Here is a 57,671-nt window from a genome sequence, read left to right as displayed (position 1 = left end):
CTAATATTATTGCTATTAATATAAGAACTATGCCATATAAAAACCCAATAATTAATTTATAGATGCTATTAATTGCTGTGTAATCAATATTTATCACTTTACATACAATTGGTACTGAAATTTCTAAAAATCCCAAGGTTACAACAAACAACCAGCTTATAATCTTCTTATTTGTTATCCAATATATTAATAATGAAATAGTTAATATTAGAACAATTCTGATAAAGGAACATAATAAAAACATTGTAATTACATAGTTTAAACTTATAGAGCTACATACAGTTTTATTTATTTTAAAGTAAATACTATTCACATTATTCCAGTTTATAAAGTGTGTAGTCATTAATCCCCCAAAGAAATAAGTGCAAAGGGAAATCCATATTGAAGAAAATATAGATAATAGGCTTATCTTATATACCTGCTTTATCCATAATAAAGTCCTACTTTTTTGTTTTATAATACTATTTATCCTTAGGTCATCTTTAATAATGTTAAAAAGCATAAAATTTGCTAAAATCATAATTTCAATTCCAAAAAACCAATATGCTAATACGTATATAAATGCATCTGCCACACTTTGAACATTATGAGTAAACACTCCACTTCTAATATGAAATAAAATTATAATAGCTAAAATAATCATATATCCTATGATTATTAGATAGTTACATTTTATATTTCTTAAAAACTCTTTTGTCCAATTTTTTAAATTAGTATATATCATCTTTCACTCCCTTGAAGAAAAACATACCAAATGTAATGATTGATAATCCAATAATTTCTCCTAAAACTACATATCCATTACATACTTCAAATCCTGGCTGCAAAAAATAGAAGGGAATATATTTAGCTAAATTAAAAGAACCTAGTACTGTGTAAACAAATATATATACTATAAATGGTGTAATTAACGCCATGAACCTATATTCAATGAAGAAACTCACTGATAACCCAATAGTAGCTATCAATCCACTAAAAATAAAATCTATCATTAAAAATCCAATTAAATATATATAAGGATGTGTAAAAAATAATTTACTCCATAAATGTGTTGGTCCTATTGCAAAGCTTTGAGTTACTTGAGGTACAAATGAGGGTAAAAACATAGCTGCAATAATCAAATTAACAAGTAGTGGTATAGTTATAGCTAATCCACCTGAAATGAAGGTAGCTATATATTTTGCTAAAAAATAATCCTTCTTTTTCGTTCTAATAAGAACATTTTTTATATATCCACTTTTTCTGTCAGTAAAAAAGGTATCTGCAAATGGTATTGCCGCTAACAATGGCAATAAGGCAAAAAATATATAGCTCTGTGGAAGTATATTAATATTACCAATCCACGCCTGAAATACGGTGGTTGGGGACGCCATTGGATAATTATCCACCACAACCCTTTCATTAAAATTGGCTATTGGGATAACATATGTAAAAATTTGTGACACTGTAATTAATAGCCCTAAAAAAAGTACAAGAGCCATAGTTTTACTTTTAATCGCTCTACTCAATTCAATCTTTATAAGTTTATTTTTCAAAATCTCACCTTCAATTCTAATAAATCACTTTAGTATATTTTTTACTATATTATTACATTTTTCATTAAATAACAAATTTAATATATTTATAGCGTTAACTTCTGTCAATTTATACATATTTATTTGTTTGCTTACAGAAAGCAAATATTAAAATGGTTACCTTTAAAGTATATCAAAATAAACTTTTAATTAAATAAAAGATACTTGAAAAGTCTAAATCTTAACTTAAGTTTCTTATTTTAAAATTATTTAGACTTTTAGAAGTAAATTTAAGTGAAACTTACTTTAATAGCTAATTTATAAAAGAAACTTAAATTGTAAAATATATAAATTATTTTCAAAATATAATATTGCCAAATGAACGTAAATGAACTATTGATATAGCTTATTATATAGAAAGAGGAACATTCAATTGAATTCTCTGATAAAATTTTAGAACAATCACCTGAGAATAAAAAAATCATGCAAGAGTATTTAAAAGAAAACTATAGTTCTATAGATTTAGAAGATGAAAGTGAATTTAAAGATTTAGCCATTATGGATTCAGATAAATTTGATGAAACTTCTGCTCAATGTTCAAAGGAATTGCAAGAGGATATAGAAAAGAAGGAAGATATATATAGAAAGTATCTTGGAGAAAAATTCACTAGTTTTAACCTTGTAAATTTTAACGTATTAAATCGAATAGAAGCTTATAAGCATAAGGATAATCATATTGATTGGGATAACACTAGAGATAAAATGATATATGAAAACTTTAAAATTCTTCAAAAGGAATTGCCTAAGGGAAAGTATTATGGACAATGGGGACTTAACCATACATTTCAAAGTAAAGAAAAAGATAAAATGTGGTTTGCTGCCTATCTAAATTCTGATGACTCAATATTTAAAGATAAGCTTTTGACAGTAATATATAACTATGATAATTGTGAGAAAATTAATATATCAGGGAATGGTAGATATTCCCCACATAAGTTCGCAGTTGTTTATCCACAAGTTAAGGAAACTAATGATTTATTAGAAGGCAATTTGAATATTTATAAATTAACAGGTGAGGATTCACCTTTTTCTGAAACACCAATGTATTATACTTATAATGGAGAAGAACTAGAAGCAAACATGTTAGATTTTTTTCAATATATCGTTTGTATAAGAGAATCTAAAGCAGCAGAGCCACTTAATGATGAGTATAATTAACTAAAATAAGATATAACTAGTAAAATATATAATCATATAAAGCTATAACATTCAAATAAATTCAGTTTATACCATTTACTTTTATAAGTAAATTAAGAAGACTTCTATAAAGAAAATAATATAAACACTAAGGAACTCCATAGAATAACTTCTGTGGAGTTCCTTAATTATTCCAATTTTAAATACAGATTGTTATCTATTATTTCATAGTCACATTTATCTGGAAAATTTCCCTTAATCTTTTCAAGTTTATCCCTATTTCTTTTAACAATAAATCCACTTATTACCGCAGTATTATCATCTTCCCATGAAATGTCCATTCTTATAACGCGATCATCATTAAACTCGCCTTCTATTTTAGGTGCCTTAATTGTTTTTTTAAAGAAAGAGCCTACTTTTTTATAAAATCTTACATTAGCACTTGGGTACCATGAAGTTTGAATATTTACTATTAATATATTTTCATTATTTGGTGAGGTATATTCTTCTGAAGTACGAAATCTATCATCTAAACCATTACCAATATGTAATGTAAATACATAAATGAACAAAAATATAATTGCTATCACCATGCAAAAAAATTTTTTCATCATAAATATTAAAACTATTGCTAAAATAGAATAGATAGCAATGTATGTATAAATGATTTTGTCATCATTCAATAGTGTAATTCCAAATTGTAAATCAAGAAACAATTTTATTCCTGGTATTAAAATTAATAAAGCAATTATAAAATATTTTATTATTTTAAACCTTTCTTTCATCAAATATCCTCCCCGAATAAGGCAAAAAATATATAGCTGCAGATGAAATACATCTAAAACCTGCACTTTTTAAAAAATAAGATATCAAAATTTAAGGCAAATATCAGCGGAATTTAATCATGCAAAGTTGAAGCAAACGGAACTTAGTTTTGCAAGCTGATTTCCGTAGGCTTATTAAGCTTGCTTATAATCCCTAAAAAATGGTTATCTTATATAAATTATAGCTTGTTTTAGGTCTTTTGACCACAAATTTAGGCTTTAAAACTGACTTTACTCTTGTGGTTGCAATAGCTTGCGCTAAAACGGAAGTTAGTTTTTCATTCAACGTCTCTCTTATTTTGAAGTCAATATTTACTGAAAATCCATTTGATCCAACGTTTGTCTAAAAAGCTTCGCTAATTGGGACTTCGCAAAAAAGCTAATCTAAATAAATATTGAATAAGCACTTATATTATTAATGCTCAACCGTTTCGGAATATTGCTCAAGGGTGGAGATTTAATCAAATTATTGTAATAATATCACTCCATTGGTATAATTGTATATGTAAAGATGGAGGTAATGTTATGAAAAAGAGATTAATAAGTGTTTTTTTATGTGCAATTATAGCTTTAAGCCTTGTAGGTTGCGGATTCATTGATGGATTTAAAGAAGGATTTAATGAAGGACTTAATGAATCAGAACAAGAGAAGAGTGAACGTAATTAAGTAATTTAGTTATATAAGCTAACAATAATATATATTAATTATGGGGACTTACATAGGGAATTGAATTGCAGTGGAAATATTCGGAAAGAAAAATAAGAATGGTGATAGAAGTGTCAATTTATCAATAGAACGGGTACACCCTACATACATATAAAAATAAGCCACATGTTGAATATTAATTCCACATGCGACTTTTCTTGTTTCCATTATTTATTTAGAAGTTGGCAAATAATTTTAGAACAATGTTACTTAACTGCAACTTTTAATTCTTGTTCTTTTCATGATGAAATATATGGTTATAATTTTCGTAGAATATATTTAGTAAAATCTTTTACTATATCATCATCAATTTGATTTAAAACTTTGTTTTTAAAGAGCAATGCTAAGATTAGCAACCCCATAAAAATATTAATATATACATCTTTTAAGTCAAAGGTAAAATAACCATTTACTAATATGTAGTCCAAACTACCATTCCAAAAAATCTTGTCAATTAATGAACACATAGCACCAGAAAATATGAAAGCATACATAATATTAATAGTTTTGTTAGGTCCAAATTGTTTATTTAGATATTTATAAAACAGATATATTAGTATACTCATAGTTGCTACTATTGAAATATGAATCCATTTACCGATACCTAATTGCAACATAGAATTAAACCATGAATAGTCCCTATTGAACATAGGCTTAAAGTATAATAAAGGAGGCCATATAGGAAATTTTTTGTCAAGAAAATTGTTATTAATTACTATTTTAATAGCCTGTTCCATTGATATTAAAATAAGCACTGCTATACCTGTTTTTTTGTTTTGAATTTTCATATTTATTCTACACCACCCAATATAGATAATATTATCACAGTTTACAAAACTTTGAAACAATTATTCCCCTTTAAAACTCTTCTGCTCCCAAAGCTTATTATGAAAAGAATCACTGCAAGTACTATAAAAGCTACCCTTAATGAAGTTACTTGTCCTATAACCCCTAATAATGGAAATATCATAATCATAAATATACTGAAGCATATACTTTGAACAGATATTAAGGTTGCTCTTTGAGCTGATGGGATAAGCTTATTTATATAGTCAGAGCTAACAGGATATAGGATATTTATACTTATAGAAAACATAATAAATCCTATGATAGAAATTAAATTCTTACTGCTAATAAGAACCATAAGCCACACTCCTCCTAACATTGGGACTATATAAAGCATAGCTTTTTTTAATTTTCTTTCTACTTTATAGGCGAATTTTGCTCCTATTGCACAGCCTATACTTGATATTACATAGATTATTGCTATGAAACTTCTAGAGTATCCCATTTCACTAAAATACTGTTGAGTATAAAAATGAGTAGTTGTGCCGGTCATAAATATTAATTCAAAAAACATCATTATTAGTATAATTTTTTTATTAGATTTCATTACTTCATAACAGCTTTTAAAATGACCTACTATAGTAACTCTTTCCTTTGCCTCTTCATGAAATTCTGGTTCTTTAAATCCAAAGGAAATTCCTAGTGCACATATACTTACAATGGCTGCTAATCCATAGCTATATGTAAAGGAGTAATCTGATAATATTCCTCCAACTAATACAGCTATTCCTTGGGCTACTTCAATTATAAAATTTAAATTTCCATTTATCTTTAGATATTTTTCCTCTTCTCCTGTAACCTTTAAGGAGTCATAAACTAAGGCTTCTTCTGAGCCTGAGTTTAAATTATAAGATATGGCGGATATTACAAAGGCAATGGCAAACCCTAAAAAACTATTGCAAAACAGCATTAAGATTGCTCCAATTGCGGACATTATCCTTCCAAGTATTATAGTATTCTTTCTTCCAACAATATCAGCAATGGCTCCTGTTGGAACTTCACATATTAAACTGGTTATATGGTGAACTGATTCTAAAAGTCCTATTTCTATAAGAGACATGCCTTTATGAGCTAAATATAATACCCAAATGGCAGAGCTTATATCTATGGAAGATAAAAACTTATACATATAATCAATTTTTATATTTTTCTTTATCCTGGTTAAGTAATCTACGCTCTTCCCTTTATTAATTTTATTTATATTTAAACTTTCTTTTACGTTATTCATTGTAACTCCCCCTAATGATTTCTATAAGTAAAGCTTCATAGAAGCTAAGAACTCTGTTAATTAGCATAATAAAAGACTCTATTATTAAGAATTTAATCTTATAATAAAGTCTTGGAGTTACTTTTGAAGTTGAAGGACTATTATTCCTGCAAAATCATCTTAAAAAAAGATACAGTAACCCCTTGGTTTTCAATATTGCAGTTTTAGTCATAGAACTGCTGCTCATTGGGGTATATCCTTTTTTTATATTAAGATATCTCACAGTCATTTCCTCCATTTTTTCTTATATAATTTATTATATCATATGGGTAATATTTTAGTATACATTATTATCCTATTTTTTTATATAATTTAAATATTTACATAGATACTTCTTTCTCTTCTTTATAATCATCAATTCCATAGTTTCCCCAGCAAGGAGTTTCAATTCCTATATCTAGAGAGTTAAACTTTGCGCCTTTAGTGCTATTATAATTATCTAAAGCTTTAAATACAATTTTACATCCTAATAGTAATATAGGTACATTGGCATATACAACTAGTATGTTTACTAAGTCAGATATATACCATAGGTTCCCTAGTTCTAGTCCTGATAAAACTGTTAAACAACCAAAAGGTACAAATATAAAGGCACCTAAACTTCTTATGGTATTAATACATTTCTTACTTTTTGATATAAAGTTTCCTGATATCTCTGCAAATAGAATCATTCCAAGTAAGGTTGTAAATGCAAATAATCCATAGCATAAAGATATTATTATAGTAGCAATTGAGTCAAAGGCTGTACCTGGAATTAAGTATTGTACAGAGGTTAAATAAACTGTTAGCTTAGAACCTTTTATACTCTCCCAAGCCACTCCTGATTCAGCTGCCCAAAGGCTTGCCATAACTACAACTATTCCTGTCATTGTGGCAATTACCATAGTATCTAAAAATACTCCTAGAGCTTGTACTAATCCTTGTTCTACTGGATGATCAGTATCTGCAGTAGCTGCGGCCATAGTTATAGTACCTTGTCCAGCTTCATTTGACATAAGACCTCTTTTTATTCCTTGAGCAAGTGCTACACCAAAGGCCCCACCAAAGATGGCTTGTGGTTTAAATGCCCCTGCAAATACTGCTGTGAAAAACACAGGTACTTTATCTAAGTTAAATATAATTATTACTAATGTTATTCCTACATAAATTATAGCCATTATAGGCACTAACTTATCTGTAACCTTGGTAACACCATTTATCCCTTTAAATACAGTAACTACAACTGAAGCTATTAATAATATAGTAATTGCATAGTATAGTAATGATTGTCTTTCATAAACTGTTCCTGTAATTGTTTCTACTACTGAACTTAAACTAGTTACAATATTAAAGGTTTGAGCTGGTATACAGAACATTGCATATACAATAAATAAAACAGCTAGTACTATTCCTATTACTCTTTTATTACCTAAAATCTTCATCCCATAAAAAGGTAGTCCTCCAACAAACTCATCGTCCTTTTTCTCTTTAAAAATTTGAGCTAAAACTGCTTCTACAAAGGCTGTAGCCATTCCAAAGAAGGCAGAAACCCACATCCAAAATATAGCTCCTGGTCCTCCTACACTAATTGCTCCTGTAACTCCTACTATATTCCCAGGTCCTATTCTCATGGCTGAACTTAGTAGAAATGATGCTAAAGGACTAATACCAGCTTCATGAGATTTCTTCTCTGCAAGTATTTTAATCCCTTTTTTAAACTTAGTACATTGAACAAAGCCCATTTTAAATGTGAAATATATACCTGATCCTACTAAAAGTAAGATGGCTAAAGAAAACTTTCCTATTATAGGAATATTAGAATACCATTGAAAATTAGTTGGGAAATCCCATAAAAAGTCTGCCACTGGTACTATAAACTCAAATATTTTATTTATGGAGTTAAAAAATCCTTCCATTGTTATATCCCCCCGAAATTTTATAATGTGTAGTTATTATCTCATATCACCCATATTTAAACTAGAATTATTAAATTACATCCATGGAAATTAAATCCTCGTAGCTTTCACGTCTTACAATAATTCTTTCTTGTCCATCTTTTATCATCACTACAGCAGGCTTCGGAATTTTATTATAATTGCTAGCCATAGAGTAATTATATGCACCTGTACTCATAACTGAAAGAATATCTCCTCTTTTTATAGAATGAGGCACCATTAAATCCCATATTAGTATATCTCCTGATTCGCAGCATTTTCCAGCTATTGTAACTGTTTTATTTCTTTCATTATCCATTTTATTTGCTAAATATGCTTGATACTTTGCTGTATATAATGCGGTTCTTGGATTGTCTGGTAATCCTCCATCTATGGAGACATAGGTTCTTACTCCTGGAATATCCTTAATAGTTCCCACGGTGTAAAGAGTTATACCAGCCTCTCCAACCATCCATCTTCCTGGCTCAATAAAAATCTTAGGCATTTTAAGTCCATTTTCATAGGTTTTTTTCTTAATTGCTTCCATTATTGCATCAATAAAATAGCTTAGAGATTTTGGCTTATCGCTTTCTAAATATTTTATGCCAAAGCCTCCTCCAACATTTAACTCTTCTATTTCTATATCTAAATCATTTTTTAGCTTTTTCATCAATCTAATTGCGTTTTCTATAGCTTTCAGATGGGAGGAGTTATCAAATAATTGTGAACCTACATGGAAATGAATCCCTCTGAAATTTATATTTCTTGATGTTGTTGCTATAGTTATAGCTTCCTTTATAATTTCATCATCTAATGGAATACCAAATTTAGAATCCTTTTGACCAGTACTTATATACTTATGAGTATTGCAATCTATATTTGGAGTTATTCTAAATAAGATATCTACAACTTTATTTGCTTCATTGGCAAGGTCATCAAGCACTTGTAATTCATCTAAACTATCAACCACTATTCTTCCTACACTATACTCTATTGCCATTTTTAATTCTGCTGTTGTCTTGTTATTACCATGAAACATTATGTCCTTTGGGTCAATGCCAGCTCTAATTGCTACAAAAAGTTCCCCTCCTGATACTACATCTATTCCCATGCCTTCTTCCTTCATTATTTTACACATTTCTAAAGTCAAAAAAGCTTTACTTGCATAAAATGCCTTAGTATTAGGATACTTTTCTATGAAACTTTCCTTTAACTCTTTACACTTATTTCTTATGCAATCCTCAGATATTACATATAAAGGTGTATCGTACTTTTGTGCTAATTCCTGAACATTACATCCATAAAAATATAAGTTTCCTTCTTTAATGCTATTTTGTAACATATCTATTGCCTCCTACTAAATTTCTTACTTTAATAGTAAAGCAATATCTATGCCACATTTTTAAAAGATATTTACTAAATTAATCCCTTTAAAATAGCCATTTTTTATTAGTGTTTAAATATAGTTTATATGTTTTTCCATATTTTCGAACTATTCTAAATATTGTTTTCTAAAACTTTGATTTTGCTCAATATGTAAGAATTTAAAACAGTTCATTTTTACGAACGCCATTCCGTATTAACGGAATATTTATATTTAATTTTATCTATAATCATTTATATTGATATTATATTTTTTTAATTTATCATAAAAGCTGGTTTTTCCAACTTCTAATATGTTTAAACAAGCTTTAATATTTCCTTTATAAGCTCTTAAACAGTTAATTATTATTTTCTTTTCTGCTTCTTCTAAAGCAACTTTTAAACTTTCATTTATTTCTTTTGTTTCATTTTTTGTATTGTATACTAATATATCTTTAGAATAAATTACGTTAGAATCATTTAAACTTATTGTTCTCTCGAGAACATTTTCTAATTCCCTTATATTTCCTAACCAAGATAAGCACATTAATTTGTTCATTGCTTCTCTAGTCATAGTAATGGGTTCTTTTTTTAATTTCTTAGATAAATTTTTAATTAACTTGTCCACCAATATGGGTATATCTTCAATTCTATTTCTAAGAGGCTCAATGTATATAGGTATAATATTGATTCTATAATATAAATCTTCTCTAAATTCCTTTTCCTTTATTAATTGTTCAAGATTTTTATTTGTAGCACATATAATTCTGGTGTCTACCTTAATTTCTTCTATTCCTCCAATTCTATAAAAGGTTTTATTTTGTAAAAAATTAAGTAGTTTACCTTGAATCTTTAATGGCATTTCTCCTATTTCATCTAAAAATACAGTACCATTATTAGCCAATTCAAATAATCCTGGTTTACCTGACTTTCTTGAATTAGTAAATGATCCACCTTCATATCCAAAAAGCTCACTTTCCAAAAGACTTTCTGGTAAAGATGCACAATTTATGTGAAGAAACTTATTATTTTTCCTATTGCTGATATTATGAATTTCTTCTGCTAAAGTACTTTTGCCCGTTCCACTTTCCCCTAGTATTAATACCGTTGAATCTGTTTTTGATGATTTATAAGCTATTTTCTTAATATCATTTATATGGGCGCTTACCCCTTGAAACTTTTTGAAACTTCTTGCTATATTTTCATCTTCTAATAATTTTTCTGTTTTTTTAAGATTCTTTAGTAAAACATTTCTTTCTTCTATTACCTCTTTCAATTCTGTTATGTCTTCAACTCTTAATATAGCCCCAATTTTATTTTCTTCTGAATATAACGGTATAATTGATGATAATGTAGCTATACCATTAATATTCATAAATTCATTTGTTACTATATTATCTTCTTTAGCAGCACACCTATAGAATTTATCCATTTCATTATTTCTTTCATGAACATTAAAAATGAAATCTCCAATAGGATTTATAGCCTGTGCATTCTTACCTTTTTCTCTAAAAACTCTCTCTTCTAATATGTATCTTAAACTTTCATTTCTAGCTGTATAGCCCTTACTTTGATAAAATACTAGTTCATTATTTCTAATTATCACCATATGTCCAACAGCATATCTATAATTCATACTATATATTGTGTCATTTATATTTATTTCTAATATTTTTTTACTATAATCTATACTTAGCTTATACTTTAATTCCCTATATACTCCATCAAGATATACTTCCCCACTTTGATCACTTACTTCTATAATTTTGTAATTCTCATTAACATGATTATTAGAACTTTTATATGTACCAAAGGCTAAAATTGAATCTCCCTTTTTAAGGTTTTTATCATAGATACCGATCTTCTCAAAGGACTTATAATCTAGTTCCCCATCATCCTCACCAACTTTATTATCTACAATAAAAACCAGATCATCTTTTTTAAGTTTATCTGACTTATGGCTAATTTTTGTAGATTCAAATATTCCAAATATCTCCTTAGCCTTTTTATTGTAAGTTGTTATTATTCCCTCCGTATCAATAACAATAACTCCTTGTGAAATATTATCTAGTATTTCATTTAAAGCTTCACCCATAAGAACTTCCCCCATGTCTTACCCTATAAATAAACTCCAACCCAAATTTAAAAATGAGATTGGAGTTTATTTATTGTTTATTTATTAGTTAGATCTTTCTAATCCATAGATTACACATTTGTTTTTAACATTTTCTATATGAAACAAGGACTATGATTTCAATAATTCTACATGCATACAGTCTTCTAGTTCTATGTTAAAACCTAATTTTTTAGCTTCTTCTATAACTTCTTCATTAAAAGAACCTGGTTGGAACCATACATTTTTGATTCCTTTTGCTTTTATTTTAGGAAGAGCTTCTAAAGTAATTTTAGGATTAACTATTACATTTATTCCATCTATTAATTCTGGTAACTCTTCTATAGATTTATATAACTTTATTCCATCTATAGAATCATATTTAGGGTTTATTCCATAAACAGTGTATCCTCTATCCTCTAGTTCTCTAAAAATCTTGTATCCAAATCTTGTAGTATCAGTGGTAGCCCCAAGTAAAGCCCAGCGTTTTAAGTTAAGCATTTTATTCATGTTTATCACTCCTAATCTTATTTTATATATAGTTTGTTTATTTTTCATAGTTACTATTCTTTAATCCTATCATGTAGAATATATCTTTTCAATTCTAATATAGATATGTGATAACCTATTTGTCTATGATATTAGTAAATTATATAAATTTCATGTATAATATCATATATATAATAATTATAATATAGCATATTACATATAACTATATAGATAGTAATTTTTCAAATAACTATATAGATAGCAATTTTTAATAACTATCTATAGATAACTATTTTACCTTTAACTATCTGAATAGTTATTTGCTAAGAAGGAGATAATCATGAGCGGAACTTGTGAAATAAGTGCTGATATAATTGAAAAGGATTTAAAATACCTAGAACTTCTTTCTCATAATTTTCCTACAATATCAGATGCTTGTACTGAAATTATAAACTTGGAGGCAATATTAAATTTACCTAAAGGTACGGAGCACTTTTTAACGGATCTTCATGGTGAACATGAAGCTTTCCAACATGTACTTAAAAATGCTTCAGGTGTGATAAAAAGAAAAGTTAATGATATCTTTGGCAATACCCTTAGAGAATCTGAAAAAAAAGCTTTATGCACTCTTATATATTACCCTGAACAGTATATAGATATTGCCCTTGCTAAAGAAGATGACCCCGATGATTGGTATAAGATTACTCTTAATCAATTGATTCAGGTATGTAGAAATGTATCATCTAAATATACTCGTTCTAAGGTTAGAAAAGCTCTTCCTGCAGACTTTTCCTATATTATAGAGGAGCTACTTCACGAATCTGAAGCGAGACCAAATAAACAAGATTATTTTAATGGAATATTAGATACCATTATTTCCATTGGTAGAGCTAGCGATTTTATAACTGCAATTTGTAATGTTATTCAAAGGTTGACTATAGATTCTCTTCACATAGTAGGTGATATCTATGATAGAGGTCCTGGAGCTCACATAATTATGGATATTCTATGTAATTATCATTCCTATGATATTCAATGGGGAAACCATGATATACTTTGGATGGGTGCAGCAGCTGGAAATCATAGTTGCATATGTAATGTTATTAGAATTTGTACTAGATACGCTAATCTAGAAACCTTAGAGGATGGCTATGGTATAAACATTTTACCTCTAGCTCGTTTTGCTATGGATGTATACTCTAATGATCCATGTAAATCCTTTAAACCAAAGGTTACTAATGATTACTTTAAAGAAAAAGACTTAAAACTTATGGCTCAAATGCATAAGGCAATTTCTATTATACAGTTTAAATTAGAAGGTGAAATTATTAAAAGACACCCTGAATTTAATATGGATGATAGAAGACTTCTTGATAAAATTAATTATGAAAAAGGAACAATTGTTATAGGTGGTAAAGAATATGCATTAAATGATACTAACTTCCCTACTATAGATATTAATAATCCTTATAAACTGACAGATGAAGAAAAAGAATTAATGTCTAAGCTTCATAGTTCTTTCTTAAATAGTGAAAAACTTGAGAAACATGTTAGATGTCTTTACTCTAAGGGTAGCCTTTATTTAAAGAGCAATTCTAATCTTTTATATCATGCCTCCATTCCTTTAAATGAAGATGGCACTTTTAAGAATGTTAAGCTTGGAAACAAGGAATTCTGCGGTAAAGAATATTTAGATAGGGTAGATAGAATTACTAGAGAAGCATATTTTAATGAATGTGATAGCAAAAATGCTCATTATGCTTTAGATTACATGTGGTATTTATGGTGTGGCCCTGATTCACCTCTCTTTGGTAAAGATAAAATGGCTACTTTTGAAAGATATTTTATAAATGATAAGATTACTCATAAGGAAAATAAATGCCCTTACTTCAATCTTAGAGATAATGAAGAGGTTTGTAATAATATATTATTAGAATTTGGTCTTTCTCCTAAACATTCTCATATAATTAATGGACACGTACCTGTTAAAACTATTAAAGGTGAAAATCCTATAAAGGCTAATGGGAAACTTTTAGTTATAGATGGGGGATTTTCTAAGGCTTACCAACCTGAGACAGGCATTGCAGGCTATACTTTAATTTATAATTCCTATGGCCTTCAATTAGTTCAGCATGAGCCTTTTGAATCAACTCAAACAGCCATTGATGAGGGGAAAGATATCATATCTACCAACTTCATTTTAGAATTTAACTCTAGAAGGCTAAAGGTTAGAGATACTGATATAGGTACGGAGCTTATAAGTCAAATTCATTACCTTCAAATGCTTTTAAATGCCTATAGAAAAGGTATAATTAAGGAAAGAAAATAAATTAAACCAAGGGAGCTTTTTGAAATAAGCTCCCTTAAATATTTTTATAACCTTATCTTCCCAGAATCCATAACAAATTCTTTCATCATCTAAAACTACCCCTTCCTCAATGGAGTCTTTAATCAACTCAAAAGAGTTATTGAGATAATATGAAATTTCTATATCAACTGTATCTATCATATAATAAAATCTTTTATCACAGGTATTAAGCATTGAACCTGTAAAACCAATTGTTCTGATTATATGTAAAATCAAATTTTTTATAGAAATTATCCAGTCCATTATTTGCAATCAAACCAATAATAGCACCATCTATACAGTTTTTGTCAATATAGTCCATTATTTTTTCCATAATTAGTGTACCAATCTTCTGTTTTTGATAGGACGGTATAACTATTATATCTTGTATATAAAAAACCGTTCCACCATCTCCAACAATTCTTCCAAATCCAATTATCTTGTCTTGGTCTTCTATACAAACACAGTAGATCGAGTTATTCAATCCTTTTTCTATTTTGTCATGTTGTAATACCCTCCAACCAACAGAATTTCTTAAATAAATATATTCTTCAATTGAAGGTTTCCTTTCGCTTACAATAACATTTTCCATATTTAAACCCTACCCCTACATTAAATTTCAAAAATTACTGCTACATATTATACTAATATCACATACCTAACAACATCCCTTTAATTGTTCCTTTCTTTCTGCTATTAGCTTTTCTATTTCTTCCAAGTCTTCTAGTGTAGCTTTATTTTTTATAAATCCTCTAGCTGTACTTCTGCTCTTTAAGTTATTATCTTTCATTCTAACACCTCTTTATTATAATCTAATTAGATTTATTCTCCAACTATGTGTTATACAAAAGAGAAAGATGCTAGTAAGGATTTATTCCCTACTAGCTTTTAATTTTATTCTATTTTATCTTTTAGATATATACTATCTTTTTTAAAGCATCCTGAATTACTTGTGAGAAGTTTACTTTCTTTTCTTAATTTATTAAGCCATGATGATGTAATCAAAGTTTTTTATTTCTCTATTATCATATTCTTTTAATATAATTATATATGTATTTCAAAAAACTTTATTTCAAAAATAATTGATATTTGGTAAATTTTATTATATTATATAATTGCTTTAAATAAGAATTATCTAAATAAAAACAATTTACAGATTTTAAAAACAAAGGGGAATTACATATGAAAAAATTTATAAAACCTAGTATTCTTTGTATCGTTATGTTATTAAGTCTTTCATCAATTTTTTTAGGATGCAGTAAAAAGACTATTCCTATTGAACAAACTGCAAAAGCTTTTTATGACTTAGTTATTTTACAAGATAGCGCCGAATTTGAAAAACTTGGTGTGACAAATGATGAAATTACATCTATGGCAGAAATTCAAAAAAAATCAATGAATGAAGTTACTAAAGCTGGTTTTGTACAAGCTGGTCTACCTATTACTGATGAGCAGTTAGATCAAATATATAATGTTCAAATAGAAGCTTTAAGAAAATTAAAACCTACTATAGAAGTTGTTTCTAGTGATAAAGAAATATCTCAAGTTAAAATATCAACTACATATGTTAATATGGTTGAAGCAAGTACTAAAGCTGGTGATGACACTATTTCTGAAGTACAAAGCAAACAAATTTCTGATATGACTAAAGTATCAGAAATTTTCATCAAAAAAATAATTGAAAATATTAATGCATTAACTCCTTCAACTGATGTTAAATCAACTACTTTTGAATTTGAAAAAGTAAAAATGAACTTTGGTAAGAAAACTGAAGAAGTTTGGGTACCAAAGGATTCCATTTCATTTGGTAATGATTTAGCTAATATGTGTATAGGAAATAATTAATAAATTTAAATAGGCAATTTTTGTTTAAAGTAAAAAGGCTGTTGTATTTTACAATAGCCTTCTTTACATATACATAGAATTTAAAATATATGTCTTACTTTTCATTTTAAATATCTATTTTTATATTTTAATTTTATTACTTTTATTTTTTCCTTTTTGATACTAGACTAACGCCACCTATAATTGCTAATGCTCCAATTATAAGTTTATAATCAAATACCCCACCAGTCTTTGGCAAAACATTTATTATTTTATCAACAATCTTTTCTGCTTCATTTTTAACAGTGAATTTTTGTATTTCCGTAGAATTAACCTTAACTTGTAATTCTTCCTTACTTAAAATATATCCCTTAGGAGCTTTAGTTTCTTTAATAGTATAACTACCATAATCCACATCATTAAAAGCTGCAATACCATCCTTATCAGAAACTACAGTCGTTACTTCTTTGCCCACTCTGTCATATAAGGTAAATTCTGCACCTTGAAGCACTTTTCCATTCATATCAGTTTTAGTAATTACAATACTGCCCTTAATTCTGTTGTTTACCACCTCATAGCTGTATATCTCACCATCTTTGTCTACAAATACCTTTATTGTGCCTTCTGAAGCTAAATATCCTTCAGGAACTTTTGTTTCTTTTATTGTATATTCTCCATAAAGAATATCTTTAAACAACACAGTACCATCTTCTCCTGATACAAAAGTTTTAATTTCTTTACCCTCTGAATCGTATAATGTAAATTCTGCTCCTTTTAAAGGCTTCTTATCTTGATCTAATTTTTTAACTTGAATCGAAGCTCTAATTCTTGTGTTAGACACACTTTCAGGATTTGCTTTTACAGTTTTATCATTTTCAGTTATATTAGCAGTTAGTACTTCCTCTAGAATAACATATCCCTCTGGAGCTTTTGTTTCCTTTATAGTGTACTTGCCATACTCTACATTTTCAAATTGTACTTTTCCATTTTCATCACTTATAGCTGTTGCTATAGGATTTTCAAACTTTGTATCAACTTCTTTATAAATCTTGAATTCTGCTCCTTGTAATGGGTTTTTATCTTCGTCTAGCTTAGTAAACTCTATACTTCCTCTAATTTTTGTATTAGATATACTTTCAGGGTTCGCTTTTACTACCTTTCCATCTTCAGTTATGATAGCAGTTAGTATTTCGCTTGAAAGAAGATATCCTTCCGGAGCTTTTGATTCTTTTATAGTGTACTCTCCATACTCTACATTTTCAAATTGTACTTTTCCACTTTCATCACTTATAGCTGTTGCTATAGGATTTTCAAACTTTGTATCTATTTCTTTATAAAGTTTGAATTTCGCTCCTTGTAATGGGTTCTTATCTTCTCCTAGTTTAGTAAACTCTATGCTTCCTCTGATTTTTGTATTCGAAATACTTTCAGGGTTTGCTTTAACTAATTTACCATTTTCGGCTATAATAGCAGTTAGCGCTTCCTCTGAAATAACATACCCTTCTGGAGCTTTTGATTCTTTTATAGTGTACTTACCATACTCTACATTTTCAAATTGTACTTTTCCACTTTCATCACTTATAGCTGTTGCTATAGGAGCTTCAAACTTTGTATCCATTTCTTTATAAAGCTTAAACTCTGCTCCTTGTAATGGGTTTTTGTCTTCACCTAATTTATTAAACTCTATATTTCCTCTAATTTTTGTATTAGATATACTTTCAGGGTTTGCTTTTACTATCTTTCCATTTTCAGTGATAATAGCAGTTAGTATTTTCCCTGAAGGTATATATCCTTCTGGAGCTTTTGTTTCTTTTATTGCATACTCTCCATACTCCACATTTTTGAAATTTACTTTTCCATTTTCGTCACTTATAGCTATTGCTATAGGATTTGAATAGGAAGTGTCTGAAATCATATAGAGAGTAAACTCAGCTCCCTCAAGAGGGATATTATTTTCACCAGTTTTAAAGAATTCAATTTCACCTTTAATCTTTTCATCTTTATAATTATATGTTATATTCTTTTCATCTTTAGTATTTTTAAGTTGAAATTTATACAATTCACTACTTAATGTATATCCTGTTGGAGCAACCTTTTCTCTAACGTAATAGTCTATATCAAACTTCAATTTACTAAATACAATCTCTCCAGTTAAGTCTGTTGGTTCTGAAGTTTTTATAACATTTTCATACTTATCAAGAAGTTCAAATACAGCTCCTTCCAGTTTAATGTTTTCGTTATTTTTATCTACTTTTGCAACCTTAATGCTACCAGTTTCGCCAACTCCACCACCGCCAGCACCTTGGAATATAACATCAACATTTCCTGAAGAAGAAGTTCCCTCTATTCCTGTACCTTTAAAGGATATAGCGTTAGTAAATGGTGACTTACTTTTGTCCACTACATCAGTTCTAAAGGTTAAAATATATGCTTCTTCAGTTGGAGAAGGTAATATAAAGGTAAACTCTCTTGTTTCAGCATTATATTTTACATTGCTTTGATTTAAAACAACCTCTTCCCCTTTTTCAAGGTTTCCATCAGGTTTTAAAATCTGCTTATACAGTTTTATAGATGTGGTATCAAGTTCAAGTCCCTCTTGAAGGATATCTGTTAAAGCTGCATCCTTAATTAATATTTTGTTAGAGTTAATGGTTACATTCCAATCAATATAAGAATTACCTCTTTCATAGATAGCTTTTTTATCTATTAAAGTACTTTTTATAGTACCTTTTCCTGTACTTTCTACACCTCCAGGCACTAAATCAGTTATTAGCTTTGCAGTATTCTCAACCTGCTTTTCTCCATTAGTGTTAAATATAGAGGTATCTGTAATTTTAGTCTTAAAAGTTATTATTTGCTCATCTTTGATTTCACTAGGGAAATTATATCTTAAGGTTTTGGCAGTTTCATCATAAACATAATTTGATGGCTCTGCAAGAATTCCATTAATCAAAACAGAATTAGGGACAAACTCCTGCCCACCCTTAATATTATCTATTATATAAGCATTAGGAAGAATCATTTTATTTTTATTAACTACAATCTTCCAGGTAATTTCTCTTGTTATATAATCATAATCACTACTAGACTTATTTATAACTTCACTTTTTAAATACTGCCAATTAGAAGCATTAGATTCTTTAATATTGTCCCCTGTTAATCTAGCTTCATTGTAATAATTTTGATTATTGTAACTATATCCTTCCATATTTCCTGCATAAACCTTGGGATCTGTTACTTTTGTTCTAAAGGTTACTGTATAAGTTTCGTTAATATTACCATTAAAGGTATAAGTTAATGTTCCAGTTTTATTAGCATCACTCTCTGCTGCTTTCACATAGTTAAAGCTTCCTCCTGGAACCTCTTTATCTATAGTAGCAGAACCCTCTACATACTCTTTTCCTAATCTTATTTCATCAGTAACCACTGGATTTTTTATTGCTATCTTATTACTATTTATAGTAACCTTCCAAGTAATTTCTCCTGTAGCTGGATTATATCCTGCGCCTTGTTTAGAAATAATGCTAGTAGGTACTCCAACACCCTTTTCATCTGAAGCATCGCTTGGTACTCCATCACCAGTTAAAGTTGCTTTATTGTTATAGGTTTTCCCTGTATTGGAATTAAAAGCATCTCCATCAGTTACATCTGTTGAAAATTGGATTATATGTGGCTCATTAATAGCACTTGGGAAAGTATAGGTAAATTTTTGTCCAACTAAAGAGTAATTATCCTCAGTTTGGTTTCCATCCATCTTAACAGTACCATCTACAAAAGTTAACCCTTCTGGTATATCATCAGTAACTACAGCATTGGGAATATTTTGAGCATTCTTATTTATATAAATAGTCCAATTAATTCTCTTTGCCTCTACATCGTACTTTCCATCTTTTCTAATAAAGTCTGTATAAATAGCTACTGATGCCTCATTAGATTCTATAAAAGTTCCATCATGATTAAAGATTGCTTTATTCTTCTCATATACTGTAGCTCCCTCAGATTTAAAAACTTCTGGATTTACTACCTTAGTTTTAAAGGTAATTACTTGCTCTGTTTCTATTACACTTGGGAATTTATAAGTTAATCTATTATTGTTATAATCATAGTTATAATTTGCTGTATCTGCACTAACTCCATTTATAGTAACAGAACCAGGTATAAATTGTTGTCCCACTGAAATGTTGTCCACAATATCAGCATCATTAACCGTGACTCCTTCTGTATTCACAATTACTTTCCAAGTAATCTCATTTTTAGAAGGGTCATAACTTCCGTACTTTATAGCAGAAGCATCAGGAACTTCCGGTTGTTCAAAGTTTACGTTAATTATAACAGAAGAAGAATTTCCTCCAATTTCAAATGTAATAGGTACTGGACTAGGTCCTCCTATTTGGTCAGGATCAAATTGAGTATCAATAAAAAAGAATCCTTGAACATTGGAATTATTCTCTGCAAATTCATTAAACGTAATGGTAACATTACCATCAGTTTCTATTTTAACATTTGCAATTGTATCACCATTATCAAGAGTAATAGGGAAATTTAGTATACTTATTATTTGGATTTCCTTAGGTATTTTCAAAGTATAAGTATCACCATTTTTTACCGTCCCCTGATTTGGTATAGTAAACTTATAGGTTAGTTTTACCTCTTCATTTTTACTTATGGGATTTGATGACTCATTTATAGGATTCCCATCATTACCTGTTAATCTTACTTCAGTAATAAATGGGAAATCTCCTGTAATATCCATAGCACTAGCTTGCATTGTAGGAACAATATTTAAAACTTGACAAACTACAATAACTAAAGCCATAAAAATAGATAATCTCTTCTTTATCTTAGGTGCAGACATAAATTTCTTCTTTTTCATAATTCTCCTCCTTAATAATTTTTTTCAATAAAAAAAGACCGACCCTATACCAATCTTATATAAATATAAGATTGGTTATAAAGGTCGGTTGCACTACTTACTCCATATATACAAAGTGCCCAAATTAGTATATACTTCAATGTTTCCTTAAAACTATTAGTAAATTGTATTTAATATTTTATGGAACAAAATTAAATCAATCTATGCTTAAATATAAAAACAGATAGTTTCTTCTTTAGTTTGGGTATGGATTTAAATTTCTTTTTTAATCTTCCTCCTTAATAATTTTTTGTAATAAAAAAAACGACCCCATACCAATCTTATATAAATATAAGATTGGTTATAAAGGTCGGTTGCACTACTAACTCCGTATATACAAAGTGCCCAAATTAGTATATACTTCAGTGTTTCCTTAAAACTATTAATAAATTGCATTAAATGGTTTGCAAATAGAGCCAATCAACTTAATATTTGTTATTATTTAATATATTTTACCACTTAAGTATAACTCTTTGTTTAGTATTTGTCTATACACTTTTAGGTTTTTATACTAATATTTTCTATATCCAAGTTTTAAACTTATATAACTAAAACCGACCCCATGCAATCTTATATAAATATAAGATTGCTTATAAAGGTCGGTTGCACTACTAACTCCATATATACAAAGTGCCCAAATTAGTATATACTTCAGAATTTCTGTAAAACTTATAATTAATTAATCTACTATTTTATAAGAGGATATTAGCACAAGTATATATAACAGTCAACAATTTAATTACATTAAATACATAATTATCTATAAATATGACTAAAAATAATATATGTATGTTTATTGTTTTAACATACAATTTTATACATTAACAATATTATATTTTTACCTAAAAACAATAGGCATGAAACATTGATAACTCAAGCTTCACACCTATTTGAAATTTATAATATTATAATTAGGGGATAATTATAAGTATTAACTTTATTATTCTACTACTAAAGTAGCTTGCATTGTTTGACCCTTTCTTACGAATTCTATAGGAATACTATCTCCATCACTGTAGGCTTCTTTTTCCTTATTTAATTCTTCAACGGTCTTAACAGTTTTCTTACCTATTTTAGTAATTACATCTCCAGGTTGTAGTCCTCCCTTTTGTGCTATACTAAAATCTTCAATACTTTGAATATATATACCTACAGGTAAATTATATTGTTTTGATAAATCTTCAGTTATATTTCTAACTGCTATACCAAACTTTATTTTTTGTTTTACTAAGGCATCTAATTTTTCAGTGGCATCATTTATTGGAATTGCAAAACCTATTCCCTCTACTCCAGTAGAGCCTATCTTAGCTGTATTTATACCTATAACTTCACCTTGAGAATTTATTAATGGTCCTCCACTATTCCCTGGATTTATAGCAGTATCTGTTTGGATAAGGTTCATTTTCTCTCCACCTTCAGTTAAAGCTACTCCTCTATTAACAGCACTTATAATTCCTGTTGTTACAGAGCCTAGATATTCTTTTCCAAGTGGATTTCCTATGGCTATAACTTGTTCTCCTGCTTGAAGACTATCAGAATCTCCTAGTTCTACTTTACCTGGCATTTCAACATCATCAGTAATCTTAACAACTGCTAAATCTGCATCTTCCTGATAGTTTACAACCTTAGCACTTACTTCTTTACCTGTGCTAAAGATAACTTTAACTTGACTAGCATTTTTAACTACATGATAGTTTGTAAGTACATAACCATCATCTGAAAAAATAAATCCTGAGCCAATGCCTTCTTGTTCACCCATATCAAATCCAAATACATTAGTTGAAACTGAAGTGGTTGATACACCAACTACAGCTGGGGAAACCTTTGCTACTACTTCTGGTATATTCATACTGCTTATAGGATTAATATTTGTTGTTGTTCCACCGTTATTTGTTTTTGATTTAGCTTCCTTAATTGCTGATTGTATAGTGCCTCTCATAGCTCCATAAGTAACACCTGTACCAATTGCTCCTCCTAATATAGAACATATTAGAGCTATAGCTATATATGATTTAGCTGAACCTTTACCTTTATTCTTTTTATCTTTTTTCTTTTTTTCTTCTTCTTCTTGCAATGATGAAGCATTAACTTCATTCAATTTTAAGTCATCATTTGTTGTATATTCTACATCTTGAATCACAGTGTAGTTTATATTGTCACTAGTATTATTGTCATTATTATCTTTATTAATACCGGTGTTTTCATTTAAGTTATTATTGCTATTAATTTCATTATTATTTAATTCATTATTGTTTATATCTTTATCCATATTAAATCTTCCCCCTTATTAAAAGTTAAGTTGTTTACTATTCTTATCTATATATATTATTATCAACACTTATGTGTCAGTTAAGTGACTAAAATATGAATGAATTCTTAATTGTCCTTAAAGGATTAAAATTTAAAAATACCTATATGTAAATATAATATTCTAAAAAACTACTAAAGCCTTATAGCTTCAGTAGTTTCCTATGTGAACCCTAAATTAACTTAGAGGAAGAATAAATTCTTCCTCTAAGAAATATTAATATAATCTTTTCTTAGCATAATCTCCGTAATCATTACCATGATCACTCATGTCTACTTCATCTATAATGGAGTCAAAGTCAATTTCACTTTCGCTTTTTATATCTTCATTTAAATCATCAAAAGCAATTTCTTCACTAGTCTCCATATTGTAACTTCTTCGACTTTTTGTCTTTGCAGCTTCAATCTCAGCTTCTCTTACATTTTCCCAAACTGAATCAGACATAGGGGTTATGCTTCTAAAATCACCAAAATAGTTATGTGTATCTGGTGGATATATTGGTCTTGATTTATCATTACTCATATTATATCGCCCTCCTCAATCACTTTACTATAGTGTGTATTAAGGAGTTAATTTTTATGTATGAGTATTATAAATGTTAGAATTTTTTATTTTTCTGCATAAAGAGTTATTATCTTAACTATAGTTTCTACTGCCTTTTCCATAGAATCTACAGGAATGAACTCAAATTTTCCGTGGAAGTTATGTCCACCTGTAAATATGTTTGGTGTTGGAAGTCCCATGAAGGATAATCTTGCTCCATCAGTACCTCCTCTTATAGGAACTATAATTGGCTCGATAGCAAGAGCTTTCATTGCTTCAACAGCTGTGTCTACTACATGAATTACAGGTTCTACTTTTTCTTTCATGTTGTAGTATTGATCTTTTACTGAAATTTCTATAGTGCCTGCACCATATTTTTTATTAATAAGTTCTACTATTTCTTTAATTAAAGTTTTCTTTTCTTCAAAGGTATTTCTAAAGAAATCTCTTATGATATAAGACATAGTAGTCTTTTCTACAGTTCCTACCATATCACAAAGCATGAAGAAGCCTTCATATCCTTCTGTGTATTCTGGTCTTGCATTAACAGGTAATAATCCATTTAACTCCATAGCTATTTGCTGAGCATTTACCATTTTATTTTTAGCACTTCCTGGATGAACATTTCTTCCGTTAATAACTATTTCAACACCAGCAGCATTGAAGTTCTCATATTCGATTTCTCCAACAGCTCCCCCATCTACAGTGTAAGCAAAGTCTGCAGCAAATTTTTCTACATCAAAGTGATCTGCACCTTCTCCAATTTCTTCATCTGGAGTAAATCCAACTTTAATTGTACCATGTTTTATATCTGGATTTGCAATTAAATATTCCATAGCAGTAACAATTTCTGATATACCAGCTTTGTCGTCTGCTCCTAATAATGTAGTTCCATCTGTTGTGATAAGAGTTTTACCTATATAGTCGTTTAATTCAGGAAAATCTACTGGAGATAAAACTGTATTTGCATTTAATTTAATATCTCCACCTTCATAATTTACCATTTGAGGCTTAACATCTTTACCTGAATAATCTGGAGCAGTATCCATATGAGATATAAACCCAATAGTTGGTATTTTTTTATCTGTATTAGCAGGCAATGTAGCCATTACGTAATTGTTTTCATCAATAGTAACATCACTCATTCCGATTTTTTTTAATTCTTCAAATAAAACTTCACCTAAAACTCTTTGGCTAGCAGTACTTGGAGTTGTTCCCGTAGAATCACTTGATTGTGTATCATACTTAGCATATCCTAAAAATCTTTCTATAACTTTTGACATAATATCGCCGCCTTTTTTAAATTTTATAAATATTTCATATTGTTTATCATATTTATTTTGTCTCATAACCCTAGTATATAAAACTCTAATTTTTTTTACAAGTTAATAAATTGTATATATCTACTATTTATCAATTTTATTTGTTATAATAATCATGAACAAGTTATATCTATTCGATGCTAACATAATGTATTATATTGAATAATTTTAATTTAATACAATACATTCTAATTTATAAAAGACAAAATTTAGTTATAAGTAATTGGAGGGTAAGATAATATGTTAGATTTTAATAAAGCCTTAAGCTTTGAGGAGTATGTAGAAAAACAACATGCCAAATATGGAAATATCCAAGATAAAACCTATGCAGACACTGAACTTTCTAGTGATACTAAGGAAGAAATAAAAAAACTAGACAAGGTTGTTCATGCTGCAATATTTACAGAAGGTTTTTGCCCTGATTGTATCGTAACTATTCCTTTCGTACAAAAACTTTCAGAAGAAAACCAAAACTTAAAGGTTCATTTATTTCCTAGAACAGGCTACGAAGGTTTTCTTGAAGAAGCAGTAGGCTGCAAAAGTATTCCTGCAGTAATCACTTTTACTGAAGAAATGGATCCTAAGGGTGCCTATGTAGAAATGCCTAAGGAGTTATTTAGAAAACTTCCTGTAATCTCTAATGATGAGAGAAAAGTTCTTGTTGCAGAATATAGATCCGGAAAATACAATGATTTAATAGAAAAAGACCTTTTAGATATAATACTCTAATTTTGTGATACATTTTAAAACTCATTCCTATATTTATTCATATATGGATGAGTTTTTTGTATTAATATTATATATGTTAATTATTAATGGGGTGATATTATGGGTTATAAAACAGAAATAATAACAAAGGATAAAATAAAAACTTCTAATTGGAGTGGGGGAACTACTAATGAAATATATATTTATCCTAAAGACTCTAATTACAAAGATTTAAACTTTAAATGGAGAATTAGTTCTGCCACTGTAGAGTTAGAACACTCCACCTTCACTAATCTTCCAAAAGTTTATAGATATATAACAACTTTGGAGGGTTCCATGGATGTTTGTCACAATAAAGGTCCTCTAATTCACTTAGAACCTTTTGAAGTTCATGGATTTTCTGGAGATGTAAACACAGAAAGCTTTGGAACTGTTACAGACTTTAATTTAATGATAGGACCTGGATGTGATGGGGTAATGAATGCACTAACTTTAAGTGAAGGTTCTTTACTAAAGCTGAATTTAAACAAAAGGAAAAACAGATACTCTTATCATAATTATATATTTTTCTCACCTAATTCAGACCTAACCCTTACAATAGATGGGAACAATATATCTCTACCTAAAAATCACACCTTAATCATAGAAAGTTGTGAAAAGGATAGCCTTTCTTCTATAGAAATTGCCTCCTCACAACCTTGCAATATCATTAGTATAGAAGTAGGCTTTTAAAAGTTATTTATTCAAATCTATGGCTCTGTTGAAAATTACAGTGATAAAATATAAATCTAATTTTTATAAAGTATGGAGCATGTACTTTAATATAGGTACATGCTCCATATTTTTAGTCTCTACAGACTTGCTACTCCCATTTCTCTTGCTATTCTCATAACTTCCTCTGCTACTTTGCCTGACACTCTCTTGTCTAAGGCATTTGGGATTATGTTTTCTTCATTTAATTCTTCTTCTGGAATTAGGTTTGCTAAAGCTCTTGCTGCAGCTAACTTCATTTCATCGTTTATTTCTGTTGCTCTAACTGTAAGAGCTCCCTTAAATATACCAGGGAATACTAGAACATTATTAATTTGATTAGCAAAATCTGAACGGCCTGTTGCTATTACTCTAGCTCCCCCTAATTTAGCTTCATCTGGCATTATTTCTGGAGTTGGGTTAGCCATAGCAAAGATGATTGCATCCGAATTCATAGTTTTTACATCTTCTGAATTTATCATATTAGGTCCAGATACTCCTATAAACACATCAGCTCCTACTAAAACTTCTTTTAATGAACCTGATTCTTTATTTTTATTAGTAACCTTTGCTATTTGCTCATGAGACTCAAATAAACAGTTACCACCATCATAAATAGCACCCTTCCTATCACACATGATAATATTTTCTGCTCCCGCCTTTAAAAGCAATTTACAGATAGCAATTCCAGCAGAACCAGCGCCATTTATTATTATTTTAACATCTTTAATATTCTTCTTAGTTAACTTTAATGCATTATATAAACCTGATAATACAACTACTGCAGTTCCATGTTGGTCATCGTGGAATACAGGAATATTTAACTCTCTTTTTAAAGTTTCTTCTATATAAAAACATTCAGGAGCCTTTATATCTTCAAGGTTTATTCCTCCGAATACAGGACATATTAATTTTACAGTTTTTATTACTTCTTCTGGGTCTTCACTGTCAATACATATTGGGAAAGCATCTACTCCAGCAAATTCCTTAAATAATAATGCCTTTCCTTCCATTACTGGAATTGAAGCTTCTGCTCCTATATTTCCAAGTCCTAATACTGCTGTTCCATTTGATACTATAGCTACAGTATTAGATTTTATTGTATAATCATAAACCTTATCTCTATCCTTAGATATTTCAATGCAAGGCTCTGCAACTCCGGGAGTATACGCTATAGATAAGTCTTCTCTTGTATTAACAGGAATTTTACTTATAACCTCTAGTTTTCCCTTCTTCTCCTTGTGCATTTTTAAAGATTGTTCACCATATGACATAATTAAATCCTCCTAATTAAAATAATCTATTTTTTTGAAGATGCCTTATTTAAGTAATCACAATAAGGTGCTATAGGACATTCATGACACTTTGGCTTTCTAGCAGCACATATTTTTCTTCCATGCCAAATAATATAATGATGTGCATCACTCCACATGTTCTTTGGTATGTACTTCATAAGTTTTTCTTCAACAATTTCTACATTATCTCCAGGTGCAAAACCTGTTCTATTAGAAATTCTAAACACATGGGTATCTACAGCTATAGCAGGCACTCCAAAAGCATTAGATAAAACCACATTAGCCGTTTTCCTACCTACTCCTGGAAGGGCTATAAGTTCTTCCATAGTTCTTGGAACTTGACCATTATGTTTTTCTACAATGGATTTACATGCCCCTAATATATTTTTACTTTTATTTTTATAGAATCCACAACTATGAATCTTTTTACCTAATTCTTCTTCACTTAAAGTTAGTATAGCCTGTGGAGTATTATACTCCTTATATAATTCCTTTGTAACTATGTTAACTCGCTCATCTGTACATTGAGCAGAAAGTATAGTTGATACTAAAAGTTCAAAGGGTGTTCTAAAATCTAACCCGCAGGCAGCTCCTCTATAGGTCTCTTCTAATATTTCTAAAATTTTCTTTCGTTTTTCTTTATTCATAAAATCACCTCAATAAATTTCAATGATTGTAGTATTCCTAGTTAGTTCACTTCTATTATATCAGATTTTTATTATTTTACTTAATTAAATAAGAGTTTAATTAGTATGTATTTATTTATAAAAGAATAATATTATTTTATAAACAAATACTATAAAAAACTTAATACAATAAGGAGGATTATTAAATGGATAATGCAATGTTTTGTTATCAATGTGAACAAACTGTAGGGGGAAAGGGATGTACTAAGTTAGGTGTTTGCGGTAAAACCCCTGAAATATCAAATTTACAAGACTTATTAATTTATCAGTTAAAAGGAATTAGTTGTTATGCTAAAGATTTACTTGATAATGAGCAAGTTATAGATAAATCAGTTGTTAGTTTTGTAGAAAATGCTCTATTTACAACTTTAACTAATGTTAACTTTGATGCAGCAAGCCATTTGAATATGCTTAAAGAATCACAAAAAATTAAAGAAAACCTAAGAAGTAAGGCATCTACCGATAAGGCGTATCCTGATCAAGCAACCTATAATTTAAGCAAAACTAAAGAAGAAATGCTTAAGGATGCCGTTAAAGCTGGAATTATGTATGATGGAGATTTAGATGCTGATATACGTTCTTTAAGACAAACTATTGTTTATGGTCTAAAGGGAGTAAGTGCCTATGGACACCAAGCTAGATTTTTAGGTTACTATGATGACCAAGTTGATAACTTCTATTTTCTAGGATTAGAATGTACAACTAATGATAACTTATCTGTTGAAGAGTTAATTAGAATGACTATGAGAACTGGTGATATGAGTGTAGCTGTCATGAAAAAACTTGATGAAGCTAATACTGAAAGTTATAAAAATCCAACTCCTCATCTAGTTAATGTAAAAGTAGAAAAAGGACCTTTTATAATTGTATCTGGTCACGATTTAAAAGATTTAGAGATGCTATTAAAACAAACTGAAGGTATGGGAATAAATATATATACCCATGGTGAAATGCTTCCTGCTCATGGTTATCCTGAACTTAAAAAATACCCTCATCTAGTAGGAAACTATGGTAGTGCATGGCAAAACCAACAAACAGAATTTGATAACATTCCTGGCTGTATACTCATGACTACTAACTGTCTTATGAGACCTAGAGAAACCTATAAGGATAGAATATTTACAACTAACGTAGTTGGATGGGATGGAGTTAGACATGTCACTCTTAAAGAAGATGGAACAAAGGACTTCTCTGAAATCATAAATAAAGCTTTAGAATTAGGTGGATTTACTGCTTCTGAAGACAGAAAAGAAATTCTTGTAGGCTTTGGTCATAAGGCTACCTTAAGTAATGCTGGTAAAATTGTTGATGCAGTTAAAAAGGGTGAAGTGCGCCACTTCTTCTTAATAGGTGGTTGTGACGGTGCAAGACCTGGAAGAAACTACTATACAGATTTTGCAAAAATGGTTCCTGAGGATTGTATTATCCTTACTTTAGCTTGTGGAAAATATAGATTTAACAAACTTGAATTTGGTGAAGTAGCTGGATTACCAAGACTTCTTGATGTAGGTCAATGTAATGATGCTTATTCTGCAGTAAGAATTGCTACTGCTTTAGCGGATGCCTTTGAAACTGATGTGAATGGATTACCATTATCTATTGTACTATCTTGGTATGAGCAAAAGGCTGTAGCTGATTTACTAGCTTTATTGTCCTTAGGAGTTAAGAATATATTCCTAGGACCTTCTCTTCCTGCATTTATAAGTCCAAATGTACTTCAATACTTAGTGGACACTTTCCAATTAACTCCTATAAGTACACCAGAAGAGGACTTAAAAACTTGTCTTAAACAAAGAGTTAACTAATATATTAAATGGTAGCCCATAGGACTACCATTTATTTTTTTATTTTTATATAGTTCACAAAAACTTACCCTTGTGCAATCAGCTTGTCTTTTTCAAGAATGTGACTTACTAACCACTGATTTACGAATTCTAATAAATCAAGAATATATTTATGTTGATTCTCATCAATTTTATTTAAATCTATTTCCTCTAATTTTTTTATAAAGTTATCATGATCTATTTTTTGAGTAAACATTTTTTTATAATTTATACTCTCCATATAGGCTTCTTCATCTCTAAAGTGAAGAGCAGCATACCCTTTTAATTCTTCAATTAAATTTACTATTCTATCATATTTATCAATAATGAACTCATTATTTAATAACTCATAAATTTTATCAGCTATTTCAAAAAGCATTTTATGTTCATTATCAATAATCTCTATTCCTGTTTTAAATTCTTCCTTCATTTCGTACATTTAAATTACCCTCCAACTTCTCTCAATAGTGCTAGTTAAATACGTTCAACATGAATTTTTTGAACTATTTCACTCTAGGACTACATAATACCATATAAGTCAATATTCTTCTATAACTTCAAGTAATAAAATGGTGTATAATCCCTTAGCTTAAACTTTTATTACTTATTATTTATTTCCATTATTATCTTATCTTGAGCCTGAAGTATTTCATACAATTGAACACTTCCTAATTTTCTTCTCGCCTCTACAAAATCAATATCTGGAAATATATTTTGAATATAATAAATAACTCTTGGTGAAGCTCCTAATATAGCTTTACATAGAGTATCCATATCTAATTTACACAGAACTGTTTTCACTCTTTCCCTATCTATACTAATAATATCCTCAAAACTAAATAGTTTCATAGATATTTTGTTAAATAAATATATGTCATTTTCTTGTATTGTCATCATTAATCTAGATTTTTCAACATCTTCAAGATTCCTTAGTAATTCTATTATCTGTTCTTCAACACTTAAGAGTTCTTTGTATGTTTTTTCTAGATAGTAGGATATTTCCTTCCAAAGTTCTTCTGTTACTTGTCCATTCCTAATAATTTCTTCATAATATTTGGTCCTTAGTTCTACTGATAGCAATGACACAAAAAAAGTTAAATTCATAATAATTCCCCCATAAACCCCATTGGTATAAATAAATTTATAACTATATACTCGTACCACTTTCCTAAAAATGAAATAATAACCTGTATTTGTTTCAAATAATTAACAATTATTACTGAACTACTTTGTGTGTACAGACAAAAACCTACAATAGGAAATAAATTTAGTTCTCTTTTAAGTATTAAATAAAAATATGGCATAGTAGTTACATGATGACATTCATTCCTTTACAAATTTAAGTACCTTCATTATCATAACTCTTTTGAATTCAGCAAGGTCAAGTAGATTAGTTCTTATTAAATGAGGTATAATATATTTAAAAAATATAGGAGGCAATATGTTTTGGCACATTACGGGAATCTTCAAAAAATAAGGGATGGTAAAAGAAAATATGGTATAACACCTCATATTCCTGGAGGTTTTATAACTCCAGAAAACCTTGAAAAAATAGCTAAGGTAGCTAAGAAGTATAATGGAGTTATAAAAATAACATCTGGACAAAGAATCTTAATAACTAATTTAGAGGAAAATGATCTACCTCAAATATGGGATGAACTACATATGGAACCCGCTGTTAAAACTCAAAATTCCGTTAAAAATGTAGAGATGTGTCCAGCAGGATATTGTAAAAGATCAAAATTTAATACAATTGGTATAGGTATGAAATTATCTAAAAAATATCAATGGATGGATATGCCTTGTAGAACTAAAATAGGTGTAGCTGGATGCAGAAATGCTTGTGGAAGTGTTTATAGTAAAGATGTGGGTGTTATAGCAGATATTAATGGTAAACTCATGGTAACAGCAGGTGGTTCAGCTGGATATAACCCTAGGATTGCAGATATTATAGCTAATGATTTATCAGAAGAGGACACTTTAAATTTAGTAGATGCTATATTTGATTTTTATAAAGAAAATGCTCATGATGGAGAAAAATTAAGTTTTTTTATTGAAAGAATTTCAATAGAAAACTTTAAAAAAGAAGTTCTAAGTAGGTGTTAGAATTTTTTATGATTTTAGTAAATGATGAAGAAAAGATTAACCATGTATTATAAATAAGCTAATTAAAGGCAAATAACAGGAGTTTTTATTAACTCCTGTTATCTTTTCCCTTTATTATTTTTTCACTTCTTCTAGTTTACCCATGAATAGTATGGTTCCACTTTCTTCATCTTCTATAATAAATACAAAAGGTCTATCAGCTATAAACTCTTTAGGGTCATTAATTATTGGCATTGCAGTTTCCCTAACTTCAACTATAGTAACTGCAGCTGCTTCACTTCCCTTTTCATTTACTTCTATTTTCCCTTGATGTAAAACGCTACTAACATATATATTTTCCCTTATTCCACTAAGATTAGCTCTATCACTAAAAATATCCTTCATTCCTAGGGCCACTAGAGATCCTTTTAATTCTTTAGTTCCATATTCCATTTCAAACTTCGGAAAGCTTACATTAACAGCTTCCGGCTCTTTTCCAATGGATTTTTTTATAGAATTCCACTTATTCATATCTAAATTATTTATAAAATTATCTATACTTAAACCTTCCTTTGGTAGTACTGCATACATAGATACTTTTCCACTATCATAAGGCATTTTTATAATTTTAAAATCATCCTTTTCTCCATAAAAGGTTTTATCATCAGCCGCAACCTTCCTCATAAAGTCTATCTCTGTTTTATCTCCCTTTGAATTTGTAAACTCACCTATAGTATTATTGTTTGTATCAAATGGTTCTTGCCATTGCCCCTTGAAATATATAGCATTAATTAAATACATAATAACATCACCATCAATAGGACCTTTTAGCATATCTTTAATCATGTTATTAGTAGATTTTTCAATCCAATTATTAATTTTATCCATAGATGAGGATTTAGAGAAGTCCAAGTTATCCACTTTTGCACCAAAGATATCCTTATTAATGTTTATAAATTCTTTATTTATATTCTGACCTTCTCTTATCCATATAGAGTTACTTAGATTTAGCTTTACATTTTCATCTACATTCTCCAAATAACTATGAAGAATTTTATAACTATTATTTATCTTATCATCATTCATTCCTTCATAGCCTAGTACCTTATTCATCTCTGCCTTTGTATTCTCTTTAGCTCCATTATAGGTCATAGTAAGTGCCATGGAAATGCTCAAAGGAGATATAAACACATTCTTATTATTTTCATCCTTTGAAATTTCTTTGAATATATTGAATGCAAATTTATTATTGCCCTCAACCACTTCTTTATCCACCTCTTTAGCTGAAATCTCTTCCTTATTTTTACTATAAAATTTCTCACATCCAATTAAAGAAGTAGCTATTATAGCTATAAGCATTAAAGAAATTATCTTTTTTAATTTCATAACCTCACCTCTAAATTTAGTTTCACTTTATATACGCTGTTAAAGTGTTATAGTGCTATTTTTTATATTATTATAAATCTAATAATCAATTGATTAAATTATTTTCTATTGTATAATGGACATGTAATGCCTTAATAATTACCTATATCTTGAAAGCATTTTACTAAATTTAAGTATAGGTATTACTAAATTATGATATAAAAAATGTTAATGTAGAATAAAAATATTGAATTAATAAAGTGAGGTTTATATGACTAAGGATTTAACTAAAGGAAATGAAACCAAAGCTATAATAAGCTTTGCCATTCCCCTTATTATAGGAAATATATTTCAGCAATTATACAATATAGCCGACTCCATAATCGTTGGTAAATATATAGGTGCATCTGCTTTAGCGTCAGTTGGATCTTCTTTTACAATTATAGTATTTTTAACATCTATTATTCTGGGACTTTGTATGGGCGCATCCGTTGTATTTTCTCAATGCTTCGGAGCTAAAGATAATGCTAAATTAAAAAGTAGTATTTTTACTGCCTTTATCTTTATCGGCTTAATAACTATCATAATTAATTTATGTGCTATTTTCTTTACTGACAATATCTTAATTTTTATGAATACCCCACAGAGTTTATTTAATGATGCTAAACAGTATATAATTATAATCTTTTACGGTATAAGCTTTACCTTTATCTATAATTATTTTTGCTGTTTACTTCGTTCTGTTGGAAATTCCTTTATACCTCTTGTATTCTTAATAATAGCAGCCATAATTAATATAGTTCTTGATATTGTTTTTATAACTGTGTTTAATCTTGGTATTGCAGGGGCAGCTTATGCTACCATAATAGCTCAAGGCATCTCTGGAATTTTAACAGCCATATATTGTTTTATCAAACTACCTGAAATTAGATTTAAAAAATGCGACCTTAAAATAGATATAAAGATTTTAAAGTTAGTAGCAAATTATAGCCTTCTAACAAGTATCCAACAATCTATAATGAATTTCGGAATTTTATTAATTCAAGGCCTAGTAAACTCCTTTGGAGTATCAATAATGGCAGCCTTTGCAGCAGCTGTTAAAATAGATTCCTTTGCTTATATGCCTGTTCAAGATTTTGGTAATGCTTTTTCCACCTATATTGCCCAAAATAAAGGTGCCGGTGAAGCTTTAAGAATAAAAAAAGGAGTAAAATCTTCATTCAATATTATTACCTTATTTTGCATTATAATATCAGCAATTGTAGTAATATTTTCAAAACAATTAATGACTATATTTATATCTCCATCAGAAGTTGAAATTATAGCTTACGGCTCTCAATATCTATGTATAGTAAGTGTATTTTACTTTCTCATTGGATATCTTTTCATGTTCTATGGTTTTTATAGAGGTATAGGTTCCACTAATATATCTATTTTTCTTACTATTATATCCTTAGGACTTCGTGTCGGAATTTCCTATTGGCTAGCTCCTACCTTTGGTATAACTGCAATTTGGTGGTCTATTCCTATAGGTTGGTTCATTGCAGATATAATTGGCATATCCTTTATAAAAAGGTTTATAAGGAATATAAATAAATAATAAAAACCTCTTACAGATTACTCCTTTAAGTATCTATAAGAGGTTTTTATATAATATTTTAGATTTATAAACTAATAGTAGTTTCTTTTTCTATAGATATATTTACTTTATCTGCTGCTTTAAATATTATAAGTCCAAAAATAAACATTACCACAATTCCTGCTACCCCAGCCTTAGAGCTTCCTGTTATATGGGTTGCTATACTCATAAGCATAGTTCCCATGAAAGCAGCCCCTTTGCCAAATATATCATATAGTCCAAAGTATTCACTAGATTTCTCCTTAGGAATAATTTTTGAGAAATAAGATCTTGATAATGCTTGAATTGCCCCTTGAAATACTGCAACACATACTGCAAGAATCCAGAATTCCCACGCTTTATCTAGCTGTAATGCGAATATGGTTATTGCTATATAACCCATAATTGAAGCTGCTATTAACTTATCACTTTTAAACTTTTTAGATAATCTTCCAAATAAAATAGCACAAGGAAAGGCAACTACTTGAGTTAAAAGTAATGCTAATAGTAAATTACTATCTGTAATTCCAACATCTTTTCCATAGGATGTGGACATGCTTATAATTGTATGAACTCCATCTATATAGAAGAAAAATGCAAGGAGGAATAAAAAAATCTTCTTGTTTTTTCTAATGTTTAAAAGAACCTTACCTAGCCTCTTAAAACTTTCTGCCACTGGCTTATTTCCTTTTTCAACATAATACTTTTGTTTATAGTTCTTTAGTAGGGGCATTGTTATTAGTAACCACCATAGAGCAGTTAATATAAAGGCTGTCCCCGTTGCCATGGCAGTTGTAAGTCCAATTTTATCTGCAAAAAGTACGAGAAGTAAACTTACTGTAAAAGGAATGCAACTTCCGATATACCCCCAAGCATATCCATGAGATGATATCTCATCCATTCTATCATCAGTAGTTATGTCGTTGAGCATGGCATCATAAAAAATAAGGCTTCCTGAAAAACCAACCTTTCCTATGACAAATATAGCTAGGAATACAATCCATGGTACTGGAAGAGCTAAAGCTGCACAACCTAGCACTCCAAACATCATGAATAATGAAAATAGTGGTTTTTTATAACCTTTAGTGTCCGCTACGGTTCCAAGTATAGGTCCAAGTATCGCTACAATAATTGTAGATAAGGATACAGCATAACCCCAGTAAGCTGTTGAATCTGCTGGTGAAATCCCTGATAAACTCGCAACATTTTTAAAGTAAATAGGAATTATAGTAGACACCAACATGGTGAAAGCTGAGTTTCCTACATCATATAGAATCCACTGCTTTTCTAACTTAGTAAATTTACTCATTTTACCCCTCCTATAGAAAATTTCTATTGAAGAATTCCCCTAGGTTGTCATTACTTATTATAGCACTATAGTACTCTTCAACTCTATGTACTGCCTCATCTATAGCCTCTTCATAAAGGTTTAAAAGCTTTTTATTTATTTCTATACACTTTATATTTGGCTCTACATTAATTATCATACGGCTAAAGCCTTCTCCACCTTTAATTAAGCCTAATAAGCCTTTTATAATCTTTCTTTTCAAATTGTTTTCACATAATAGTAGTTTATCATAAAACCTTACAGACTTAAGGCATTTATATATTTCTTTTCCACTAACATTATCATAAATGCTAGCAATATGTGCTGCTATAACCTTATTAGGAATAATATGAGCTCCCGCACTATGCCTTTGTGGACTTAAATTATTTCTCCTCATTAATGCTCCATCTAACTCTGCTTCTATTTCAGCATGAGATATATTACTTTCCTTCATAGCTTCTGCAATAAAAGGATGACAACTACTATCAAGGACAAAGTGGCATACAAATCCTAAAATATAAGAGAGACAAATCTCATCCTTACTTTCTTTAATATACTTTTTCGACCTTTCTAAAAATCCATAGGCCTTTTCATCATGTAATCTATGTCCATACTTAATTATTTCATTCTTAAATAAGGGCTTGTAATAGAAAAGTATATCTGGACCATTAAGCCCTATATAATATGCTTCTTTATTTTGTATTATAATATCTTTTATCCCATGGGGCAGTTTTTCTAAGACAGTATGTCCAAAACTATAGTGAGTATAACTTGCGGGCATATAAATCCACCTTTCAAATTTCATAAATATTCTGACTTCTATTATAATTATATATTTTTTATGTTTTATGTGAGTTATATTAAGGTAAAATTCTTGTAAATCCTTATACTATTAATATTCCTAATTTAATTATAAAAGCACCAACTAATTAAAGCTAGTGCTTTTATAATTTATTCCACTATGAACTGCCAATTACCCTGTTGATGAACTAAAATATTATTTACATCTATATATATCTTTCTTAAAAATCTTTCTGTAATACTTAAATCTTCATTATCTAGGTATACCTCACCTTGCTGATTTTCCATATCACCCATGGCACCACCAGTTCTAAAATTTTCTCTTACCATAAATATTGTTCTACTTTCATCATAATTATTACTAAAATCAAAGTGTATAGTATACTCTCCACCTTTATTTGTGATAGAAGCAGCTTTAATACTATCTTGAAGCCCTTTAAGTTTAAGATCTTCATTTATTTCAGAAGTTTCACCCTTCTTAGGAATTCTTATAGCTAATTTACCTCCTTCTTTTAAAACATAATTTATATCTATATCCTTTATTTTTATATCTAATTTGCCTTTGTAAGGATCTAATATTTTAAAAGCTCTCCCAGTTCCATCATTAGCATTTTCTATAGCTAGTAAAGTACCTTCTTCATCTCTAACTTCAACTTTTCCAATGGCATCTAAACTAATGGTGTAATCTTCACGCTGCTGATAATCTATATTGCTCCATATTTTAAAGTATCTTTCTCCTTCTTCATAATAACTAGTTGCCCCTAAAAGAACTTCTTTATCTATGGCATTTCCACCAATTTCATCATAACCATTTTTAAAATCTACCTTTTTTAAATTAAACTCACCTATATCTTTATCCTTATAATGCAACTTAAAATCTGTTATTAAACCCTCACCCTGCTGAAAAGTAAGTCCTGTATATCCTCCACTTGCAAAGCTAGTTAATCCTACATTATACATATTTCCATCACTAGTCTTTAATTTTAAGTTGTTTATTATTTCTCTATGATCCCCTATGCCTTCAGCTTCTGCATCCTGGTTAAACCACATTTCAACATATATATTCTCACCATCATTTGTAATACTTTTTACTAATGCAGAACTATCATCAATATTAATTCTTACTGGTTCTTCTAGCATATATAGCTCTTTATCTGCTTGTTGCTTTATAATGCCTTGGGAAGGAGTAAATATTAGTTTTTCAGCTATCTGTGCAATGACTTCCTTGCCTAAATGGGACATGCCTATTAATAGGGCTAATATAGCAACCACTGCAGCCACTTTATACTTCTTCATAGATCTTTGCATTTTCCCGTTTTTCTCTTGATTAAACTGTATTTTTTCTTCCTTACTTTTTTCTTTATTTACTTCTGTTAAATCAATACTATCATGACTTTCATAATTATCTATATCTGCTAATTTCTCCTTCAAGGATTTCTTCAATCTCTGTTTTTCAACTTCATCCATAGGAATTTCTTCAAACTCACTTATATCAAAATCAATCTCATTAAATTTATCATATATATCCTTATTATCCATAACTATACCCCCTCCCTAGCTTCCTTATAATACTCTCTTCTTATCTTTTCTCTGCCTCTACTAATTCTAGTATTTATATTACTTACAGAAAGCTTTAATGCTTCACTAATGCTTTTACTCTTCTCTCCAAGTAAAAATTTCATTATAAAAATAGTTTTATCTGGTTCCTCCATACTTTCTATAATACTTACTAACCTACTATTTTCTATATCATCAAGATAATGATCTTCTGCACTTTTACCATCAGTGATAGCTTCATCCATAAGCTGGTTATTTTCTTTTTTACCATACTTTCTGAAGTAATCAATTGCTTTAAATTTTGTTATAGCCCCTATCCAACTTTTAAACTTAGAACTATCCCCAGTAAACTTATACCCATTAACCCAAATTGCCATAAATACATCTGACATACATTCCTCAATTAAACCTTTATCCTCTACAGAACATAAGGTTTTAGATATAATTCCTTTTACTAAGGGCCCATATATATCAATGATATAATCAAGAGCTTTAGGATTTTTTCTTTTTAATTCTGCAATAAAATTGTCTTTATCCACCCTCATTAAATCTCCTCCAAATTTCCTTCTTCACCCTATATATCGAAAGCAATATAGCTTTTCTTACAAAATTATAAAATTAAATATAAAAAGTGTCTTAAAATATACTATACTTTAGTTTTTACTAAAATATAATCCAATATTTTAAGACACTCTTAAATTAAACATTATTTAATTATTTACTTCTCTAATTACTTATCTAATCTACAGAATCTGTTTCCTCTAATGGTTTAAAGAAGCTTTTATCCCTTTTACAAACAGGACATCTCCAGTCTTCTTTTAATTCTGCAAAAGGTACCTCTTCTTGGCTTTCATCATACAAGTAGCCACATACACTACATTTATAAATTTTCATATCAATTCCTCCTCAATATAAAATTATATTAATAAACTCCTTATGTTAGTTAAATTACCAACTCAGGATTATTAATCTCTTACCCTTTGATGTAGCTTTAGTCATCCTATTTAAATTGTAAATCTCCTGAAAGTCCCATGAACAAAACAACTATTTAACTAGTTATATATATTCCTAGTTGTAAAGTTTTATATTTTTATATTTACATAGTTATATACTTGCCTTTTCAAGATTCTATGGCTCTACCTGTATAAAAGTATTTCCCCCAGAGGACTCCAACTTATTGAGTGTACCATTATTGTTAATTGACGTCATAGGGTAATATTTATATTTAAATCCATAGGTATCTTGAACCTCGACTAAAACATCTAACATATCTCCATTTTTTAATTTATATTTCTCTTTGATAGTTCCAGTATAATTACTAACTTCACTTGAAGGTTCATTACTTTTTTCTAATTTAATTTCATCTATAACTTCCTCATTTATTCTTATCTTACATGAAGCTTCTTCTACAGAATTTCCTTTTATAGAACTTGGATAAATGACACTTTCAATCCGTCCATCAATTATAACTTCATCACCCTTTGTTTCATATTTCCCTTTAAAAGGTTGAGGCATAATTTGAAGTTGATACTCCATTTGATCTATATATTCATCTTCCCATGTTTCTTTTTTCACTTCTTCTCCATAGTCTAAAGTAAATCCAAATTTAACAGTACTCCTTATAGGAACTGCTATCTTTGCACTATAGTTTAAAGCTTTATCTAATTTACCTTCAACACTCTTACTATCTCCATCGCTACAGTCATAGTTAAAATAAAACTTTAATCCTTCTTTATATACCTTAGGAGTTCCTTTAAGATTAATACTAATGGTTTTGTTTTCTGCATCTAGCCCTTCTACTGAGTAACTAAAGTCACTTAAAATACTCCCTTGCTTTTTTAGGGTTTCTTCTACGGTGGTATTAATGCTACTTAAGGATGTCCTCATATCATTATACTGATTATAAATATCACCTCGTAAGCTATCTAGGTCTTGTCTAAGAGAATTAACTTTTAACAAACCCCACAGATTAAGCAATATCAGAACTATAAATCCTATAATAACTCTTCTTTTTACCTTTTTATTTTTCTCTAATAATTTATTATCTTCCACTTCAATCCCCTTTCATAACTATATTCTTATCCATCTATCTTCTAATGCTTTATTAACCATATCTTCATCACATAAATATTCTCTTAATATATCTCTTATGTATCTATCATCATATTTATGATTAGAATTATTCTTTAAATCTTTATATCCAGAACCTCTATGAAGATAATCAGAGCTACTTACCCTGTAAACTTTATCTTCCTTAAGGGGTTGTCCATTTATAATAACTTCTAGTACTTCTCTTTCCCTATATTTAATCTTTACATTTCTAGAAAAATGAAGTCTTCCTACATATTTTCCTCTAAAACCTGGTCCCCTACCATCAGCTAAAACTATGTCCCCATCTAAACTTTCCTTAATAGCTTCTAATATATATTTACCTTCAATTTCAAAGTATGTAGGATTTAATGGAGATGGCTCTATTTGTAATAGCTTAAGATTAGTTACTGCACCTTTTTTTATTCCTCCATTTAATACTCCACTATTTATGAAAGCAAAATCACAATTATAAACTTTATATAGTCCATCTGCTAATAAGTTAGTAATAGGATTTTCTTCTATTACATCATGCCATAAATTTTCTTTAACTTCATATAGTGGTATAGAAAGATTATTTAAAGCTATCTCTTTATTCTTCTTTAATACTTTAATTATACCTTTATCCATATCTAAGCCTTCTATATTTATATTTTCGCCTTTTACTAAACTTACTTTATTATCTTTTATAGATAGTTTCAATACTCCCAAGTGTTCTCCAAACTGTCCTGAGGTATGGATTATGGTATTATTTATGATCTTAGGTTCATCCATAAGGATATGAAAATGTCCTCCTATTATTACATCTACCTCTGAAATTTTTGTTGCAATCTCTTCATCCTTATCCATACCTAAATGGGATAGAACTATACATATATCATATTTACCCTTATTATTATTTATCTCCTTATTTATTCCCTGAAGATAATCTAAAATATCTAATCCACAGCTTGTACTAAACTCATTTAAATTTGGAGAAGCACCTATAATTAATATCCTTAATCCAGCTTTATTAATTATTATACTTTTGCTTAGCCCTTCTATTTCCTCACCATTGAGTTTTCTTATATGACAACTCAAAAAAGGTATCCTTCCATCAGAGGTTAATCCTTCTAAAGTATGAATTCCATCAAAGGTCTCATTATTTCCAATAGAAATAGCATCATATTCAGCTTCTTGAAGTAAGTCTATTGCAACCTTCCCCTTAGTCCCATTAACTTCTACTCTTTTAAAATCTGCTAGATCTCCTGCATCTAATACAATTGTATCATCATTTTTTAACTCATTAATTTTTGTAGTTATTCTTGCTAAATTTTCAAAATTGCTATGTATATCGTTAGTATGTAATATTTGTAATTCCATAATACATCTCCTTTGTATATGCTAATAAATCATTATAAAATTTACATAAAAATATCTTTAGCTAAATCAACGAACATTATATATATCCATATATATAAATATTTTACAACATACCATGGAATATTTATATAAAAACTTCGTTGAAATTGAAATTTATTTTCACAAATATTACATATATAACATAACATACTATTAGGTAGAAATTAATTCAAGGAGAAAACAAATGAGCAATTATAGTAATTACTCACATAGAAAAATGGAATACGCTTGTGCTTTTGTATTACCTCAAGCATATGAAAATTTATTTTTAGTTAAAGATGCTCTATCAAAGGGCACAATATTTAAGGATTTATATAAACCTTACAACGAGAAGAAAAACTCAAGATGGGAATAGAGGGGTGAGATATTATGTATGATCAAGAATTATTAAATAATATAAGAAAACTTCAATTTTATTGCATAGATTTAAATCTATATCTAGATAACTTCCCTGATAACGAGGAAGCTACTAAGGATCTACAAGCCGTATCTCATAAGCTCGGAATATTAGTACGTCAATATGAAGAAAAATATGGCCCACTTACTAATTTCGGCTCAGCCTCTGTTGAAAGTCCAATGTGTTGGACTTCATTACCATGGCCTTGGGAAAATTATTAACACAGGAGGATTATAATATGTGGTATTATACAAAAATGTTAGAATATCCAATAAATCTTAAATCTAAAGATCTTAGAATGGCAAAATTTCTAGTAGCTCAATATGGTGGCCCAGATGGAGAATTAAGTGCAGCACTTAGATATTTGAATCAACGTTACACTATGCCTACTGGAAAATCTAAAGCACTACTTACTGATATAGGTACAGAGGAGATGGCTCACGTTGAAATGATAGCTACTATGATTTATCAACTTATGAGCAATGCTACTCTAGAAGAGCTTGAAGAAGTAGGACTTGGTGGTCACTATACTAATCATGGAAGAGCTTTATTCTACACAGACCCTAATGGAGTACCTTGGACAGCAGCTTATATACAAGCTAAAGATGATGTAGTTGCAGATCTTCATGAAGATTTAGCTGCAGAAGAAAAAGCAAGAGCAACCTATGAGTGGTTAATAAATCAAAGTGATGATTATCAAATTAAAGAAATTTTGAAATTCTTAAGGGAAAGAGAAGTTGTTCACTTCCAAAGATTTGGTGAAGCTCTAGATGACGTGCAAGACTGTTTTAAAAGAAAACCATTACTAGATCCATTGAATAGATAAATTAAAAATTTATATTCTAAGTGAATATACTTATATAAATAAGGGGCTTGCAAAATAAACTAATTTTATATTTTGTTAAGATCCCTTATTTTAATTTTACTAGATAACATTGTTATGATTACTATAAAATTTCATATAATATAATAATCAATAAAAAAGGAGATTAATCATGGATAAGAGTCAAATTAAATCCTTAATTAAATGTGTTGTTTGGGGAATAATCTGGTCTATTATCTTAGTGTTAATTGGATTAGGTATTGTTCATTTTACTGCCCATAACTTAAAGGATGTTTTATTTATTGAAGGTATAATATTAGTTATTTTAGGAATTTCTTCTTTCCTAGGAGGAAATCCAACGGGATTATCTCTTCAAGGACTTTGTCAAGCCAATGCTCAGTATATAGCAAATGCCAATCTTGAAGTAACCAAAATGGAAAAAGAAAAAACTAGTACTATTAAAAAGATTTTTAAGGCTAGCATAAATACTATTTCACTAGTTATGGGTGGTGTAATATGTATAATAATCAACTTCATCATTTAGATTTTAAAAATATTATAGGGGATATCAATAAATAAACTTCTAATCTTTCACTATGTTGAGCTTGTACTTATATTGGATGACAAGCTCAACATTAATTTAAGATTTAGCTTATTTTGAGATATCCCCTTTCTTAAATCAGAAGTTTTAACTATATTATAGTTGTATCTCCATTACTACTTCTCCCCACATTATCTTTCCAGTTTTTCTAAAACCTACAGCTTCATATAATTTTTCAGCAACACTATTTTCTGGTTCAAAGCTTGTATAAACTTTTATATTTCCATGTTCTTCTTTTAATAGTTTTAAAAGTTTTAATATAGCAGCCCTACCATAACCCTTACCTTGATATTTCTTGTCCATCATAAGTCTACACATCCACCAGCTATTATCATCACTATCAAAGCTGTACATTAAAAATCCTACTATAACTGCTCCATCATATATTGCTAACGGATAGTTTCCCTCTTCAAACTTAGACTCTAATATAGAGTATGAGTTTGATGCTACGAAACACTTCTGGTTTTCTTCTACAGAGAGCTCAATACATTCTCTCCAATTGTCATTGTCTATTGCTTTAAAAATAAGATTCATAAATATTTCCCCCCTAATATTATATTTCTTTCTTATAAAAAATCTCATCCTCAGCTTCAAAGCCAGTTATAAACTGTTTAAAGCCAAAACTAGAGTACAGATTTTTTGTTACTATATTCTTCGGATGAAAGCTTAAATATATAGTTTTATATTTAGATTTTTTCTTGATATCTTCTAATACTAATGCTAATGCTTTTCTACCATAACCATTTCCTTGATATTTTTCATCTATCATAAATCTTCTTAATTCGGCCATTTTATCCTCATCTTCTTCTCCATGCATAGCAAATCCAATAATTTTATCATCCTTATATATTCCTAACAGTGTATAATTAGGATAAAATCTAGATTCTGCAATAGACTTCAAATTAGAATGAGGTAAGTACCTCTCTTGCTCTCTTGATACTTTTAATTTAGTACATTCTTCCCAATTTTCTATATCTATATCTTTAATGCTAATATTCATTTATTTATTCACCTACCTATCGCTATAATTTTGAAAGCACAACTCTATCCTCATATTTATCAGTTGATTTGTAATTAACTTATTATTCTTATTTCATACTTCTAAATTATATATCTATAATAATCTAATTGTGTTTTAATCTTAAATCCATTATTAATATAAAGGTTATATGCTATATGATTCTTACTATCTACCTCAAGATATATGTATTTAACATCCAAAGTCAACGCCTTCTCTATTCCTTTGCTTAATATCTCTTTTCCATAGCCAAGTCCTCGATACTTAGTTGAAATTCCTAACCCACAAATGAACGCATTGCAACCTTCTAAGCTAATACTACATATACCAACAATTTCATTATCCATTTTAGCCATATAGGATATCCTATCTTTAGATTCTATTGCTCTATTAACAATTACCTTTCCTTCTTCCAAAGTTTTATTAAAAATGTCTATGTGTAGCTTTGCTATTTCATCTACATCTTGATTAATTATTTGATATAATTTTAGCTTGTTCTGTGCTTTAGTAAATTTATCCTTTTTATATACTAATAGATACTCAGAAAAATCATATTTAACATTAAATTTCCTTAAAGTTAACCTACCATCATTGCTTGAAGGCTCATGCACAAAAAGTATTTCTCTAACATCATACTTTCTTAGCTCATTAATAGCACTTTCTAAAAGTATTTTAAAGAAACCTTTCTTTCTCTTCTCTGGCAATGTATATGTAGAAATCTCTGCCTGCTGTGATGTTGGTATAAACATAGCTAGAAAGCTTACAAGTATTTCTTCTTCATATAATAGGAAAAAACAATTTATTTCCTTATTAAAGTTAATTTCGTTTGATAGAAATGCGCCTCCTTTAGTTTTATCGTAGTTTTTGCAAGCCTCTTCTAAGTTTTCAATATCTTCAATCTGCTTCTTATCTAGTTCTCTTAACTCTAAAATTTGCATTAATTCTAACCCCCTACATAAAAATGGCCATATCCTTCACCGCAGATGATAGGATATGGCTAACTAGCACATATTTGCTTTAAACATAGTCTTAAACTTAAATATTATTTTTAAGTTCACTATGCTATTTAAAATATTTAGATATAAAAAGCCCTAGGAATACCCCTAGGACTTAATTACAAATTAATACTTTAAATTCAACTTTAAAAACCTATAATTTCAGGTAGGGCGTTATTATATATTCTATTTAATTTTATATTATTTTTATAAAAATCTCTGTTCATAAACAACGTATTCCCACCTTTCTCATTACTTATATTTACATTATAAGTTTTATTTGTATCACTTGTCAATATATTTATTCTCAATCCCAAATAAACCATGCTGCTTCTAATTTATTCCCCTCAAAATCTTTGAAATAGATTAATTCCCTCCCTTGTTATCTTTAAATTCCACTCTTAAAAGTCTGGTCTTACTTACGAATCCACTACTTTCTAAAGTTTTTTTAGAATTTGTATTATAGTACCAACATCCGCAAATTGGAATTTCTCCTTGCTTATAGCAAAGTTTCTTTAGCTCTGCTATAATAGTTCTTCCAATACCCTTTTGTCTATATTCTTCTCTAGTAAACATTCCTATACTAGTATATCCTTTTAGTACTTCTCCTTTTTCTTGTATACCAAAACCTAACACGTTAGTACCCTCTTCAAAAATATATAATTCTCCATCTTTAACCTGTTTGTATACGTCTTCAAAGAAGTCACCACTGAATTCCTTTATCACATCAATATCTTTATCCTCTGCTTTTCTTAGATTACCATTGTTATAATACCTTATTTTCTCTGGGTTACCTTTATGATCCTGGAAAAAATAAGCTTGATTTTTTACTTCTTTATTTTCTATATCACATATACAACTTAAATATAACTCGTCTCCTGTAAATACATAGGCTGATTTTGGTTTAAACTTTTTTAATATAGCATTAAAATACTTTTGAGCGTATTTTATATATTTACACTTGATATAAAATAGTGTTAATAATTCATCATCATATATAGCAAAATATCCTATATACTTTGAATTCATAACTATTCTATAAAACTTAGATTTAATTATATGGTCCTCTAAATATGAATCGAAGGGTGAAGACAGGGTTTTTATATAATCTTTTAAAAACTTACTTATATCATCACAATTAGTTAATTCGAAGCTTATACTTGTTTTCATATGTTTCCCATAATCTCCAATAAATTAAACCCCTGTGCCCTTATTAAAATACCTTCTTTCATGCTACTGCTTATATGTCGCATAAATAATCTTTCTTTAATAATTTTACTCATTTTTATCTAGTAAGTACCTGTTAATAGTACCACTAAATTCCCCCCTTTTTTATTTTATTTACCCCAGTTATTTTATTTACTTAGTAGCTTGTCTTTCTTTTATTGCAATAATAGTTCCCCCTAGTAATTTTTTAGGTTGCTAATTTACTATCTAATTTTAAACTTAGTTACCCCTATTATTAGCAGTACACATTTCACAGTCTATAGCTAAAACTATAGCTAAGCATAATATTTCATCAACCTGATCAGATATATTTAGTACATAGCTATCTCCCCAAGTAAACCATTCCTTGCTCACCGTCATAACAGCATATTCACCTTGATATAATGTATAATCATGGGCCCAAAAATCACCTGTTAACCTTAAGTCAGTTCCATCTAGATAATAATTTTGATTAATAAAAGTAAATTTTTTTATCAAATCTCCAATTACCATGCCATTTATGATAATTTCAAACTTAGGCATAAAGGTAAAGAGTTTCTGCCTTATATAGCCCACTTCCTTATGACTTATATCATAAATATGAAGTTTATACCCCATGGAAAACATTTCACCTTCAACGAAATATTTATCTTCCTCTTTTTCATCTTTAACTATAAATCTATCAGTAAATGAAAATACTTTTTGCTTAATATATAATTTCATAGCTTCCTCCGTCATATATACTCATTATTAATATTATCTCATAAATTTTAGAACATTAATACAAATTTATGTAATTATGTATCCAATAATTTTAATATGTTATTACTAATAAAATTATTCAGATTATATTTATAGATAAATGTTCAATAATATTTAATAATTTCTATAATATTTTAAAAATAATTCGATTAATATGAAAATATTTTATTTTAAATGTAAAAAGAATGTTTCCCATGATATAATAATATCGTAATTTAATATAGGAGGGAAATTTATGTCTGAAAAAAAGGATAAACAAATTCTTTGGTACACCTTAGCTTTTATGGCATTCTCAACAGTATGGGGTTTTGGTAATGTTATTAACGGCTTCTCTGAGTACAATGGACTTAAAGCAATTGTATCTTGGGTATTAATTTTTACTATTTATTTTGTACCTTATGCACTAATGGTAGGTGAATTAGGATCTGCATTTAAAAACTCTGGTGGTGGAGTTAGTTCTTGGATTCATGAAACCATAGGACCAAGAATTGCATACTATGCTGGATGGACATACTGGGTAGTTCATATGCCTTATATTTCACAAAAACCATCTGGTTTTATGATTTCAGCTAGCTGGGCAATTTTCCAAGATAAGCGAATCAGTAGTATGAATACAACTCTATTACAATTATCTTGCTTAGTAGTATTTTTAATTGCATTATATATTGCATCAAAGGGATTAAATCCATTAAAAAAGATAGCTACCTTTGCAGGAACATCTATGTTCGTAATGTCTATTCTATTTATCATCTTAATGTTAGCAGCTCCAGCAATTACAGATGCTAATCTAAATGCTATAGATTGGTCATTTAAAACTTTTATGCCTACATTTGATGTTAAATTCTTTACCAGCTTATCAATCTTAGTCTTTGCTGTTGGTGGATGTGAGAAAATATCACCTTATGTTAACCAAGTTAAAGACCCTGAAACTGGTTTTTCAAAAGGTATGATTGCATTAGCAATTATGGTTGCAGTATGTGCAATTTTAGGAACTATATCATTAGGTATGATGTTTGATTCAAATAATGTTCCTAAAGACTTAATGACTAATGGAGCATATTATGCTTTCCAGAAGTTAGGTGAATACTATCACATAGGAAATACTTTCGTAATTATTTATGCTATTACAAATCTTATTGGACAATTTGCAGTACTTATAATATCAATTGATGCACCTTTACGTATGTTACTTAATAGTGCTGATAGAGAGTTCATACCTGAAAAATTGTTTGTACAAAACAAATATGGTGCTTATACAAACGGACATAAACTTATATTAGTTATTGTTTCAATTTTAATAATTCTACCTGCTTTTGGTATAGGAAGTGTAGATGAATTAGTAAAATGGTTAGTAAAACTAAATGCTATATGTATGCCTCTACGTTATTTATGGGTATTTGTTGCATATATAGCTTTAAAGAAGGCAGGAGAAAAATTCAATCCTGAATACAAATTTGTGAAAAATAAAACACTAGGTATTATTATCGGAGCATGGTGTTTTGCATTTACCGCTTTCGCATGTATTGGTGGTATATACTCTACAGATCCATTCCAATTAGTACTTAATATTGCCACACCATTCTTCTTAATAGGTTTAGGATTAATTCTTCCTTATATTGCGAAGAAAACTAATCATTAATTTTATAGTTATATAGTACAAGCATATAAAAATAGGACTGAATAAAGATATTTTATCTTCATTCAGTCCTTTATTTTTATCTCTATTTTATGCCTTTAGCTTTTAATTTTTCAAGCATATCTGTTGTCATCTTAGCTAAATCATATTCAGCTTTAAAGCCCCACTCTTCTTTAGCAGCAGATGGGTCTATTGAATCTGGCCAAGTGTTTGCAATTCCTTGTCTTACTGGGTCTACATCATAAGACATTTCAAATTCTGGAATATGCTTTCTAATTTCTGCAGCTATTTGCTCTGGTTCAAAGCTCATTGCAGTTATATTAAATGCATTTCTGTGCTTTAATTCACTTGGATCAGCTTCCATTAAAGTGATTATTGCATTTATAGCATCTGGCATATACATCATATCCATGTAAGTTCCTTTACCTATGAAAGAAGTATACTTACCAGTTTTTAATGCTTCATAATAAATATCAACTGCATAATCTGTAGTTCCACCGCCTGGTAATGCTACATAAGAAATAAGCCCTGGGAATCTTACTCCTCTTGTATCTACACCATACTTAGAGTGGTAGTAATCACATAATAACTCTCCAGAAACCTTAGTTACACCATACATAGTGTTTGGTCTTTGAATAGTATCTTGTGGAGTATTTACCTTAGGTGTAGATGGTCCAAATGCACCTATTGAACTTGGAGTAAAGAATTTACAATTTAATTCTCTAGCAACTTCTAAAGCGTTTACAAGACCACCCATGTTAATAGTCCATGCAAGTTGTGGTTTTGCTTCTGCAACTGCTGATAAAAGTGCTGCAAGATGAATAATAGTATCTACTTCATGTTTTTTAGCTATTGATAAGAATTCGTCATAATTTGTTACGTCTAAAGTTTCAAAAATTCCACCTTCAACGATTGGATTTCCTTCTGGTTTTCTTACATCTGTAGCTACTACATTATCTACTCCGTAAACTTCTCTTAATTTCGTTACTAATTCCGTACCAATTTGACCTAAGCATCCGCTAACTAATATTCTTTTCATATTGATTCTCCCTATCTAATGTTATTTAAATTTTATTTAAATGTTTTTTTAGTTAAAATCTATAACCTCTAGAGGAGGATATTCCTCCTCTACTTTTAATACAAATATTATTTTATTAAGCCCATTTCTCTTCCTACTTTTGCATATTTAGCAATAGCTTCATCTAACAATTCTTTTGTGTGAGCAGCTGATGGCATGTTTCTTACTCTAGCTGTTCCCAGTGGTACTGTTGGAAATACTATTGATTTAGCATATACGCCCTCTTCATATAATCTTCTACTGAATTCTTGAGCCTCAGCAGCCTCTCCAATTATGCATGGAGTTATAGGTGTTTCACTATGTCCAATATCAAATCCTAATTCTTTTAAGCCCTTTTTAAGGTAATTCCCATTTTCCCATAATCTATCATGAAGTTCCGTACTTTCAGTTAATATATTTACAGCCTCTATACAAGCTCCTGCTGCTGCTGGAGTTAATGATGTAGAGAATAGGAATGGTCTACCTCTAACCTTTAACCAGTCGATAAGGTCTTTAGATCCTGCTACATATCCTCCAACTACACCGATAGCTTTAGAAAGTGTTCCTATTTGGAAATCTATTTTGTCTGATAATCCAAAGTGGTGAACTGTTCCAGCACCTTTTCCTAGTACCCCAGAACCGTGAGCATCATCAACATAAGTAATTAAATCAAACTCTTCTGCAATCTCAACAATTTCAGGAAGTTTTGCAACATCTCCATCCATTGAGAATACACCATCAGTGATTACCATTATTTTTTCATATAATCCTGATTCTTTTGCTTCTTTAGCCTTTGCTCTTAAATCATCCATATCAGAGTGTTCAACTCTTATGATTTTAGCTCCTGATAATCTACATCCATCTATAATTGACGCATGATTTAGTGCATCTGAAAGTATTGCATCTTTTTTGTTCATTACAGCAGATATTGCTGCCATATTACAGTTAAATCCTGATTGGAAAGCTATTGCAGCTTCAGTATGCTTAAATGCTGCTAACTTCTTCTCTAATTCTATATGTATGTCTAATGTTCCATTTATTGTTCTAACAGCACCAGCACCTACACCGTACTTTTCTGTAGCTTTGATTGAAGCATCAATCATTCTCTTGTTAGTGGCAAGTCCTAGATAGTTGTTTGAAGATAGGTTTATTAGCTTCTTTCCTTCTATTTCTATCACAGGTCCATTTTGTCCTGTAATAACATTAATTTCATTATAAAGCCCTTTACTTTTAAGGTCCTCTAAATTAGTTTTAAGGAAATTGTTTAAAGATTTGCTTCCCATTTGATTACCTCCATTTAAATTATATTAAATAAAATTTACTATACATGCTAATATATTAATAACACATATAAGTATATTTATACTCCATAATAATATTTTTTAACACTTACCTTTATAAATCAGCTACTTATACTTTCCCTTTACATAATTAGAATATCATCTACTATAAGTTTTTCAATGAATCCTTATTTATATACACCTCTATATTTTTCTGGTAAAAGAGCAGCTATAGATTTCATAACTTCCAACATAGCTCTTTCATTATATTCATTCTTATCTTCTTCTTTAAGTTTTTCAGGTAAATATATAGGTTCTCCAAACCTTACAGTAACTTGAGCTGTTTGGAAGTTTTCTTCCCCCATATCACCATCATTTATAGGTAAAAATTCTTCTGTGCCTGCTAACCCAATTGGAATTATCTTAGCCTTAGATAGCTTAGCCATTAGAAGAAATCCCTTCTTGCCTTCTATCATTGAACCACTTCTACTTCTTGTTCCCTCTGGAAATATCATAATATTTTCTCCAGCTCTAAGTTTCTTTACAATTTTACTAATGGCATCCTTATCTGCAGAATTAGGTTTAATTGCTATGGTCTTTATAAACTTAAATCCATTCTTAGTAAAATCGTTATTGGAAAGCTTTACTCCCGCAATGAATGTGGGGTCAAAGTCTTTTAATAGTTCGTTAAGTATTAGTCCATCAGCATTACTTAAGTGGTTACATATAAATATTATTGGGCCCTTTATACCTTTAATTTTTTCGTAACCTTCAACCTTCATATTAGCATACTTTTTTATTGATGTCTTTACATAACTTCTTGCTAATTTTCCAGAAAGACTCTCTGGTAATTTATTTAAAATTTTTGTTAATATATCTCTTTTCATAGAAATCTCCTTTATACCTAAGACTTACCTCCATACTACTTCTTGAATAATCTGTTATAATACTCCTTTATGTATGGTGAGTTAATACTCTCTTCTATATTATCTATATCTTCATTATACCTCAAATAATAATTGATAAGCCCATTTCTTATTAATAAATTCTTTCCACGCCATCCACAAGAATGCATGATATACTTTTCTTTAAAGTTTTTATTATCAAGATTTATAAGCTCTAATAAATCAACCTTTTCCATATACTCCTTAGGTAGAAATTCTTTAATAGGTGAAACTTCCACATTTAAATTATTTGGACATACTTTTTGACAATTGTCACACCCAAAAATCTTGCCTTTAACCATATTTAATTCTTCATTATTTAAGTGCTTTTTTTGAGTTAAATAAGAAACACATTGTGAAGAATTAAACTTTTTAACATCTTCTATTATAACATTTGTTGGGCATTTTTCCACACATAAATTGCACCCTTTACAGCCATATTTTTTTGATTTATCCCCTTGTAGCTTAAGATTTGTTATTATTTCTCCTAAAAATACATAGGAGCCATACTTTTCCGTAATAAGAGTATTATTCTTCCCTATAAATCCAACTCCACTTATAGCTGCGATATATCTCTCTGGTAATGGGTTACTATCTACAAACCATTTAGCCTCTCCTCCTAAGGATTCTATATAATCACATATTTCCTTTAAATATTTTTCTACTACTCTGTGATAATCTAGCCCCCTTGTATATAGAGAAAATTTATCTCCTTCTCCTTTATCACCATGATAATAAGGAAAAGCTATTGATATAATAGTTTCTCCATTTTCCATTAAAAGCTTTGGATTAATCTTTTTTTCTATATCTTCCTCTTCAAACTCATTAAAAAGATTATTTTCTTTTCTATCTATGAAAAATTCTTCTAGTTCATTAAATCTTCTACACTCTGTAAATCCAATAGTATCTAAAGAAAGTTTCTTTGCATAGTTTATTATTTTCTGTTTTTTATCTATATATTCTTCCATTGATTTATATATTTCCTACTTTCTCTTTTACATATATCCTATTCATACATTAGTTTCACCTTTCGATGATGTAGAGGTTACTTTTTTCTCTTTTACATATATACTATCCATATCCTGAGCTCATTATTAGTTTACCCTTGCTCTATTGTACTCCACACAAATACTCTGCTGCATACTTAGCTGCTAATTTTCCTTGATTCATAACCTTCTCCACATTAGTATACCCATCAACCACTGCACCACAAGCAAATATTCCTTTCATTGAGGTCTCCATTTTATCCGAAATAAATATACCACCCTTTTCTTTCTCTATATCTATTCCCATTTTTTCTGCTATTGCAGTATCTGATTTTAAGTTCATACATAGCACTAAAGTATCACAATCCACATATTTACTAGTTCCTTCAATAACATTATATTCTTCATCTAGATGTACGATATCTACACCAGTAACTCTATGGGTACCATATATCTTTACTACTCTATGGTTAAAGAGTACAGGAATATTAAAGTCTTCAACATATTCCTTAGCTTTATTACTTACAGCTCTAATAGCTCCACTGGTTTCTATCATACTTATTACATTGGCTCCCTCTAAAACTAAAGTTCTCGCTGCAAGTATTCCTATATCATCTGAGCCTAATACAATGCATCTTTTTCCTGGTAATACACCTTTTCTATTAATATACTTTAGCGTTGAGCAAGCTGTGGTAATTCCGGCCAACCCATAACCCAATATGTTTTTATAACCAAAGGGTCTCTCCCTTGAGCCCATGGCAAAAATGATAGACTTAGCTTTTATAGTCTTTATTCCTTCCTTACTATTTACCATAACAACTTCTTTATTCTTTTTTATTTCCAAAACTGTAGTATCGCACTTAATAATTAAGCCTAAATTTAAGGCATCATTTACTAATCCTGATATTAATTCAGGGGCAGCTAAATTTTCTTTTATACTCTTATAGTAAAAACCTGCCTGAACACATGAAAGCATAGCTCCACCAGGCTCTATATCCCTATCTATTACAATAACCCTATTTACTCCTCTAGATTTGGCCTCTACCGCAGCCATAACTCCACTTACTCCTGCACCTATAACTATTAGGTCAAAAGCTTCCATGAAATCCCCTCCTATTCCCAAAACGCTATAAAATCTACCTAGATTATTATACTATTATTCTTAGTATTTATCATTATTTTCTAAGTTTCTTCCATCTATTCAACCAAAATACCATAATAAAACTAAATACAACTACAATTGCTACCAGCACATTTCCCTGAGTTCTATTTCCACTTTCCATAGCAAAATATATTGCTATTGGTATAGTTTGAGTTTTTCCTGGTATATTACCGGCAACCATAAGACTAGCTCCAAATTCACCTAAAGCTCTAGTGAATGCTAAAATAACTCCACTGATAATACTATCAAAAGCCATAGGTAATACTATATGAAAAAATATATAACTATCACTGGCACCAAATATTCTAGCTGCCTCTATACATGTAATATCTACGTTTAAAAAACCAGCCTTAGCACTTTCATACATTAATGGCAATGCCACAATTGCAGCTCCAATGGCAGCACCTTGCCACGTAAATACTAAAGTACCTCCAAATACAGCTTCAGTAAGCTTTCCTAAAGGACCATTTCTACCCATGACTATTAGCATTCCATACCCTACTACTGTAGGAGGAAGACCCATAGGCAATAGTATTATTGTTTCTAATACTGACTTCCCCTTAAAACTATATCTACAAAATATCCATGCTAATGCTATACCAAAAATAATAACTATCCCTGTGGCAACAAAAGCTACTTTAAGCGAAATCATCACTGGTGTTAATATGGATTCCATCATATATTTATCATCCTCATCTTATATTGTTTATATATACTATAGGAATGCTGTTTTGTATAACATGTATAATTTATAAGCTTCATAAGGCAATTGTTTCCTATGAAACTTATAAATTATCCTTGTTTAATGACTAATTAATCTTAAAACCATACCTTTCCAGTATTTTTTTACTTTCACTAGTAGCTAAAAACTCTAAAAAACTTTTAGCCTCAGCTTTAACTTCAGAAGTCTTTATTACCCCTCCTGGGTATATGATCTTTTTATGACTTGATGTATCAAAAGTAGTGACCACAACAGAATTTTTTATACTAACTGTATCAGATTTATAAACAATACCACAAGCTGCTTCACCATTTTCTACATAACTAACAACTTGTTTAACATCCTTTGCAAAAACAATGTTATTCTCTATGATATCCCACTTATTATAGTGATTTAAAGCTTCCTCAGCATATTGTCCTGCGGGTACAGAGCCTATTTCGCCTAAAGCTATATGTCCATCTAGGTTATCCAAATCATCTAGCTCCTTTATTTTATCTTTATATTCATTATTAACAATTAAAACAAGTTCATTTTCTACTATGTCTTTCTTACTTCCACTTTCTATAAGTTCCTTATCCTCTAGAGCTTTAAATTGCTTTTCTCCTGCAGACATAAATATATCTACCGGTGCCCCTTCCTCAATTTGTTTTTGAAGCGCTCCTGATGCCCCAAAGTTAAAAGTTAAAGTTATATTATTTTTTTCTTCATAGATCTTTTTAATTTCCTCCATAGATTCTTTAAGACTTGCCGCTGCTGAGATTATTATTTCTTTTTTTTCTCCACTATTATTAGTTTCTTCTTTATTAGCTTGTCCATTTGAACATCCAACAAAGGCTATAGCTAAAACTGTAATTACTATTATACTTCTTAACTTTTTCAAAGCACTTCCACCTTTTTCCACAATTATGTATTAATTATACATCTTATTGTGTAGATTTAAAATACATTTTAACCATTTTATTGCTATTGTTAAAAATGTTCTTTTTATGCTCATATAGAATATGCTGATTTTTTAAGATTGAGTTTAAAGTCATATATTATACATAAAAAAGAACAATCATAAACTGTCTTCTCAGCCTTGAATGTTCTTTTC

Annotated in this window: 54 protein-coding genes and 3 riboswitches (1 of these 57 only partly in view); of the genes, 14 read left to right on the top strand and 40 right to left on the bottom strand. The window is 29.4% G+C overall.

Going from position 1 to position 57,671, the window contains the following annotated elements:
• Both B3Z56_RS01210 and B3Z56_RS01205 read right to left on the bottom strand, forming a co-directional pair.
• A protein-coding gene (locus B3Z56_RS01210) for a hypothetical protein (RefSeq protein WP_346878090.1) crosses the window boundary here: on the bottom strand, nucleotides 1–724 show its 5' portion. The gene continues 41 nt to the left of window position 1, outside the view; the window shows 724 of its 765 coding nt (coding positions 1–724); its start codon is at nucleotides 722–724; its stop codon lies off the left edge, out of view.
• Nucleotides 711–1,535 carry a hypothetical protein gene (locus B3Z56_RS01205; protein WP_346847103.1) on the bottom strand — a complete coding sequence of 275 codons (825 nt, stop codon included), beginning with the start codon at nucleotides 1,533–1,535 and terminating at the stop codon, nucleotides 711–713. Before B3Z56_RS01205 ends, B3Z56_RS01210 begins: the two co-directional genes overlap by 14 nt.
• A gap of 462 nt (nucleotides 1,536–1,997) precedes the next feature.
• On the opposite strand from B3Z56_RS01205, the gene B3Z56_RS01200 reads away from it, so the two are divergent.
• Nucleotides 1,998–2,732 (top strand): hypothetical protein, encoded by a 735-nt coding sequence (locus tag B3Z56_RS01200; RefSeq protein WP_346878089.1) that lies wholly within the window; start codon nucleotides 1,998–2,000, stop codon nucleotides 2,730–2,732.
• Nucleotides 2,733–2,899: 167 nt separating this feature from the next.
• Here B3Z56_RS01200 and B3Z56_RS01195 read toward each other — a convergent pair whose 3' ends face one another.
• Nucleotides 2,900–3,496, bottom strand: a complete 597-nt coding sequence (locus B3Z56_RS01195) for a hypothetical protein (protein ID WP_346878088.1) — start codon at nucleotides 3,494–3,496, stop codon at nucleotides 2,900–2,902.
• 564 nt (nucleotides 3,497–4,060) lie between these two features.
• On the opposite strand from B3Z56_RS01195, the gene B3Z56_RS01190 reads away from it, so the two are divergent.
• Nucleotides 4,061–4,201, top strand: a complete 141-nt coding sequence (locus B3Z56_RS01190) for a hypothetical protein (RefSeq protein ID WP_346878087.1) — start codon at nucleotides 4,061–4,063, stop codon at nucleotides 4,199–4,201.
• 296 nt (nucleotides 4,202–4,497) lie between these two features.
• Here B3Z56_RS01190 and B3Z56_RS01185 read toward each other — a convergent pair whose 3' ends face one another.
• From B3Z56_RS01185 to B3Z56_RS01160, 6 genes are all read right to left on the bottom strand, one after another.
• Nucleotides 4,498–5,028 (bottom strand): signal peptidase II, encoded by a 531-nt coding sequence (locus tag B3Z56_RS01185; RefSeq protein WP_346878086.1) that lies wholly within the window; start codon nucleotides 5,026–5,028, stop codon nucleotides 4,498–4,500.
• A 41-nt stretch (nucleotides 5,029–5,069) separates the two neighbouring features.
• The gene (locus B3Z56_RS01180) at nucleotides 5,070–6,314 is read right to left on the bottom strand and encodes an MFS transporter (protein WP_346878085.1); all 1,245 of its coding nucleotides are present in this window, start codon (nucleotides 6,312–6,314) and stop codon (nucleotides 5,070–5,072) included.
• A gap of 359 nt (nucleotides 6,315–6,673) precedes the next feature.
• A complete protein-coding gene (locus tag B3Z56_RS01175; RefSeq protein ID WP_346878084.1) occupies nucleotides 6,674–8,248 on the bottom strand; it encodes an amino acid carrier protein in 1,575 nt (524 codons plus the stop codon).
• Nucleotides 8,249–8,318: 70 nt separating this feature from the next.
• On the bottom strand, nucleotides 8,319–9,608 hold the full coding sequence (gene lysA / locus B3Z56_RS01170) for a diaminopimelate decarboxylase (RefSeq protein WP_346878083.1): 1,290 nt from the start codon (nucleotides 9,606–9,608) through the stop codon (nucleotides 8,319–8,321).
• A 261-nt stretch (nucleotides 9,609–9,869) separates the two neighbouring features.
• The gene (locus tag B3Z56_RS01165) at nucleotides 9,870–11,723 is read right to left on the bottom strand and encodes a sigma-54 interaction domain-containing protein (protein WP_346878082.1); all 1,854 of its coding nucleotides are present in this window, start codon (nucleotides 11,721–11,723) and stop codon (nucleotides 9,870–9,872) included.
• A gap of 150 nt (nucleotides 11,724–11,873) precedes the next feature.
• Nucleotides 11,874–12,251 (bottom strand): CoA-binding protein, encoded by a 378-nt coding sequence (locus B3Z56_RS01160; protein ID WP_346847094.1) that lies wholly within the window; start codon nucleotides 12,249–12,251, stop codon nucleotides 11,874–11,876.
• Nucleotides 12,252–12,570: 319 nt separating this feature from the next.
• On the opposite strand from B3Z56_RS01160, the gene B3Z56_RS01155 reads away from it, so the two are divergent.
• On the top strand, nucleotides 12,571–14,559 hold the full coding sequence (locus B3Z56_RS01155) for a fructose-1,6-bisphosphatase (protein WP_346847093.1): 1,989 nt from the start codon (nucleotides 12,571–12,573) through the stop codon (nucleotides 14,557–14,559).
• Here the strand turns inward: B3Z56_RS01155 and B3Z56_RS01150 are convergent.
• From B3Z56_RS01150 to B3Z56_RS01140, 3 genes are all read right to left on the bottom strand, one after another.
• Entirely contained in the window at nucleotides 14,518–14,739 is a 222-nt protein-coding gene (locus B3Z56_RS01150; protein WP_346878081.1) for a hypothetical protein, read from the bottom strand. The genes B3Z56_RS01155 and B3Z56_RS01150 overlap by 42 nt on opposite strands.
• A 25-nt stretch (nucleotides 14,740–14,764) precedes the next feature.
• Nucleotides 14,765–15,169 (bottom strand): GNAT family N-acetyltransferase, encoded by a 405-nt coding sequence (locus B3Z56_RS01145; protein ID WP_346847091.1) that lies wholly within the window; start codon nucleotides 15,167–15,169, stop codon nucleotides 14,765–14,767.
• 66 nt (nucleotides 15,170–15,235) lie between these two features.
• Nucleotides 15,236–15,367 carry a hypothetical protein gene (locus B3Z56_RS01140; RefSeq protein ID WP_346847435.1) on the bottom strand — a complete coding sequence of 44 codons (132 nt, stop codon included), beginning with the start codon at nucleotides 15,365–15,367 and terminating at the stop codon, nucleotides 15,236–15,238.
• Between the two features lie 392 nt (nucleotides 15,368–15,759).
• Between B3Z56_RS01140 and B3Z56_RS01135 the strand changes: the two genes are divergently transcribed.
• Entirely contained in the window at nucleotides 15,760–16,422 is a 663-nt protein-coding gene (locus tag B3Z56_RS01135) for a hypothetical protein (protein WP_346847090.1), read from the top strand.
• 142 nt (nucleotides 16,423–16,564) lie between these two features.
• Here B3Z56_RS01135 and B3Z56_RS01130 read toward each other — a convergent pair whose 3' ends face one another.
• The 4 genes from B3Z56_RS01130 to pepT form a co-directional block, all read right to left on the bottom strand.
• The gene (locus B3Z56_RS01130; protein WP_346878080.1) at nucleotides 16,565–21,274 is read right to left on the bottom strand and encodes a SpaA isopeptide-forming pilin-related protein; all 4,710 of its coding nucleotides are present in this window, start codon (nucleotides 21,272–21,274) and stop codon (nucleotides 16,565–16,567) included.
• Between the two features lie 73 nt (nucleotides 21,275–21,347).
• Nucleotides 21,348–21,429, bottom strand: a riboswitch (cyclic di-GMP riboswitch).
• 183 nt (nucleotides 21,430–21,612) lie between these two features.
• Nucleotides 21,613–21,694, bottom strand: a riboswitch (cyclic di-GMP riboswitch).
• A 207-nt stretch (nucleotides 21,695–21,901) separates the two neighbouring features.
• A riboswitch (cyclic di-GMP riboswitch) is annotated at nucleotides 21,902–21,984 on the bottom strand.
• A 269-nt stretch (nucleotides 21,985–22,253) separates the two neighbouring features.
• Nucleotides 22,254–23,582, bottom strand: coding sequence for a S1C family serine protease (locus B3Z56_RS01125; RefSeq protein WP_346878079.1), 1,329 nt, complete (start codon nucleotides 23,580–23,582; stop codon nucleotides 22,254–22,256).
• 255 nt (nucleotides 23,583–23,837) lie between these two features.
• Complete coding sequence (locus B3Z56_RS01120; protein ID WP_346847087.1) at nucleotides 23,838–24,143, bottom strand: hypothetical protein; 306 nt, start codon at nucleotides 24,141–24,143, stop codon at nucleotides 23,838–23,840.
• Between the two features lie 86 nt (nucleotides 24,144–24,229).
• On the bottom strand, nucleotides 24,230–25,447 hold the full coding sequence (pepT, locus tag B3Z56_RS01115; RefSeq protein ID WP_346878118.1) for a peptidase T: 1,218 nt from the start codon (nucleotides 25,445–25,447) through the stop codon (nucleotides 24,230–24,232).
• A 279-nt stretch (nucleotides 25,448–25,726) separates the two neighbouring features.
• Between pepT and B3Z56_RS01110 the strand changes: the two genes are divergently transcribed.
• Nucleotides 25,727–26,215, top strand: a complete 489-nt coding sequence (locus tag B3Z56_RS01110) for a thioredoxin family protein (protein ID WP_346877632.1) — start codon at nucleotides 25,727–25,729, stop codon at nucleotides 26,213–26,215.
• A gap of 99 nt (nucleotides 26,216–26,314) precedes the next feature.
• Nucleotides 26,315–26,926 carry a HutD family protein gene (locus tag B3Z56_RS01105; RefSeq protein ID WP_346878078.1) on the top strand — a complete coding sequence of 204 codons (612 nt, stop codon included), beginning with the start codon at nucleotides 26,315–26,317 and terminating at the stop codon, nucleotides 26,924–26,926.
• A 119-nt stretch (nucleotides 26,927–27,045) separates the two neighbouring features.
• Here B3Z56_RS01105 and B3Z56_RS01100 read toward each other — a convergent pair whose 3' ends face one another.
• Both B3Z56_RS01100 and nth read right to left on the bottom strand, forming a co-directional pair.
• Nucleotides 27,046–28,218 (bottom strand): NAD(P)-dependent malic enzyme, encoded by a 1,173-nt coding sequence (locus B3Z56_RS01100; protein ID WP_346878077.1) that lies wholly within the window; start codon nucleotides 28,216–28,218, stop codon nucleotides 27,046–27,048.
• A gap of 26 nt (nucleotides 28,219–28,244) precedes the next feature.
• Nucleotides 28,245–28,886, bottom strand: coding sequence for an endonuclease III (gene nth, locus B3Z56_RS01095; RefSeq protein ID WP_346878076.1), 642 nt, complete (start codon nucleotides 28,884–28,886; stop codon nucleotides 28,245–28,247).
• A gap of 185 nt (nucleotides 28,887–29,071) precedes the next feature.
• Between nth and hcp the strand changes: the two genes are divergently transcribed.
• Nucleotides 29,072–30,730 (top strand): hydroxylamine reductase, encoded by a 1,659-nt coding sequence (hcp, locus tag B3Z56_RS01090; protein ID WP_346877629.1) that lies wholly within the window; start codon nucleotides 29,072–29,074, stop codon nucleotides 30,728–30,730.
• Nucleotides 30,731–30,794: 64 nt separating this feature from the next.
• Here the strand turns inward: hcp and B3Z56_RS01085 are convergent, their stop codons facing one another.
• A complete protein-coding gene (locus B3Z56_RS01085; protein ID WP_346847080.1) occupies nucleotides 30,795–31,187 on the bottom strand; it encodes a bacteriohemerythrin in 393 nt (130 codons plus the stop codon).
• Nucleotides 31,188–31,348: 161 nt separating this feature from the next.
• Nucleotides 31,349–31,852 carry a FliG C-terminal domain-containing protein gene (locus tag B3Z56_RS01080; RefSeq protein WP_346847079.1) on the bottom strand — a complete coding sequence of 168 codons (504 nt, stop codon included), beginning with the start codon at nucleotides 31,850–31,852 and terminating at the stop codon, nucleotides 31,349–31,351.
• Between the two features lie 342 nt (nucleotides 31,853–32,194).
• Between B3Z56_RS01080 and B3Z56_RS01075 the strand changes: the two genes are divergently transcribed.
• Nucleotides 32,195–32,854, top strand: coding sequence for an NAD(P)/FAD-dependent oxidoreductase (locus B3Z56_RS01075; RefSeq protein ID WP_414632293.1), 660 nt, complete (start codon nucleotides 32,195–32,197; stop codon nucleotides 32,852–32,854).
• 114 nt (nucleotides 32,855–32,968) lie between these two features.
• Here the strand turns inward: B3Z56_RS01075 and B3Z56_RS01070 are convergent, their stop codons facing one another.
• Entirely contained in the window at nucleotides 32,969–34,219 is a 1,251-nt protein-coding gene (locus B3Z56_RS01070; protein WP_346878075.1) for a serpin family protein, read from the bottom strand.
• Nucleotides 34,220–34,469: 250 nt separating this feature from the next.
• Between B3Z56_RS01070 and B3Z56_RS01065 the strand changes: the two genes are divergently transcribed.
• The gene (locus tag B3Z56_RS01065) at nucleotides 34,470–35,798 is read left to right on the top strand and encodes an MATE family efflux transporter (protein WP_346878074.1); all 1,329 of its coding nucleotides are present in this window, start codon (nucleotides 34,470–34,472) and stop codon (nucleotides 35,796–35,798) included.
• 64 nt (nucleotides 35,799–35,862) lie between these two features.
• On the opposite strand, the gene B3Z56_RS01060 is transcribed toward B3Z56_RS01065, so the two are convergent.
• The 7 genes from B3Z56_RS01060 to B3Z56_RS01030 form a co-directional block, all read right to left on the bottom strand.
• Nucleotides 35,863–37,125: an MFS transporter gene (locus B3Z56_RS01060; protein WP_346877624.1), complete on the bottom strand. Its 1,263-nt coding sequence runs from the start codon at nucleotides 37,123–37,125 to the stop codon at nucleotides 35,863–35,865.
• Between the two features lie 10 nt (nucleotides 37,126–37,135).
• The gene (locus B3Z56_RS01055) at nucleotides 37,136–37,924 is read right to left on the bottom strand and encodes a zinc dependent phospholipase C family protein (protein ID WP_346878073.1); all 789 of its coding nucleotides are present in this window, start codon (nucleotides 37,922–37,924) and stop codon (nucleotides 37,136–37,138) included.
• Between the two features lie 170 nt (nucleotides 37,925–38,094).
• Nucleotides 38,095–39,483: a hypothetical protein gene (locus tag B3Z56_RS01050; RefSeq protein ID WP_346878072.1), complete on the bottom strand. Its 1,389-nt coding sequence runs from the start codon at nucleotides 39,481–39,483 to the stop codon at nucleotides 38,095–38,097.
• Nucleotides 39,484–39,485: 2 nt separating this feature from the next.
• The gene (locus tag B3Z56_RS01045; RefSeq protein WP_346878071.1) at nucleotides 39,486–40,046 is read right to left on the bottom strand and encodes a sigma-70 family RNA polymerase sigma factor; all 561 of its coding nucleotides are present in this window, start codon (nucleotides 40,044–40,046) and stop codon (nucleotides 39,486–39,488) included.
• Between the two features lie 193 nt (nucleotides 40,047–40,239).
• On the bottom strand, nucleotides 40,240–40,395 hold the full coding sequence (locus B3Z56_RS01040) for a rubredoxin (protein ID WP_035129613.1): 156 nt from the start codon (nucleotides 40,393–40,395) through the stop codon (nucleotides 40,240–40,242).
• A gap of 234 nt (nucleotides 40,396–40,629) precedes the next feature.
• The gene (locus B3Z56_RS01035; RefSeq protein ID WP_346878070.1) at nucleotides 40,630–41,553 is read right to left on the bottom strand and encodes a hypothetical protein; all 924 of its coding nucleotides are present in this window, start codon (nucleotides 41,551–41,553) and stop codon (nucleotides 40,630–40,632) included.
• An 18-nt stretch (nucleotides 41,554–41,571) separates the two neighbouring features.
• A complete protein-coding gene (locus B3Z56_RS01030; RefSeq protein WP_346878069.1) occupies nucleotides 41,572–42,951 on the bottom strand; it encodes a bifunctional metallophosphatase/5'-nucleotidase in 1,380 nt (459 codons plus the stop codon).
• Nucleotides 42,952–43,174: 223 nt separating this feature from the next.
• On the opposite strand from B3Z56_RS01030, the gene B3Z56_RS01025 reads away from it, so the two are divergent.
• From B3Z56_RS01025 to B3Z56_RS01010, 4 genes are all read left to right on the top strand, one after another.
• Nucleotides 43,175–43,345, top strand: coding sequence for a spore coat associated protein CotJA (locus B3Z56_RS01025; RefSeq protein ID WP_150844121.1), 171 nt, complete (start codon nucleotides 43,175–43,177; stop codon nucleotides 43,343–43,345).
• A 14-nt stretch (nucleotides 43,346–43,359) separates the two neighbouring features.
• The gene (locus tag B3Z56_RS01020; protein ID WP_035129619.1) at nucleotides 43,360–43,608 is read left to right on the top strand and encodes a spore coat protein CotJB; all 249 of its coding nucleotides are present in this window, start codon (nucleotides 43,360–43,362) and stop codon (nucleotides 43,606–43,608) included.
• Nucleotides 43,609–43,625: 17 nt separating this feature from the next.
• Complete coding sequence (locus B3Z56_RS01015; protein WP_346847068.1) at nucleotides 43,626–44,213, top strand: manganese catalase family protein; 588 nt, start codon at nucleotides 43,626–43,628, stop codon at nucleotides 44,211–44,213.
• Between the two features lie 169 nt (nucleotides 44,214–44,382).
• Nucleotides 44,383–44,754, top strand: coding sequence for a hypothetical protein (locus B3Z56_RS01010; RefSeq protein ID WP_346878068.1), 372 nt, complete (start codon nucleotides 44,383–44,385; stop codon nucleotides 44,752–44,754).
• A gap of 153 nt (nucleotides 44,755–44,907) precedes the next feature.
• On the opposite strand, the gene B3Z56_RS01005 is transcribed toward B3Z56_RS01010, so the two are convergent.
• The 5 genes from B3Z56_RS01005 to B3Z56_RS00985 all read right to left on the bottom strand — a co-directional run bounded on the left by B3Z56_RS01005 (nucleotide 44,908) and on the right by B3Z56_RS00985 (nucleotide 48,768).
• A complete protein-coding gene (locus tag B3Z56_RS01005) occupies nucleotides 44,908–45,345 on the bottom strand; it encodes a GNAT family N-acetyltransferase (protein ID WP_346878067.1) in 438 nt (145 codons plus the stop codon).
• 19 nt (nucleotides 45,346–45,364) lie between these two features.
• On the bottom strand, nucleotides 45,365–45,811 hold the full coding sequence (locus tag B3Z56_RS01000) for a GNAT family N-acetyltransferase (RefSeq protein ID WP_346847065.1): 447 nt from the start codon (nucleotides 45,809–45,811) through the stop codon (nucleotides 45,365–45,367).
• 101 nt (nucleotides 45,812–45,912) lie between these two features.
• Nucleotides 45,913–46,767, bottom strand: a complete 855-nt coding sequence (locus tag B3Z56_RS00995) for a GNAT family N-acetyltransferase (protein ID WP_346878066.1) — start codon at nucleotides 46,765–46,767, stop codon at nucleotides 45,913–45,915.
• A gap of 423 nt (nucleotides 46,768–47,190) precedes the next feature.
• Nucleotides 47,191–47,994 (bottom strand): GNAT family N-acetyltransferase, encoded by an 804-nt coding sequence (locus B3Z56_RS00990; protein ID WP_346847063.1) that lies wholly within the window; start codon nucleotides 47,992–47,994, stop codon nucleotides 47,191–47,193.
• Nucleotides 47,995–48,270: 276 nt separating this feature from the next.
• The gene (locus B3Z56_RS00985; protein ID WP_346878065.1) at nucleotides 48,271–48,768 is read right to left on the bottom strand and encodes an LURP-one-related/scramblase family protein; all 498 of its coding nucleotides are present in this window, start codon (nucleotides 48,766–48,768) and stop codon (nucleotides 48,271–48,273) included.
• A gap of 259 nt (nucleotides 48,769–49,027) precedes the next feature.
• Here B3Z56_RS00985 and B3Z56_RS00980 point away from each other — a divergent pair, with 259 nt between their 5' ends.
• Nucleotides 49,028–50,431 carry an APC family permease gene (locus B3Z56_RS00980; protein WP_346847061.1) on the top strand — a complete coding sequence of 468 codons (1,404 nt, stop codon included), beginning with the start codon at nucleotides 49,028–49,030 and terminating at the stop codon, nucleotides 50,429–50,431.
• 82 nt (nucleotides 50,432–50,513) lie between these two features.
• On the opposite strand, the gene B3Z56_RS00975 is transcribed toward B3Z56_RS00980, so the two are convergent.
• The 7 genes from B3Z56_RS00975 to modA form a co-directional block, all read right to left on the bottom strand.
• Nucleotides 50,514–51,467, bottom strand: coding sequence for an L-threonine 3-dehydrogenase (locus tag B3Z56_RS00975; protein WP_346878064.1), 954 nt, complete (start codon nucleotides 51,465–51,467; stop codon nucleotides 50,514–50,516).
• A gap of 107 nt (nucleotides 51,468–51,574) precedes the next feature.
• Entirely contained in the window at nucleotides 51,575–52,768 is a 1,194-nt protein-coding gene (locus B3Z56_RS00970) for a glycine C-acetyltransferase (RefSeq protein ID WP_035129643.1), read from the bottom strand.
• A gap of 185 nt (nucleotides 52,769–52,953) precedes the next feature.
• Nucleotides 52,954–53,652 carry a lysophospholipid acyltransferase family protein gene (locus B3Z56_RS00965; protein WP_035129646.1) on the bottom strand — a complete coding sequence of 233 codons (699 nt, stop codon included), beginning with the start codon at nucleotides 53,650–53,652 and terminating at the stop codon, nucleotides 52,954–52,956.
• A gap of 35 nt (nucleotides 53,653–53,687) precedes the next feature.
• Entirely contained in the window at nucleotides 53,688–54,677 is a 990-nt protein-coding gene (gene queG, locus B3Z56_RS00960; RefSeq protein WP_346878063.1) for a tRNA epoxyqueuosine(34) reductase QueG, read from the bottom strand.
• 142 nt (nucleotides 54,678–54,819) lie between these two features.
• On the bottom strand, nucleotides 54,820–55,797 hold the full coding sequence (locus B3Z56_RS00955; RefSeq protein WP_346878062.1) for an NAD(P)/FAD-dependent oxidoreductase: 978 nt from the start codon (nucleotides 55,795–55,797) through the stop codon (nucleotides 54,820–54,822).
• Nucleotides 55,798–55,870: 73 nt separating this feature from the next.
• The gene (modB, locus tag B3Z56_RS00950) at nucleotides 55,871–56,536 is read right to left on the bottom strand and encodes a molybdate ABC transporter permease subunit (RefSeq protein WP_346878061.1); all 666 of its coding nucleotides are present in this window, start codon (nucleotides 56,534–56,536) and stop codon (nucleotides 55,871–55,873) included.
• A 130-nt stretch (nucleotides 56,537–56,666) separates the two neighbouring features.
• On the bottom strand, nucleotides 56,667–57,458 hold the full coding sequence (modA, locus tag B3Z56_RS00945) for a molybdate ABC transporter substrate-binding protein (protein WP_346878060.1): 792 nt from the start codon (nucleotides 57,456–57,458) through the stop codon (nucleotides 56,667–56,669).
• Nucleotides 57,459–57,671 lie beyond the last annotated feature (213 nt).

This window comes from Clostridium sp. UBA7791, from assembly GCF_002480755.1.
Classification (GTDB): Bacteria; Bacillota; Clostridia; order Clostridiales; family Clostridiaceae; genus Clostridium_J; species Clostridium_J sulfidigenes.
The sequence above is the reverse complement of the archived record's forward strand: the minus strand, read 5'-3'. Positions and strand labels throughout refer to the sequence as shown.

Excerpts from the sequence above, each read along its gene's own strand:
- B3Z56_RS01195 (WP_346878088.1), bottom strand. The coding sequence starts at position 3,496 with ATGAAAGAAAGGTTTAAAATAATAAAATATTTTATAATTGCTTTATTA.
- B3Z56_RS01150 (WP_346878081.1), bottom strand. The coding sequence starts at position 14,739 with ATGATAGATACAGTTGATATAGAAATTTCATATTATCTCAATAACTCT.
- B3Z56_RS01050 (WP_346878072.1), bottom strand. The coding sequence starts at position 39,483 with ATGGATAATAAGGATATATATGATAAATTTAATGAGATTGATTTTGAT.
- B3Z56_RS01175 (WP_346878084.1), bottom strand. The coding sequence starts at position 8,248 with ATGGAAGGATTTTTTAACTCCATAAATAAAATATTTGAGTTTATAGTA.
- B3Z56_RS01110 (WP_346877632.1), top strand. The coding sequence starts at position 25,727 with ATGTTAGATTTTAATAAAGCCTTAAGCTTTGAGGAGTATGTAGAAAAA.
- B3Z56_RS00990 (WP_346847063.1), bottom strand. The coding sequence starts at position 47,994 with ATGAAAACAAGTATAAGCTTCGAATTAACTAATTGTGATGATATAAGT.
- B3Z56_RS01045 (WP_346878071.1), bottom strand. The coding sequence starts at position 40,046 with ATGAGGGTGGATAAAGACAATTTTATTGCAGAATTAAAAAGAAAAAAT.
- B3Z56_RS01005 (WP_346878067.1), bottom strand. The coding sequence starts at position 45,345 with ATGAATCTTATTTTTAAAGCAATAGACAATGACAATTGGAGAGAATGT.
- B3Z56_RS01040 (WP_035129613.1), bottom strand. The coding sequence starts at position 40,395 with ATGAAAATTTATAAATGTAGTGTATGTGGCTACTTGTATGATGAAAGC.
- B3Z56_RS00995 (WP_346878066.1), bottom strand. The coding sequence starts at position 46,767 with ATGCAAATTTTAGAGTTAAGAGAACTAGATAAGAAGCAGATTGAAGAT.
- nth (WP_346878076.1), bottom strand. The coding sequence starts at position 28,886 with ATGAATAAAGAAAAACGAAAGAAAATTTTAGAAATATTAGAAGAGACC.
- B3Z56_RS01080 (WP_346847079.1), bottom strand. The coding sequence starts at position 31,852 with ATGAATTTAACTTTTTTTGTGTCATTGCTATCAGTAGAACTAAGGACC.
- queG (WP_346878063.1), bottom strand. The coding sequence starts at position 54,677 with ATGGAAGAATATATAGATAAAAAACAGAAAATAATAAACTATGCAAAG.
- B3Z56_RS01055 (WP_346878073.1), bottom strand. The coding sequence starts at position 37,924 with ATGCCCGCAAGTTATACTCACTATAGTTTTGGACATACTGTCTTAGAA.
- B3Z56_RS01145 (WP_346847091.1), bottom strand. The coding sequence starts at position 15,169 with ATGGAAAATGTTATTGTAAGCGAAAGGAAACCTTCAATTGAAGAATAT.
- B3Z56_RS01000 (WP_346847065.1), bottom strand. The coding sequence starts at position 45,811 with ATGAATATTAGCATTAAAGATATAGATATAGAAAATTGGGAAGAATGT.
- B3Z56_RS01085 (WP_346847080.1), bottom strand. The coding sequence starts at position 31,187 with ATGTACGAAATGAAGGAAGAATTTAAAACAGGAATAGAGATTATTGAT.
- B3Z56_RS01125 (WP_346878079.1), bottom strand. The coding sequence starts at position 23,582 with ATGGATAAAGATATAAACAATAATGAATTAAATAATAATGAAATTAAT.
- pepT (WP_346878118.1), bottom strand. The coding sequence starts at position 25,447 with ATGTCAAAAGTTATAGAAAGATTTTTAGGATATGCTAAGTATGATACA.
- B3Z56_RS01155 (WP_346847093.1), top strand. The coding sequence starts at position 12,571 with ATGAGCGGAACTTGTGAAATAAGTGCTGATATAATTGAAAAGGATTTA.
- B3Z56_RS01165 (WP_346878082.1), bottom strand. The coding sequence starts at position 11,723 with ATGGGTGAAGCTTTAAATGAAATACTAGATAATATTTCACAAGGAGTT.
- B3Z56_RS01120 (WP_346847087.1), bottom strand. The coding sequence starts at position 24,143 with ATGAGTAATGATAAATCAAGACCAATATATCCACCAGATACACATAAC.
- B3Z56_RS01200 (WP_346878089.1), top strand. The coding sequence starts at position 1,998 with ATGCAAGAGTATTTAAAAGAAAACTATAGTTCTATAGATTTAGAAGAT.
- B3Z56_RS01020 (WP_035129619.1), top strand. The coding sequence starts at position 43,360 with ATGTATGATCAAGAATTATTAAATAATATAAGAAAACTTCAATTTTAT.
- B3Z56_RS01065 (WP_346878074.1), top strand. The coding sequence starts at position 34,470 with ATGACTAAGGATTTAACTAAAGGAAATGAAACCAAAGCTATAATAAGC.
- B3Z56_RS00955 (WP_346878062.1), bottom strand. The coding sequence starts at position 55,797 with ATGGAAGCTTTTGACCTAATAGTTATAGGTGCAGGAGTAAGTGGAGTT.
- hcp (WP_346877629.1), top strand. The coding sequence starts at position 29,072 with ATGGATAATGCAATGTTTTGTTATCAATGTGAACAAACTGTAGGGGGA.
- B3Z56_RS01140 (WP_346847435.1), bottom strand. The coding sequence starts at position 15,367 with ATGAAAGATAATAACTTAAAGAGCAGAAGTACAGCTAGAGGATTTATA.
- B3Z56_RS00965 (WP_035129646.1), bottom strand. The coding sequence starts at position 53,652 with ATGAAAAGAGATATATTAACAAAAATTTTAAATAAATTACCAGAGAGT.
- B3Z56_RS01180 (WP_346878085.1), bottom strand. The coding sequence starts at position 6,314 with ATGAATAACGTAAAAGAAAGTTTAAATATAAATAAAATTAATAAAGGG.
- B3Z56_RS01130 (WP_346878080.1), bottom strand. The coding sequence starts at position 21,274 with ATGAAAAAGAAGAAATTTATGTCTGCACCTAAGATAAAGAAGAGATTA.
- B3Z56_RS01030 (WP_346878069.1), bottom strand. The coding sequence starts at position 42,951 with ATGGAATTACAAATATTACATACTAACGATATACATAGCAATTTTGAA.
- B3Z56_RS01070 (WP_346878075.1), bottom strand. The coding sequence starts at position 34,219 with ATGAAATTAAAAAAGATAATTTCTTTAATGCTTATAGCTATAATAGCT.
- B3Z56_RS00970 (WP_035129643.1), bottom strand. The coding sequence starts at position 52,768 with ATGGGAAGCAAATCTTTAAACAATTTCCTTAAAACTAATTTAGAGGAC.
- B3Z56_RS01160 (WP_346847094.1), bottom strand. The coding sequence starts at position 12,251 with ATGAATAAAATGCTTAACTTAAAACGCTGGGCTTTACTTGGGGCTACC.
- B3Z56_RS00980 (WP_346847061.1), top strand. The coding sequence starts at position 49,028 with ATGTCTGAAAAAAAGGATAAACAAATTCTTTGGTACACCTTAGCTTTT.
- B3Z56_RS00975 (WP_346878064.1), bottom strand. The coding sequence starts at position 51,467 with ATGAAAAGAATATTAGTTAGCGGATGCTTAGGTCAAATTGGTACGGAA.
- B3Z56_RS01100 (WP_346878077.1), bottom strand. The coding sequence starts at position 28,218 with ATGTCATATGGTGAACAATCTTTAAAAATGCACAAGGAGAAGAAGGGA.
- B3Z56_RS01135 (WP_346847090.1), top strand. The coding sequence starts at position 15,760 with ATGAAAAAATTTATAAAACCTAGTATTCTTTGTATCGTTATGTTATTA.
- B3Z56_RS01025 (WP_150844121.1), top strand. The coding sequence starts at position 43,175 with ATGAGCAATTATAGTAATTACTCACATAGAAAAATGGAATACGCTTGT.
- B3Z56_RS01060 (WP_346877624.1), bottom strand. The coding sequence starts at position 37,125 with ATGAGTAAATTTACTAAGTTAGAAAAGCAGTGGATTCTATATGATGTA.
- B3Z56_RS01185 (WP_346878086.1), bottom strand. The coding sequence starts at position 5,028 with ATGAAAATTCAAAACAAAAAAACAGGTATAGCAGTGCTTATTTTAATA.
- B3Z56_RS01105 (WP_346878078.1), top strand. The coding sequence starts at position 26,315 with ATGGGTTATAAAACAGAAATAATAACAAAGGATAAAATAAAAACTTCT.
- modB (WP_346878061.1), bottom strand. The coding sequence starts at position 56,536 with ATGATGGAATCCATATTAACACCAGTGATGATTTCGCTTAAAGTAGCT.
- B3Z56_RS01190 (WP_346878087.1), top strand. The coding sequence starts at position 4,061 with ATGAAAAAGAGATTAATAAGTGTTTTTTTATGTGCAATTATAGCTTTA.
- lysA (WP_346878083.1), bottom strand. The coding sequence starts at position 9,608 with ATGTTACAAAATAGCATTAAAGAAGGAAACTTATATTTTTATGGATGT.
- B3Z56_RS00985 (WP_346878065.1), bottom strand. The coding sequence starts at position 48,768 with ATGACGGAGGAAGCTATGAAATTATATATTAAGCAAAAAGTATTTTCA.
- B3Z56_RS01010 (WP_346878068.1), top strand. The coding sequence starts at position 44,383 with ATGGATAAGAGTCAAATTAAATCCTTAATTAAATGTGTTGTTTGGGGA.
- B3Z56_RS01015 (WP_346847068.1), top strand. The coding sequence starts at position 43,626 with ATGTGGTATTATACAAAAATGTTAGAATATCCAATAAATCTTAAATCT.